General features: G+C 55.5%; 46 protein-coding genes (1 of these 46 running past the window's edge). 19 read left to right on the top strand and 27 right to left on the bottom strand.

From position 1 onward, the window contains the following. The 3 genes from Q1B21_RS20685 to Q1B21_RS20675 form a co-directional block, all read right to left on the bottom strand. Positions 1–150, bottom strand: partial view of a tripartite tricarboxylate transporter permease gene (locus Q1B21_RS20685; RefSeq protein WP_299892768.1) — the 5' end (the start) only. The gene continues 1,362 nt to the left of window position 1, outside the view; the window shows 150 of its 1,512 coding nt (coding positions 1–150); its start codon is at positions 148–150; the stop codon falls past the left edge of the window. 1 nt (position 151) lies between these two features. Further along, on the bottom strand, positions 152–634 hold the full coding sequence (locus Q1B21_RS20680; RefSeq protein WP_299892767.1) for a tripartite tricarboxylate transporter TctB family protein: 483 nt from the start codon (positions 632–634) through the stop codon (positions 152–154). A 67-nt stretch (positions 635–701) separates the two neighbouring features. Further along, entirely contained in the window at positions 702–1,685 is a 984-nt protein-coding gene (locus tag Q1B21_RS20675) for a tripartite tricarboxylate transporter substrate binding protein (protein ID WP_298937481.1), read from the bottom strand. A 108-nt stretch (positions 1,686–1,793) separates the two neighbouring features. Between Q1B21_RS20675 and Q1B21_RS20670 the strand changes: the two genes are divergently transcribed. The 3 genes from Q1B21_RS20670 to Q1B21_RS20660 are packed head-to-tail and all read left to right on the top strand — an operon-like array spanning position 1,794 to position 4,805. Continuing rightward, positions 1,794–2,462 carry a response regulator transcription factor gene (locus Q1B21_RS20670; RefSeq protein ID WP_298937482.1) on the top strand — a complete coding sequence of 223 codons (669 nt, stop codon included), beginning with the start codon at positions 1,794–1,796 and terminating at the stop codon, positions 2,460–2,462. Beyond that, positions 2,452–3,819, top strand: a complete 1,368-nt coding sequence (locus Q1B21_RS20665) for a sensor histidine kinase (protein WP_299892764.1) — start codon at positions 2,452–2,454, stop codon at positions 3,817–3,819. Before Q1B21_RS20670 ends, Q1B21_RS20665 begins: the two co-directional genes overlap by 11 nt. Further along, entirely contained in the window at positions 3,798–4,805 is a 1,008-nt protein-coding gene (locus Q1B21_RS20660; protein WP_299892762.1) for an ABC transporter substrate-binding protein, read from the top strand. Before Q1B21_RS20665 ends, Q1B21_RS20660 begins: the two co-directional genes overlap by 22 nt. Positions 4,806–4,849: 44 nt before the next feature. Here the strand turns inward: Q1B21_RS20660 and Q1B21_RS20655 are convergent, their stop codons facing one another. The 5 genes from Q1B21_RS20655 to Q1B21_RS20635 form a co-directional block, all read right to left on the bottom strand. Further along, a complete protein-coding gene (locus Q1B21_RS20655; protein ID WP_299892760.1) occupies positions 4,850–6,166 on the bottom strand; it encodes an HlyD family type I secretion periplasmic adaptor subunit in 1,317 nt (438 codons plus the stop codon). After that, a complete protein-coding gene (locus Q1B21_RS20650) occupies positions 6,166–7,890 on the bottom strand; it encodes a type I secretion system permease/ATPase (RefSeq protein ID WP_299892758.1) in 1,725 nt (574 codons plus the stop codon). The genes Q1B21_RS20655 and Q1B21_RS20650 overlap by 1 nt, the downstream gene beginning before the upstream one ends. Before the next feature lie 225 nt (positions 7,891–8,115). Next, positions 8,116–11,043, bottom strand: coding sequence for a hypothetical protein (locus Q1B21_RS20645; RefSeq protein ID WP_299892756.1), 2,928 nt, complete (start codon positions 11,041–11,043; stop codon positions 8,116–8,118). A 353-nt stretch (positions 11,044–11,396) separates the two neighbouring features. Then, the gene (locus tag Q1B21_RS20640; RefSeq protein WP_299892754.1) at positions 11,397–12,539 is read right to left on the bottom strand and encodes an aminotransferase; all 1,143 of its coding nucleotides are present in this window, start codon (positions 12,537–12,539) and stop codon (positions 11,397–11,399) included. A 27-nt stretch (positions 12,540–12,566) separates the two neighbouring features. Continuing rightward, a complete protein-coding gene (locus Q1B21_RS20635) occupies positions 12,567–13,583 on the bottom strand; it encodes an Ldh family oxidoreductase (RefSeq protein WP_299892776.1) in 1,017 nt (338 codons plus the stop codon). A 576-nt stretch (positions 13,584–14,159) separates the two neighbouring features. Between Q1B21_RS20635 and Q1B21_RS20630 the strand changes: the two genes are divergently transcribed. The 7 genes from Q1B21_RS20630 to Q1B21_RS20600 all read left to right on the top strand — a co-directional run bounded on the left by Q1B21_RS20630 (position 14,160) and on the right by Q1B21_RS20600 (position 22,131). Continuing rightward, positions 14,160–14,765, top strand: a complete 606-nt coding sequence (locus Q1B21_RS20630) for a helix-turn-helix domain-containing protein (protein ID WP_299892752.1) — start codon at positions 14,160–14,162, stop codon at positions 14,763–14,765. A gap of 137 nt (positions 14,766–14,902) precedes the next feature. Beyond that, the gene (locus Q1B21_RS20625; protein WP_299892750.1) at positions 14,903–16,495 is read left to right on the top strand and encodes an ABC transporter substrate-binding protein; all 1,593 of its coding nucleotides are present in this window, start codon (positions 14,903–14,905) and stop codon (positions 16,493–16,495) included. A 58-nt stretch (positions 16,496–16,553) separates the two neighbouring features. Continuing rightward, positions 16,554–17,495: an ABC transporter permease gene (locus Q1B21_RS20620; RefSeq protein WP_299892748.1), complete on the top strand. Its 942-nt coding sequence runs from the start codon at positions 16,554–16,556 to the stop codon at positions 17,493–17,495. Further along, a complete protein-coding gene (locus tag Q1B21_RS20615; protein WP_299892746.1) occupies positions 17,492–18,343 on the top strand; it encodes an ABC transporter permease in 852 nt (283 codons plus the stop codon). The genes Q1B21_RS20620 and Q1B21_RS20615 overlap by 4 nt, the downstream gene beginning before the upstream one ends. A 2-nt stretch (positions 18,344–18,345) precedes the next feature. Further along, a complete protein-coding gene (locus Q1B21_RS20610; protein ID WP_299892744.1) occupies positions 18,346–19,338 on the top strand; it encodes an ABC transporter ATP-binding protein in 993 nt (330 codons plus the stop codon). After that, on the top strand, positions 19,335–20,330 hold the full coding sequence (locus Q1B21_RS20605) for an ABC transporter ATP-binding protein (RefSeq protein WP_299892742.1): 996 nt from the start codon (positions 19,335–19,337) through the stop codon (positions 20,328–20,330). Before Q1B21_RS20610 ends, Q1B21_RS20605 begins: the two co-directional genes overlap by 4 nt. Further along, complete coding sequence (locus Q1B21_RS20600; RefSeq protein WP_299892740.1) at positions 20,323–22,131, top strand: aminopeptidase P family protein; 1,809 nt, start codon at positions 20,323–20,325, stop codon at positions 22,129–22,131. The genes Q1B21_RS20605 and Q1B21_RS20600 overlap by 8 nt, the downstream gene beginning before the upstream one ends. A 70-nt stretch (positions 22,132–22,201) precedes the next feature. On the opposite strand, the gene Q1B21_RS20595 is transcribed toward Q1B21_RS20600, so the two are convergent. The 13 genes from Q1B21_RS20595 to Q1B21_RS20535 form a co-directional block, all read right to left on the bottom strand. Then, on the bottom strand, positions 22,202–22,897 hold the full coding sequence (locus tag Q1B21_RS20595; protein ID WP_299892738.1) for an RraA family protein: 696 nt from the start codon (positions 22,895–22,897) through the stop codon (positions 22,202–22,204). Next, a complete protein-coding gene (locus tag Q1B21_RS20590) occupies positions 22,887–23,594 on the bottom strand; it encodes an alpha/beta hydrolase (RefSeq protein WP_299892736.1) in 708 nt (235 codons plus the stop codon). The genes Q1B21_RS20595 and Q1B21_RS20590 overlap by 11 nt, the downstream gene beginning before the upstream one ends. Beyond that, positions 23,595–24,722 carry a cobalamin-independent methionine synthase II family protein gene (locus Q1B21_RS20585; protein ID WP_299892734.1) on the bottom strand — a complete coding sequence of 376 codons (1,128 nt, stop codon included), beginning with the start codon at positions 24,720–24,722 and terminating at the stop codon, positions 23,595–23,597. Between the two features lie 10 nt (positions 24,723–24,732). After that, the gene (locus Q1B21_RS20580) at positions 24,733–25,335 is read right to left on the bottom strand and encodes a trans-aconitate 2-methyltransferase (RefSeq protein ID WP_298937501.1); all 603 of its coding nucleotides are present in this window, start codon (positions 25,333–25,335) and stop codon (positions 24,733–24,735) included. Next, the gene (locus Q1B21_RS20575) at positions 25,332–26,291 is read right to left on the bottom strand and encodes a cupin (RefSeq protein WP_299892731.1); all 960 of its coding nucleotides are present in this window, start codon (positions 26,289–26,291) and stop codon (positions 25,332–25,334) included. The genes Q1B21_RS20580 and Q1B21_RS20575 overlap by 4 nt, the downstream gene beginning before the upstream one ends. 149 nt (positions 26,292–26,440) lie before the next feature. Then, positions 26,441–27,412: an ester cyclase gene (locus Q1B21_RS20570; RefSeq protein WP_299892729.1), complete on the bottom strand. Its 972-nt coding sequence runs from the start codon at positions 27,410–27,412 to the stop codon at positions 26,441–26,443. Then, positions 27,409–28,437: a LacI family DNA-binding transcriptional regulator gene (locus tag Q1B21_RS20565; protein ID WP_299892727.1), complete on the bottom strand. Its 1,029-nt coding sequence runs from the start codon at positions 28,435–28,437 to the stop codon at positions 27,409–27,411. The genes Q1B21_RS20570 and Q1B21_RS20565 overlap by 4 nt, the downstream gene beginning before the upstream one ends. Further along, positions 28,422–29,186, bottom strand: a complete 765-nt coding sequence (locus Q1B21_RS20560; RefSeq protein WP_299892725.1) for an SDR family oxidoreductase — start codon at positions 29,184–29,186, stop codon at positions 28,422–28,424. Before Q1B21_RS20560 ends, Q1B21_RS20565 begins: the two co-directional genes overlap by 16 nt. Continuing rightward, positions 29,186–30,238, bottom strand: a complete 1,053-nt coding sequence (locus Q1B21_RS20555) for an ester cyclase (protein ID WP_299892724.1) — start codon at positions 30,236–30,238, stop codon at positions 29,186–29,188. Before Q1B21_RS20555 ends, Q1B21_RS20560 begins: the two co-directional genes overlap by 1 nt. A 6-nt stretch (positions 30,239–30,244) precedes the next feature. Beyond that, positions 30,245–31,573 (bottom strand): histidinol dehydrogenase, encoded by a 1,329-nt coding sequence (hisD, locus tag Q1B21_RS20550; RefSeq protein ID WP_299084602.1) that lies wholly within the window; start codon positions 31,571–31,573, stop codon positions 30,245–30,247. Positions 31,574–31,582: 9 nt separating this feature from the next. Next, entirely contained in the window at positions 31,583–32,530 is a 948-nt protein-coding gene (locus tag Q1B21_RS20545; RefSeq protein WP_299892721.1) for an ester cyclase, read from the bottom strand. Beyond that, positions 32,530–33,066, bottom strand: a complete 537-nt coding sequence (locus Q1B21_RS20540) for an ester cyclase (protein WP_299892719.1) — start codon at positions 33,064–33,066, stop codon at positions 32,530–32,532. Before Q1B21_RS20540 ends, Q1B21_RS20545 begins: the two co-directional genes overlap by 1 nt. 122 nt (positions 33,067–33,188) lie before the next feature. Beyond that, positions 33,189–34,235 carry an ABC transporter ATP-binding protein gene (locus Q1B21_RS20535; protein WP_299892717.1) on the bottom strand — a complete coding sequence of 349 codons (1,047 nt, stop codon included), beginning with the start codon at positions 34,233–34,235 and terminating at the stop codon, positions 33,189–33,191. Positions 34,236–34,515: 280 nt separating this feature from the next. On the opposite strand from Q1B21_RS20535, the gene Q1B21_RS20530 reads away from it, so the two are divergent. From Q1B21_RS20530 to Q1B21_RS20510, 5 genes are all read left to right on the top strand, one after another. Further along, positions 34,516–35,748 (top strand): ABC transporter substrate-binding protein, encoded by a 1,233-nt coding sequence (locus tag Q1B21_RS20530; protein ID WP_298937512.1) that lies wholly within the window; start codon positions 34,516–34,518, stop codon positions 35,746–35,748. A gap of 77 nt (positions 35,749–35,825) precedes the next feature. Beyond that, positions 35,826–36,857, top strand: coding sequence for a carbohydrate ABC transporter permease (locus tag Q1B21_RS20525; RefSeq protein WP_298937513.1), 1,032 nt, complete (start codon positions 35,826–35,828; stop codon positions 36,855–36,857). A 2-nt stretch (positions 36,858–36,859) separates the two neighbouring features. Beyond that, positions 36,860–37,744, top strand: a complete 885-nt coding sequence (locus tag Q1B21_RS20520) for a carbohydrate ABC transporter permease (RefSeq protein WP_298937514.1) — start codon at positions 36,860–36,862, stop codon at positions 37,742–37,744. A gap of 43 nt (positions 37,745–37,787) precedes the next feature. Further along, positions 37,788–38,924, top strand: a complete 1,137-nt coding sequence (locus Q1B21_RS20515) for an ester cyclase (RefSeq protein ID WP_299892714.1) — start codon at positions 37,788–37,790, stop codon at positions 38,922–38,924. Positions 38,925–38,978: 54 nt separating this feature from the next. Further along, positions 38,979–39,971: a nuclear transport factor 2 family protein gene (locus Q1B21_RS20510; protein ID WP_299892712.1), complete on the top strand. Its 993-nt coding sequence runs from the start codon at positions 38,979–38,981 to the stop codon at positions 39,969–39,971. 45 nt (positions 39,972–40,016) lie between these two features. On the opposite strand, the gene Q1B21_RS20505 is transcribed toward Q1B21_RS20510, so the two are convergent. Then, a complete protein-coding gene (locus tag Q1B21_RS20505) occupies positions 40,017–41,003 on the bottom strand; it encodes a DMT family transporter (RefSeq protein WP_299892711.1) in 987 nt (328 codons plus the stop codon). Positions 41,004–41,224: 221 nt separating this feature from the next. On the opposite strand from Q1B21_RS20505, the gene Q1B21_RS20500 reads away from it, so the two are divergent. The 3 genes from Q1B21_RS20500 (at position 41,225) to Q1B21_RS20490 (ending at position 44,750) form a co-directional block, all read left to right on the top strand. Further along, positions 41,225–41,980 (top strand): N-acyl homoserine lactonase family protein, encoded by a 756-nt coding sequence (locus tag Q1B21_RS20500; RefSeq protein ID WP_299892709.1) that lies wholly within the window; start codon positions 41,225–41,227, stop codon positions 41,978–41,980. 173 nt (positions 41,981–42,153) lie between these two features. Further along, positions 42,154–44,049 carry a PAS-domain containing protein gene (locus Q1B21_RS20495; protein ID WP_299892707.1) on the top strand — a complete coding sequence of 632 codons (1,896 nt, stop codon included), beginning with the start codon at positions 42,154–42,156 and terminating at the stop codon, positions 44,047–44,049. Further along, the gene (locus tag Q1B21_RS20490) at positions 44,049–44,750 is read left to right on the top strand and encodes a response regulator transcription factor (RefSeq protein WP_299892705.1); all 702 of its coding nucleotides are present in this window, start codon (positions 44,049–44,051) and stop codon (positions 44,748–44,750) included. The genes Q1B21_RS20495 and Q1B21_RS20490 overlap by 1 nt, the downstream gene beginning before the upstream one ends. A 184-nt stretch (positions 44,751–44,934) precedes the next feature. Here the strand turns inward: Q1B21_RS20490 and Q1B21_RS20485 are convergent, their stop codons facing one another. The 5 genes from Q1B21_RS20485 to Q1B21_RS20465 all read right to left on the bottom strand — a co-directional run bounded on the left by Q1B21_RS20485 (position 44,935) and on the right by Q1B21_RS20465 (position 54,434). Beyond that, on the bottom strand, positions 44,935–46,245 hold the full coding sequence (locus Q1B21_RS20485; protein WP_299892704.1) for an HlyD family type I secretion periplasmic adaptor subunit: 1,311 nt from the start codon (positions 46,243–46,245) through the stop codon (positions 44,935–44,937). Next, positions 46,229–48,376, bottom strand: a complete 2,148-nt coding sequence (locus tag Q1B21_RS20480; RefSeq protein WP_299892702.1) for a type I secretion system permease/ATPase — start codon at positions 48,374–48,376, stop codon at positions 46,229–46,231. Before Q1B21_RS20480 ends, Q1B21_RS20485 begins: the two co-directional genes overlap by 17 nt. Beyond that, the gene (locus tag Q1B21_RS20475; RefSeq protein ID WP_299892701.1) at positions 48,373–49,539 is read right to left on the bottom strand and encodes a TolC family protein; all 1,167 of its coding nucleotides are present in this window, start codon (positions 49,537–49,539) and stop codon (positions 48,373–48,375) included. Before Q1B21_RS20475 ends, Q1B21_RS20480 begins: the two co-directional genes overlap by 4 nt. Before the next feature lie 163 nt (positions 49,540–49,702). After that, positions 49,703–50,542 (bottom strand): SapC family protein, encoded by an 840-nt coding sequence (locus tag Q1B21_RS20470; protein ID WP_299892699.1) that lies wholly within the window; start codon positions 50,540–50,542, stop codon positions 49,703–49,705. Positions 50,543–50,594: 52 nt separating this feature from the next. After that, positions 50,595–54,434 carry an Ig-like domain-containing protein gene (locus tag Q1B21_RS20465; RefSeq protein WP_299892697.1) on the bottom strand — a complete coding sequence of 1,280 codons (3,840 nt, stop codon included), beginning with the start codon at positions 54,432–54,434 and terminating at the stop codon, positions 50,595–50,597. A 227-nt stretch (positions 54,435–54,661) separates the two neighbouring features. Between Q1B21_RS20465 and Q1B21_RS20460 the strand changes: the two genes are divergently transcribed. Continuing rightward, positions 54,662–56,710, top strand: a complete 2,049-nt coding sequence (locus Q1B21_RS20460) for a dockerin type I domain-containing protein (protein ID WP_299892695.1) — start codon at positions 54,662–54,664, stop codon at positions 56,708–56,710. The last annotated feature ends 961 nt before the right edge of the window (positions 56,711–57,671 follow it).

The following is a 57,671-nucleotide window of genomic DNA, read 5'->3' as shown; positions in this document are numbered from 1 at the left end:
GGCGACCGGGATCATAATGGCAATGATCGACATCGGGCCAAGACCCGGGAGCATACCGATGAATGTACCGATCAGGCACCCGGCAACGACCATCAGAAGATTTTGCAGAGAGAATGCCGTTTGCAGGCCAATCAGAAGTCCTTCAAGCATGTCAGCCTCCGAATAGGCCCGGCAGGGGGCGCATGTAGATGCCAAGAACTTCCTGGACCAGATACCAGACAGAGCCGGTTGCTATAAAAGCTACAAGCAGCATGACGTGCCACTTGCGTTCACCAAGAATGTAGGACCCGAAGAACAGGAAGGCTGAAGTCGAGATCAAAAAACCTACCGGCCGCAAGCATAGCGCGTAGACAACCATCAATCCCAGCAGCAGCAGCGCCTGACCAAGATGATACTCACCCAGCTTTCGATAGTCGATATCTGCTTCTTTTGGCTCAGCTTTTTCAAAGCCCAAGAGAATAATGGTTGTTGCGACGATACCCAAAACTGACAGAACCTTGGGGAAGGTGCTTGGCCAGATGGGGTTTCGTTGCATGAAGGGGGGCAAGCCGCTGTCCATGGTGAACCAGGCCGCGTAGCCATAGGTCAAGCATATTCCCAGCAGAACAAGCGCGATCCAACGGTCCAGCGCCATAACTCCTCCCTTCGTTTTGTTTAGTATTCGTATGGCAGAGCGGTGGTCCGCTCTGCCAGTTGTGTCTTTAGAGGAAGCCCAGCTTCTTCATCAGATCGCCGATCTGCTGTTCCTGTTGTTCCAGGAAAGCTTTGAAGTCGTCGCCGGAATTGTGGATGTTGACCCAGCCATTCCGTGCGCGAACCTCTTCCCACTCGGGCGTGGCATACATTTCAGTGATGGCTTCCTGATACGCGACTAGCTTGTCCTCGGGCAGGCCGGGCGCTCCGAAGAACCCGCGCCAGTTTACGAAGGTTGTGTCGATACCCTGTTCTTTCATTGTCATGGCTTCGGGCGCCGCATCGACACGCTCATCCGAAGTAACGCCGATGATTTTGACTTCACCTGCATTTGACAGGTCAACGGCTTCCGAGAATCCGGTCGACAGCGCCGCAATCTCACCCGAAAGAAGAGCTGCCATGGCTTTGCCGCCAGCATCGTAGGGGATGTATTTGACGCCAAGGGCGTCTTTTCCCGCTGCCTCCATGACCATGGCCGCGACCAGGTGGTCCATGCCGCCTGGTACAGAACCGCCACCAATGGCTGTCGCCGACGGATCGGCGTCATACGCGGCAAGCAGATCATCCATCGAATTGATTGGGCTGTCTTTGCCCACAACAATCGCGGCGTAATCCCCGATAGTGCCGGAAACCAGCGTCAGATCACGGAAGTTGTGGGGAAATACACCGGTCAGCGAGCGGATTACGATTGGGGTCGAGTTGACCATCAGGGTGCCGTGGTTGCTGTCGGCGTTCTCGATCAGGAACCCGATGGCTTTGCCGCCGCCGCCGCCCGACATGTTTTCGTATGACGCGGTGCCCACGATGCCCGCATTGGTCAGCGCTTCACCGGTGCCACGGGCGGTACCATCCCAGCCGCCGCCTGCGCCGCCCGGGATCAGAAAGTGGATGCTGTCCACAACCTGATGACCGTCGGCCAATGCTGGCCCAGTCAGACCAAAAGCAGCCACAGCTGCGATTAGGGCCCGACGGCCCAGTGTGAAATTCGTCATGATGTCCTCCCATTTGACAATCGGCCGATTGACGGCTCAGATTAATCCGAACCAAAACACATCAACCTGACATCAACCTGTCATGCGCAGAAAAACTGCTTGAGCCCCATGAAATTTTTACTGGTCGAAGATAATCTGGACCTCGCAAACGCGATCAGTTCGCGCATGCGGTTAGACGGGCATGTCGTTGATCATGCAGCGAATTTGGGAGACGCATCTGCTTTTGTAGAAACCGAAGAGTATGATCTTATCCTATTGGACATCATGCTGCCCGACGGGGACGGCCGTGACTTTTTGAAACAGCATCGCGCAAGTCATTTGGACACGCCTGTGATCGTTCTGACTGCGCGCAGTCAGGTTTCGGATCGAATCGGTTCGCTGGATTTGGGGGCTGATGACTATGTCACCAAACCGTTCGACCATGCCGAACTTGAAGCCCGATGCCGGGCCGTATTGCGACGTAAATCAGGGATCGTGAAATCGACGATCGAGATCGGCGGGATCGTTTTTGACCCGGTCGCGGGTCATTTACTGGTCGGGTCCGACACGGTGTCGCTGCGGAATCGCGAGTTGCGCTTGCTGGAGCTGTTTTTCAACGCGCCCGGACAGGTGTTTTCGAAACAAAAGCTGGCGGACAGGTTGTTTTCCTATGATGACAACGTCTCGGACAATGCCATCGAAGTCTATGTTGGACGTCTGCGCAGGCATCTGGAAAACTCGGACCTGAAAATCACCACACTGCGCGGACTGGGATACAGGTTGGATCATGTCAGCTGATCTCACGGTTTCAGGGTCACTCAGGAACCGGCTTGTTCTTACACTGATTGGCGGCGCAGCGATCCTGGCGCTTCTTCTGTTCTTTGCGGTGCGCAACTATGCGGCCCGGGTGGCTCAGCAAGGTCAGGACAGTATTCTCGAGGCCTCGGTGACCTCAATCCTGGATGCAGCTGCGCTGAGGGACGGTGAGCTTGAGGTTGATATTCCTTATGCGGCATTTTCGATGCTGACGACGCCGTCCGATGACCGGGTCTTTTATGCGATCTTTCAGGACGGCGAATTTCTATCCGGATACGATGACCTGCCCTTGGCCGACGCTCCTATTAACGGTAAATGGGCTTTCAGATCGGGTGCCGTTCGCGGCGAAAATGTTCGGCAAGTAAACACCAGCCGAACACTTGTAGGTCTTGGAAAACAGACCGAAATCGAAGTAGCGCTTGGGCAGACCCAGGACGCGTTGTCTGAAACAATGGACCAGATTTCCCGCAATGCGGCTTATCTGGGGTTGGGTTTCTTTGCCCTTGCGACAGTACTGTCCGTTTGGGCGACATCGGCAACGATTGGGCAGCTCAACAAGCTGACAACCTCGGTCACGCGCCGCGGACCACAAGATTTAAGCCCATTCAGAAAACCTGTGCCCCGGGAAATGGCGCCTTTGGTCACATCCCTGAATTCTCTTATGGGTCGATTGGACCAATCACTCAGCCAATCGGAAGACTTCATTGCCGAGGCAGCGCATAGGGTCCGCACGCCCCTGGCAACAGTCCGGTCCTACGCGGACGCGACGCTGCAAAGGGTCGAAAAAGAAGAAAACCGCGAAGCATTGCGATCCATGGTCCGCGCAATCGACGAAAGCTCGCGCGCGGCTGGTCAACTTTTGGACCACGCCATGATCACGTTTAGGGCGGACCACCTTGAGCGCGAAGATCTTGACCTTGTCGATCTTATGGCGGAACTGGTTCAGCGTTTGACGCCGATCGCCGAAATGAAAGATCTTTCCTTGTCTTTGGTGGGCGATTCCGCGGTTCAGTATTCCGGTGACCCGATCCTGATCCAGAATGCCGCGCGCAATATGATTGACAATGCACTGAAATACGCCCCGGCGGACAGCACGGTGACAATCGAAGTTGCCGCGAGCCCTTGTGTTCAGGTTAAAGTCAGTGATCAAGGTCCGGGGTTTCCACCTGATGAGATCGAAACACTGACCCGGCGATTTGAGCGTGGTCAGAATGCCACCGGAACCATTGGATCAGGTTTGGGGCTCACCATTGCGCAGGATGTGGCAACCGCGCATGGCGGAACGCTTGTTCTGATGAACCAACCCGAGGGCGGCGCATGCGTTATCTTATCTCTGTAATTCTGTGGTTGTTTCCTTGCTTCGCAATGGCGCTGGAATGGGAAGATCAACGGGTCTTTAATGAAGCAGCGCAAGGGCCTCAACTGCGCATAATATCCAGTACTGACACTGCATTGTTTGCGCCTTTGATCGAAGATTTCATTCTGGGCAACCCATCGATTTCGGTCGAGTATCTGGTTACGGGAACGGCTGACATTGACCGTCAGGTCCGGGCAACGCCCGATGCCTTTGACATTGCGATATCCAGCGCAATGGATTTGCAACTTAAACTGGCAAATGACGGATATGCATTAGCAATAGACAGCATTGCAAACCCGGATTGGGCGCAGTGGCATGACAGTCTTTTTGCTTTCACGTCCGAGCCTGCAACAATCGTCATAAATAGCGCTGCTTTTGCTGAGGGGGCGACGCCGCAAACGCGGCAAGAGTTGATCGAGATACTTCGCGCCAGACCCGATGATTTTCGCGGAAAAGTGGGCACATACGACATTCGTCAATCAGGATTGGGATATTTGTTTGCCACTCAGGACGCCCGCGCCTCTGAGACATACTGGCGACTGATGGAGGTCTTGGGCAGCCTGGATGTACGTCTGTATTGCTGTTCCGGCGAGATGATCAACGATCTGACAGATGGGACGATTGCAGTCGCTTACAACGTACTGGGCAGCTATGCCGCAGCGCGTACGGAAGGAAAGGACGCATTTGAGATCGTGCTGCCCTCCGATTTTCAGACGACCATGATGCGCACCGCAATGGTGCTGAACGGGACGCCCGAGCCCGATGCGGCAGAGGCATTTGTTCGTCAGCTAACTGCGAAGAAGACCCGGTCTTCCACCAACGCGCCATCGCTTCCGTTGTTGGGGACTGATGATAGCGTAGATGAAAGGGCAACGATCGCTTTGGACCCGGCCTTGTTGACGTTCCTGGACAAGTTGAAGAGGAAGAAGTTTCTGTCAGAGTGGGAAAATGCCGTTATTCAGCGATAGGGCTCCTATTTTGTGCCCCTTGTCACTTCGACCCGCGTTCGTGCCTATTCCCGGAACGCGCGATTGAAATAGTCGGCCATCGGTTTGATTAGATAAGACAAGGGCGTGCGCTCGTCGGTTTTGATCATCGCCTCAACAGGCATTCCGGGTAGCAAAGCCTGGCCGTTCAGACGCTCGATCTGACCATCAATCGGGGCCAGCTCGGCCCGGTAGAACGTAAACCCGGTCTGTTCATCGGTGAATGTATCGGCCGACACGTTAAGAACCTGGCCGTCAATCTCTGGGGTTTCACGCTGATTGAACGCCGGGAACCTCAGTGCAACGGGTTGGCCAACATGCAGCTGATCGACGTGAATGGCATCGACGCGCGCAGCAACCAGCAACGGGGTATCCTGTGGTACCACATACATCATGGGTTCGGCGGGCTGGATGACAGACTGAAGTGCAAAAACCTGACTGTCGTAAACTGTTCCGGAAACTGGCGCGCGGATATCCAGACGCGACAGGCGTTCTGCGAGGGACAGGCGTCGTTCTGACAGTTCCGAGACCTGTGTTTGCACATCCCGCAGGGTGGTAATTGCTTCTTCGCGGCGGGTCGCCGTCAGTTCCAGGATCTGAATTTCTGTCGCCGCAATCTGGCCTCTCAGCCGGGCTACGGATGCCTCGAGGCTACCAATCTCGCCGCTTAGGCTCGCTTCTTCGCGCTGTAGCGAAAGAACACGGCTGGCCTGCGTCAAACCTCGGCTCAACAGGCTTTGTTGGTCTTCCAGTTCGTCCTGAATCAGCTCGACCTGACGTCGCAAGGAAACAAGTTGCGCCTTGGTTCCTTCGATCTCGCTTTCGATCTGGGCGCGCTGTTCGTTGAGTTGCTCGGTTTGCTTGGCCATGGATTCAAGCCGTGCATCAAACAGACGTTGCTGACCGGCGATCAGGTCGGGACCAATATTGTTCTCTTGCTGGACTTCAAGCAGGCGTATACCCAGATCTTCCGAAGACGTCCCGTCGCGCTCGGCCTCCAGCCGCGCCCGACGCGCCAAGAGTTCAAAAAGCTGTGACACAACAATGGTCTGTTCTGAAAACAGGAACGTATCATCAAGCCGTAGCAGCAAGTCGCCACTGGTTACCACGTCACCGTCGCGAACAAAGATTTCGCCCACGACGCCGCCATCGGGGTGTTCAACCACCTGCCGATTGCTTTGCACTTCGATCACACCAGAGGAAACAATGGCCCCGGCCAATCGTGTTTTGACGGCCCAGGCACCCAAGCCACCAACCAGAATAGCAAGCGCGGCAAAGCCGACCATGGCCGGCACCCTGATGCGCCAAACAGGGCGCGTCATTTTCTGTGTCTGATTTGCCATCACTCACCTACTACCGGGCTCAGCTTGCGCTTGATGGCGCCAGCATTCTGCACCATGGCGTTTAGAACCTCGTCACGGCTACCTGATTTCACAAGCTGGCCTTTTTCTACAACCGCCAAGTCGTCGCATTCCGAAATTGCCTGAGGTCGGTGCGTCATGATGATCGCTGATTTTCCTGCGGCTTTGAGCCCACGCACCGCGGCATTCAGGGCTTCGGTGCCATCTGCATCCAGTGCCGAGTTCGGCTCATCCAAGATCAGTAGAACCGGATCGCCATAAAGCGCCCGGGCCAATGCTATGCGCTGCTTTTGACCACCGGACAATTGACTGTCATTGCCTTCGAGAAAGGTGTCGTAGCCTTTTTCCAAAGTCAGAATCAGCTCGTGCGCATTGGCTTTCTTGGCCGCTGCGACCACTGCTTCTGGATCCGGGTTTTCGGACATACGCGCTATGTTTTCGGCAACGGTGCCGTTGAACAGGGTCACTTGTTGGGGAAGATAGCCAATGTGACGGCCTAGATCGGTTGCATCATACTGGTCCAGTGTCGCGCCACCCAACCGAATTTCACCGGCCGCCGGTTGCCACAATCCCAACAGAGCTTTGGCCAGCGTCGTCTTTCCAGATCCGCTTTTGCCAATCACACCCAGCGCTTTGCCAGGTTCCAGGCTCAGGGTTACATTGCGCAGCGTTGGCGTGTTTGAACCAGGTGGGATAACTGTCAGGGACTTGGCTTTGAGGTTCGCGGCAGGAACTGGCAGTTTGGTTCGTGCAATCTCGGGCGGGGTTTGGTCCAGGAATTTGTTCAACGAGGTCCAAGCAGATCGGGCACGTTCAATCACCCCCCATTGCCCGACAGCTTGTTCGACCGGCGCCAAAGCGCGACCCAGCAAGATAGACCCGGCGATCATTGCGCCCGGTGTCATCTCGTTCTGCAAGACCAGCCATGCCCCCAGCGCCAGCATTGCAGATTGCAAAAACAAGCGCAGCGACTTGGTCAATGAGGTGAAGCTGCCTGTCCAGTCGCTGGCCGCGATAGTCTGGCTCAAGGCATTGGACCTTTGGCTCAGCCAGCGCAGCGTAACGTCCTCTTGCATCCCTTGCGAGCGTACGACCTCGGCCGCTTGTCTCGCGTGTTCGGAGAACGCGTTGGCCTTGGCTGATGCGGCCTGAGCAGCGGCCACTTTGCGATGGGTCAGAGCCTGGTTCAACAAGGCAATGATGACCAGCAAAGCGCCGCCTGTCATGGCAAGCCACCCCAACAGCGGATGGAACAGAAAAATGGCGGCCAGAAAAACCGGTGTCCAGGGGATGTCCATCACTGCTAGCAGGACTGGCGACGAACACAGGTTCTGAATCGATTCAAGATCACGTAGCGCGGTTGCCGGGGCAGATCGTGCCTGCGGATACAATGAGCGGCGCAGTGTCGCGTCAAAAACGCGCTCGTCCAGTTGCGACTGAAAACGCGCGCCAAACCGCGCGACGATACGGCCGCGGGCAAAATCGAGCATCGCCATCAATGCGTAAAGCAGCGCAACCAGCAGGAATAGGGCGGTCAATGTCTCGACCGCGCGCGACCCGAGGACCCGGTCATACACCTGAAGCATAAACAAAGGACCCGTCAGCATCAGCAGGTTGACAAAAACGCTGAACAGAAACGCCAGGGCCAGAAAGGCGGCGCCTTGATTGCGCACGTTGCGCAGCTCATGGCGCGGGGCCGCGGACATACCGGTTTCTGGTCTCAATGTTTTATTCCATACCAATCAGCACAGGCTTTGCGCCGTACCGCGTTTAGAAGGCTGGTTCAGCAATGCCAAGAATGTAATTCGTTTCGAGCAAAAAACCGCAGGTAATAAGGCCAGAAGGCGGCATCTTCTGGCCACATCAATCCTGTTGTTGGCAAGGCCCACATGAAGAAGCGGGAACGGCGCATACCGCCCCCGCGCTTACCTTTAGGTCAGGGGATCGAAGCCAAGATCGGTCAGTTGTGCGAACAGCGGGCTGCTGTCATCCAGGATAGAGTTGTTGGGGTCCGCCAGCAGGTTGCTGCGGGTCAGATCTTCGGCCTGAATGCCCGCCAAAGTGGTGATGTTTCCCCCGTTTCCAAGCACTTCTATCTCAAGGTTCCCGCCGACTTCACGCAGTGCAAGATGGTCACCAGACAGCGCATTGAAATCGAAGCTGTCTTCTGACGGATCGAACCCTTCGACACGGGTTTGAGCAGCCCAGTTCCAATCAATTCCAACCACATCAACCCCAACGCCCAGTGTAACGACGACACCAGCGCCTGCACCACCCGACCCGTTGTTAGGTGGTGTGCTGCCGTTGTCGTCAGGACCGGCTCCGTCGTCATAGATGCTGCCCGTCAGGTCGCCGGTGCGTGTCTGGAACCCGTCGGTGGTCGCTCCAGCAGGGGCTTCCGGGGTTAACAGCTCCGTTCGGTCCACTAGCGTCACATCGTTTTGGTCAAAGCCGAAGGGTGACTCTAGGTTATCCTCCATCACCTGGTCGAAGTGAAACTCCACCAGACCCGGGATCAGGTCTGCTTTGGACACGCCGGTCAGGGTAAAGCTCTGACCGCTGGGCAGGGTCGAGATCACCAGGCCATCTGCCGTGTCTTCAACCGACAGACGTTCTCGCGTGCCAAAATAGAGGAAGCTGATTTTCATCGACTTGGGGTCGAAATTGTCGATCACTTCCGTTCGACCATATTCGTGGCTGCGGATATAGACAGTATCCGTTTCACGCGGGCCCACACCTTTTTCCCACGAGATCACGCCGCCCATGTCCTGCCGAAAATGTTCATTGCCGACGACACCAAAGCTGTCGATGGTCACGTCCTGATGGGTCACGCCCTGCACGATCTGGGCGGCATCCGACCAAGGGCTGTCGATCACGATTTCGCCTGCGGGCGATTTTGTTACAATCATGCCGTGGACTGAGGTGCCGCCGAAATCCAACTGATCAACTGCCGGGTCGAAGTCGGTTATGTCATCGGCGTTACTGTCGGCTTTGAACACGCGCCCGCCTGCCTCTGTGCTGCCCGTGACTTCGCCAGGGTTTGATCCGTCAGCATCATAGGTCAGGGTATAGCCGCCGCTGTTTGGGGTCGAAATCTCTTGGCCGATTGCACTCGCGATCTCGTTCAGGACCGGCTGAGCATCCGTGGAGAAGTTGGCGATGCTCAGGTCTTCCAGGCCAAAACCAGTAAAGATGGTCTGCGTGGTCACGCCATCTAAGGTGATGCTTACGCGTACAGTCTGGCCCAGTGCGTCACCGGATTCTTCGAATATTTCGAAGTCGTTTGCAGCGACATCTGCGTCGATTTCGATCACATCGCCCATTCCCGGCATGAAACCACTAATAACTTGCCCCGGAGTACCATACCCGACAACCACATGCATATGGGTGTGTCCATGATCGCCACCGTGTCTGTCATCCGCATCAATCAACGTCGCAAGCTCGTCCCGGGCTGTGGCGTCCAGCGCATTGATGTTTCCGGCCTCGAGCATGGCGAGCGTGACGCCTTGCAACGTGATCGTCTGATTGTTGGATGGAACCGCGATGATGACCGAGCCGTTCACCTCGGAGATCTCAAGCGCATCAGCGCCAATCCAATCAAAGAAGATCGTATTGGTTGCCGGAACAAAATCATCAACAACCACGCTGGAGCCCCACGCCCAAGTCACCACCACATCGGCGTTTTGCTGGGTTATCTCAGGGTTGTCGAAGGGGTCGCCTGATGCGTTTGGTCCCGGCGTTAGCTCGGGATCAGGATTGGGCGCTGGCTTAGGTTCAGGTGTGGGGCTGGATGTGCCGTCGCCAATCAAACCAAGGATTTCTTCTGCGGCAGTGCCGTCCAGAATAGTGAAATTGTCTGCCGACAAGTCAGCCAGGGTCACTCCGGTCAGTGTCAGCGATTGCTGATTGGAAGGGATTGAAAACACAACAGACCCGTTCGTCTCGGTGATCACCAGATCCGCCGCTGATATCCAGTCGACAAAAATTGTATCCGCTGCCGGATCAAAATTGTCGATCTGAGTGTCCGACCCGTAAGACCATGTGAACACAACGTCGGCACTGTCCTTGTCGACACTTGCCGTGCCTCCTCCGTCAACATTTGTTCCACCTCCGGTCGTCCCGCTGGGCGTGCCCAACCCTTCATCGCCAGTTTTCCGGTCGTCAAAAAACGCGATCATGTCGCTGACCGCCGGGCTGTCATAACCGCCGAACTGGTCGATGTATTGCAGGATCGACGTGCCGTATTCATCCGTCGAAACCGCGCCGCCCAGCAGTAGGTTGAGTGTGCCGTAGGCCCCGCGCAAATGGGCGGCGGCCAGTATCCCGGTCAGTGTCAATTCGATCGTGATTGTTGCGCCGGTCCCATCGGTATAGGTTGTAGTCTGGCCGATGAAATCGTTCAGGCTTTGCCCGGCATTCTGAAGGCCGTTCTCAATGATTTCCAGATTGTAGCCAAACGCTTCTTGGATGGCGACCGTCTGGGCCTCTTTCGTCATGAAATCGTCCAGCGAGTTAACGCCGTTTTTCCCAGTCCAAGTTCCGTCCCAGGTGTTGGTCGATGCCCCGTTACCGTAGAATTCATCGTCGTCATAATAGCCCAGGTCAATCAACAACGCCTCGCCGAATTGAAAGCCGACGAACCCCAATGAGTTTGTCGAGCGATAGGCCATTGCCTCCCACTCGCTGTCGCTCAGATCCCCCCAACTGCCATAGCCGGGAAAGAATTCGGTGACAGAGCCTTGGGCCCATGTGTCAAGCTGCCAATCTTGAATGACGCCAGAGTCGTATCTGTCCCGATCCCAACCGGATTCGAATGCGAGAAGTGCAGAGAGAAATTGAGTGAAGGTGCCATCGGGCATGGTGATTAATCCTCAACTTAAGATTGTATATTCTACGAGCGGTAAAAGCGTAGATAACAACCCGAGGATTAAATGCACATATATGATGCATTAATTTTTGCTCGTGCTTCCGACAGTCCTTTTCGGCGCGCCGGAATCGGCAAAAACGTGCGCATTGTAACTGATTTTAGGCGAGATTCTGTCTATCGTTTGCGCCCAGCCTGTCCATCATAAATAGGGTTGTGTATTGCTGCTTTGGCTGGAAAAGCCAAATAAATGCGCGACCTCTGCCAGAACAGGTGGGGATCGACCGCGTTTCAAAATGAAATTTAAAGTTGTGCATCAAGCCGTGTCATCGGACATTAGGGCTATTGCTATGCAAAAGTTGAATCATCCCGCCCTTGCTTGGACAGAAAGCCAGAGATGCGGGATAACCCTTCCCTGAGGATATCAGATCCGTTTGCATAGCCGATGCGAACATACCCTTCCATGTTCAAGGCTGAGCCCGGTGTGAGCATGACGCCTGTTTCCTGTAGCAGCCTCACACAAAAGTCCCGAGAGTTGATCGGTAAGTCGTATTTCAGCAATGCAGTGGTTCCTGAGTCCGGTTTAACCCAGGATACTTTGGGCTCTTGCGCCACCCAGGCCTGCAGGATTGCCAGATTTCCACGGATTATCCTCTGGCTGCGTTCCAAAACCTTGTCTGCGTTTTCCAGCGCTAGCGCTGCAAAGTGATCATCGATCATGCCGACTGAGATTGTATCGTAGTCGCGATGGATCGTTACGGCCCCGATTATCTGTTTGGGGGCCGCGATCCAGCCCAAACGCAACCCAGCAAGGGAATAGGCCTTGGACATACCCGCAGTGCTGATGCCCTTTTCATAGATATCTGCAATCGACTCAGTCATGCCCGAGCCGGTCTGGTCCGTGCCGCGATAGACTTCATCGCACAAAACCCACGCACCGGCAGCGCGAGCGATGACCGCGATGTCTTCCAGCATTGCCCGGTCCATCAGCGCGCCGGTTGGATTGTTTGGGTTGTTGAGTGCAATCAACCGCGTGTCTGGCGTTACCAAGTCGCGCAGCTCGTCGAGATTCGGTAGGAACGCATTTTCTTCGCGCAATTGCAGCTGATGCACATCTGCGCCGATGCTGGCAGGGATTGAATAATGTTGTTGATAGGTTGGTACAATGGCCACCACTCGATCCCCGGTCGAGACTAGGGTTCTATGCACCAACATATTTGCACCAATTGTGCCATGGGTGACGATGATGTTTTCGACAGATTGGTCGTCATACAAGGCGGCGATGGCCCGGCGCAGACGGTCAGACCCTTCGATTGCGCCATAGGTCATCTTCATGTCCAGAAGATCCGACAGATCGTTTGCATTTCGGCCGGTCAGTGTGAGCAGTTCCTGGATCGTCAGGCTTTCCACACATGTTTCTGCGAGATTCCAATCGCATCTGGTTTCCCATTCGTTCATCCAGATTTCGACGCCAAATGGCTCAATTCTCATGGGACGTGCTCCTTTGCGTCGGCCAAGTTACCCTTGGGACATCAGTGTTTCGAGCTGCGTCAGAAGATCCTTGCTGACGGCGACGCCTTTGGCCTCGGCGTGGGCACGGTTTTTCAAGCGCCCGTCACCGGGAACTCTTGCGTCACCATTGCCTTCTATCTCGGAACAGATCCGAGAAATGTAGTCGTCAAAGGCAACATTGCCAAAACGGGTTGGATCGATCGCAATCAATGTCGCGCCGCCTTTGATGTTCAGTGCGCCGTGTGCTTCGCGCTGCTCATTATCGACCGAGAGTGCCCCGCCCGCCAAGGCCGCTCCCAGAACTTCGATGAGAAAGGCGATGGCTGCACCTTTGTGCGCGCCAAACGGTAACAAGCTGCGGGTTTCCAAAATGGCATCGGGATCAGCGGTTGGGTGCCCTTGCGCGTCCAGACCGGCAGGTTGAGGCAGGGTGTGACCTTCGGCGGCGGCCATCTTGATATCCATCAAGGCAATGGTTGATGAGGCCTGGTCCCAGACCACAGGTGCGGCACCGTCGCGTGGGCACGCAAAAGACATCGGGTTGGTGCCGAAAACAGGGCGCAAACCGCCGTGGGGCACGACCAGTGACAATGAATTGACGACAGCGAGTGCAACAAGTCCGGCTTCGGCAAATGGCTCTGTGTCGAAACGTAGGGCCCCAAGGTGATGACAGTTGGCGCAGGTAAAGGCCGCAATACCGTTCTGACGGGCAAGTGCGATCAGGTCTTCGCGGGCTTTATTGGCCGCAATCTGATAGTAGCCATTGTCGCCATCTCCACGAAGTACGCCGGATGCAATGCGTTCAATCGTTGGGGTTGCAGTGGCATTGGCGTAACCCGAAGCGAAGCTTTGCACATAGAACGGCAGGTTCCGCAGGCCGTGACTGCGCGGGCCATCCCGTTCCGAGCACACTACGATGTCAGCGATCACGTCGCTTCCGTGGTCATCCATGCCTGCAGACATCAAGATCGATTTGGCCAGTGCCCGCACTTCAGCGAGGGAGAGCAGTTGCGTTGAGTTCATAGTCAAATGAGGATTTCCTGTCTGTTCAGATGGCAAAGTGACCGCGATGGTGCCTAATCTTCATTCGCACTTTAACCCGATCCTCTGGTTTTGAAAGATCGGTTAAAGGGCCCATTCCAAACCGGGTTCACCCGCCCCAGAACTCTGGCGCCTTAGTCGCTACAAGCCCGTCGAAGCCTAAAAAGAATGCTTGGTAACTAGGTGGTGAGCCCACATGCAGAATAGATCGATCAGACTATACACGACCTGATTTCAAACGATCGCCGTCAATCCATAAATCGGTGATCGATTGCGAAATCGTTTTCTGCGACGCTTGTTGCCTCTGCAGTGGTTTGTATGTCTGTTTGAAAGTGTTTGCTTTCGTTCTGTGAAGTTTCGGCGAATTGCGAAACTTATGCGCATATTCATTGAAGCGGGCAGAAGACGGGGTGCTTTGTTTGTCAACTTGAGCTATGGCTTGGTGGCGTCTTCGCGACGTATTTCTCCAAAAATTTTTACTTCTACTAAATTATTTTTGACCTTTAGTCCTTGATCCGGTTGAATGCCCGACAATTTGGATTTCTTAGGAGACAGGGCATGAACGCTCCGACGGCGCGCGACAAGACCAAGCCAAAAGGGCAACCCACCGAGCTGGGTCAGGCGATACGCCGACGGCGCAAGGCAATGGGGTTGACGCTTGACCGGGTTGCTCAGACCACAGACCTGACCACGGGGTTCCTGTCGCAAGTTGAGCGCGGTTTGAGCTCACCTTCCCTCAGTTCGCTGATGTCAATTGCAGCTGCGCTTCAGACAAGTATAGAGAAGCTACTCAGTGTGCCTGAGGTCTTTACCGAATACGTGGCTCAGGACAGTAGGCAGACATATTCGCTGGGGACAAGAGGCCGGTTTTATGAAAAACTCGGACCGGGTTTTGCGGGTGCATTGTTCAATCCGCAGATAGTGCACCGTCCGCCAGGTCATGTGTCAGAAAAGATGTGTCACGACGGCGAGGCGTTTTGTTATCTGATCTCAGGCCGGTTGGAATATCATCTGGCTAAAAAAGTATTTATTATGTCTCCGGGTGACGTGGTTCACCACGATACGTCTGTTCGTCATTTTTCGGTTGTTCTGGGGGATGTAGAAGCTGTGGAACTTTGGGTAACCACTTCACCTATAAACGATTCCGGTGCTCCTACTGGTTAAAGAACAAGTCTAGTCTGCGGCTTTGCGGGGAGGTCGTAGTTGCAAAACTTCACCTGTGACTAAAAAAAGCTTTAGTAAAATTAAGAATCATCTATGGTCGCCTCAAGCAAATCTTTTGTTTGCGGGAGGAGAATAGAATGAAGATGAAAACGGTATTGGGAGCAACCGTTGCCGCCACTCTGGCACTGCCAGCACTGCCAGCACTGGCACAGGAACGGGGCGGGACACTGAACTTTGCGCGTTATGACGGCTCGCGTTTGATCGATCCGATCTATGCGGATCGCAACCCTGATATCTGGATGGTCGGCAGCCTGTTTGATACGCTGTTGCGCGGCACTGCCGATGGCAATTCGGTCGAACCGGGTTTGGCGGAAAGCTTCTCGGTGTCAGAAGATGGTAAGACCGTTTCGATGACATTGCGCGAGGGTATCCTGTTTGCGGATGGTTCGGCTATGTCCGGTGACGACGTTGTTTTCTCCCTCGACCGTGCGCGCAATCCTGATCTAAGCCCTTGGGCTGGTCTTTTGGGGTCGATCGACACTGTGTCGGCGGATGGCACTGCAATCACGATTGCACTGAAAAGCCCTGACCCGACGATCCTTTCGATGCTGGCCACGTTCAACACTGCAATCGTGTCAAAAGCTGCGTTTGAAGCAGCGGCCGGTGAAACGGATCAGGACAAATCCGCTGTAATCTTTGCTGCAAAAACTGCAGGTGTCGGATCCGGCCCGTTCTATCTTTGCGGTTTCGAACAGGGTTCATCGATGGATTTCTGTGCCAATGAAAACTACTGGCGGATGGGCGCAGACGGGGAGCCGCTGCCTTATCTGGACGGCGTGCATTTTGAAATCATTCCAGACGATGCGACCCGAATTCTGAGCCTTCAGGCTGGCGAAGTGGATGCGGCCGAGTTCATTCCGTTCAGCCGCGTTTCCGAGCTTGAGGCCGACCCTAACATCGACATGCAGCTCTACCCGTCGACACGGATCATCTATTCGCCGATCAATACCCGTGAAGCCCGCGCCGATGGCTCACCCAACCCGCTGGCTGATGCCCGCGTGCGCCAAGCGCTGAACTACGGGACTAACAAAGAGGCTCTGATCGGGCTCGTGCTGCATGGTGCGGGTCAACCGATGAGCTCGCCTTTGATGGCAAAGGCAACGCAATATGCCGACGATCTGAGCCCGCTTTATGCCTATGATATGGCAAAAGCCAAAGCGCTGATGTCTGATGCCGGGGTAGGCGAGGGTACGCAGATCACGTTTACGACGCTGGCCGGATCAGCCGATGACGCCACCATCTTTGCGGCGTTGCAGCAGATGTGGGCGCCGCTGGGCATTGATCTGGTGGTTGAGCAAGTCGATGGTGCAACGCGCGGTGCCAAGAACCGTTCGGGTGAATTCGACATCCACACATATGGCTGGGTTAATGATGTGAACGATCCAAGTCAGGTTGTCGGCTGGTTAGGGCATACGCCAACAGCCAAGGCGGTTGGAACCGGCTGGGAAAGCGCCGAATTCAACACTCTGTTTGATGAAGCGGCTGGGGAAATGGATGCCGATGCCCGCAAAGCCAAATTCGCTCGGATGCAGGAGCTTTATGCCGAAGCGGCCCCTTTGCTGTTCATGTATGAGACCCCCTTTGCAGTCGCGTTGGGATCAGCGGTTGAAGGTTATGTTCAGACACCGCTGGGCAATAACATCTTCGACGAAGCAACCGTCAGCCGTTAACAGCGGATGACCGTACCCCGCCGGAGAGGTTCGGCGGGGTATTAGTGCGGAGCGAGCTGTGTCCAGCCTGACCTATATATTCAAACGACTCTTGATGATGATCCCGACCTTCTTTCTGGTCATGATCATCATTTTCCTTCTGGTGCGCCTCTTGCCCGGCGATCCGGCCATTGCCATGGCGGGGGATCGTGCGTCTGACGCAGATATTCAGGCAATACGCGAACGGTTGGGTCTGACCGAGCCGATGCTCGTGCAGTTCTGGCTGTTTCTCAGCAACACGGTTCAGGGAGATCTGGGTCAATCAATCCTGATGCGCACGGATGTGATCGATGTCATCGCAGATCGTCTGCCAATCACCGTGTTCCTGACGATTTACTCGGTTGCACTGTCGCTGCTGATTGCCGGACCGCTGGCCTTTGTTGCGGCCCTTAATCGTGGGCGCTGGCCAGATGCGGTAATCCGCACCGTGTTCCAGATCGGGTTGTCGATGCCGGTATTCTATATAGGGCTGGTCCTTCTGACATTTTTGGCAGCACAGTTGCGACTGTTCCCGGTAGGTGGCTATGGCGACACCTTCGGCGAAAGGCTTTATCATCTGTTCCTGCCGTCGATCACAGTCGCGCTGTACACATCGGCCATTATCATGCGGAATCTTCGCAGTGCGGTTATCGAGGTTCTCGATGCCGAATACGTCCAGTTCGCCCGCGCCAAAGGGTTGCCGTCGCGGTTGGTTCTTGGGCGCCATGTATTGCGAAACGCGCTGATCTCGACCGTTACGTTGCTGGGCCTGTCCATTGGCAATCTGATGAGCGGCACTTTGGTTACCGAAACCGTGTTTGCGGTACCCGGGATGGGCCGGTTGATGCTTGAGGCGATCTTTGCCCGTGACTACCCCCTGATCCAGGGTCTGACGCTGACATTTGCCATTCTGGTCTCGTTTGTCTTTCTGATGACCGATCTGTTTCAAAGCCGCCTTGACCCAAGGATGCGTCTGCAATGAGTGATGCCGTTTTCACCCCCTCACAGCCGTCTCGTATTCGGTTGGCATTGCGTAAACCGGGATTTGTTGTCGGAATTCTGATCATAGGGTTTTCAGTGATGCTGGCCCTTTTCCCTGGGATTTTCGCGCCGTATGATCCCAACGCCATTGACTATCTGGCCGTGCGTCAACCTCCTTCCTGGACCCATCCGTTTGGGACCGATCTGTTGGGGCGGGACAGTCTGTCCCGCGTGATCTGGGCGTATCAGGTGAACATGCAGATGGCGGTTCTTGCGACCGTGTTTGCACTTGTGATCGGTGTCGTGGTCGGAGCGCTTGTCGGCTACTACCGAGGGATCGCGGATCTGATTTTTGGGCGCGTCGTTGATGCGGTCATCACTTTCCCATTCCTGGTTCTCGTTATTGCCGTGGTTGCGGTTCTTGGGCCGGGATTGATCAATATGTACATCGCCATCACCTTGGTCGGATGGGTTTACTACGCGCGCCTGATGCGGGCCGAGGTGATCGCACAGATGGGCAATGACTATGCCGCTGCTGGCATCGTCATGGGTTACTCGGATCGGCGTATCATCTTTCGCCACCTGCTGCCCAATGCGATTACGCCGGTGATTGTCTATTGGATGACCGATATGGCGCTGGCAATTCTGTTGGGATCGTCGCTGGGGTACCTTGGGCTTGGCGCTCAGCCACCGCAGTCGGAATGGGGGGTCCTGATCGCGGAAGGGCGCAACTTTATCTCCACCGCCTGGTGGCTCAGCCTGATGCCCGGCATTGCGATTGTACTGACTGGCCTAGGGTTTTCATTGTTGGGTGACGGGCTGGCTGATTTGCTGAGGCCACGAGGATGAGCATGGAAGATCAAAAGCCAATCCTTGAAGTTAATGAACTCAACACGACGTTTCATAGAAATGGCCGCGCTCTTCCGGCTGTGCGGGATGTCAGTTTTAGTGTCGCACGTGGTGAAGTTCTGGGACTGGTTGGCGAAAGTGGATCCGGCAAAAGTGTTACCCTGCGTTCAATCATTGGGCTTGCACGGCGTTACGGAGACGTGACGGGACAGGTCCGGTGGAAAGGGAGTGATCTTGTGGCTATGCCGGATCGCGTGCTGCGCCACAAGCAGGGGCGCGAGATCGCAATGATCTTTCAAGAGCCAATGACCTCGCTCAACCCGCTTTTGACCGTTGGTCTTCAGCTGGAGGAGAGCCTGCGCGCCCATACCGATCTGCAGCGTAAGGCGCGACACGACAGGGCGGTCGAGATGCTGGATTTGGTCGGTATACCGTCGGCCGCGCAGCGACTGAAAGACTATCCGCATCAGTTCTCGGGTGGGATGCGTCAGCGTGTGATGATTGCCATTGCTTTGGCGGCGAACCCTAAGCTTTTGCTGGCGGATGAACCCACCACCGCCTTGGATGTCACCATTCAGGCGCAGATTCTTGATCTGATCCTGCGGCTTGCGCAGGACATGGATATGGGTGTGGTTCTGGTGACGCATGATCTTGGGGTTGTGGCCCAAACTTGCGACAACCTTGCTGTTATGTACGCAGGGCGGATCGTCGAGCAGGGTCCGGTGCGCGACGTTCTGCGCGCGCCGGGCCATCCCTACACCGTCGGTCTGATGCGTTCCGTGCCAGAAAACCTGCCACCACGCACACCGCTCTCTTCTGTGCCAGGCGTGCCACCCAGCTTGGATGCCTTACCGACGGGCTGTGTTTTTGCACCGCGCTGCAGCTCGTGTATCGAGCCGTGTTTGCAAGACCGACCGGCGCTGACCCTGATCACGGATAGACGTCAGGTTGCGTGTTTCAATCCAGTTACCAACGCCAAAGGAAACGTTGCATGACTGCTGTGATGCAAATTCGCGATCTGCACCTCAGGTTTCCGACCGGTCGAAGCCTTGCCGATTTTGTAACGGGCCGCCCGGGGCGTGAGGTTAAGGCTTTGAACGGTGTCGATCTGGATCTGAAGCGTGGCGAGACATTGGGTGTCGTTGGTGAATCAGGTTGCGGTAAATCCACGCTCGCGCGGTGTATCGTGCGCCTGCATACCCCAAGCGAAGGGTCGATTGAATTTGAAGGTCAGGACATCTTTGGCAAGGCGTCTCGCGACGATCGCAGCTATTATCGCCGTGTCCAGATGATGTTTCAGGATCCATATTCGTCACTCAATCCTCGGATGACGACTGGTCAGATACTGACCGAGGCTTTGAAAGTGCATAATATGCGCCCGGAAGCCGACATCCCCGCACGTGTGGCTGAACTGTTGGATCTTGTGCGCCTGCCGCAGGACGCGCAGGGCAAGCTGCCGCATGAGTTTTCGGGCGGCCAACGCCAGCGTATCGCCATCGCGCGCGCGCTGGCCGTCGAACCCGAGGTTCTGATTGCGGATGAGCTGGTCTCGGCGCTTGATGTTTCGGTGCAGGCTCAGGTCGTCAATCTGTTGCTTGAGTTGCAGCAGGAACTGGGTCTGACAATCCTGTTTGTCGCCCATGATTTGCGTTTGGTTCGCCATGTGTCGAACCGGGTTGCAGTAATTTATCTTGGCCGGATCGTTGAAATCGGCGACAGTGAAACGTTGTTTTCTGCCCCGTCCCATCCATACAGTCAGGCGCTTTTGTCTGCGGCCCCATCGTTGAACCCCGACAACCGAGGCGCTGTGACCCGGCTGGAGGGTGAACTGCCTTCACCTCTGAACATGCCAAAGGGTTGCCCTTTCCATATCCGTTGTCGCCATGCGAACGATGTTTGCCGGAAGGACGTGCCCGCGTTGCAGCCCTTCGAAGGCCGAGGCGAGGTCGCCTGCCACCATGTCAAAGAGATAAACGCTTATGCTTGATGCCCGCGACCCGGATCGTAGACCCGTCATTTCGGCGTTGCGCCAGGAAATGTTGCGACGCGGTTTGGATGCGTTCATCTTGCCCAGATACGATGCGCATCAGGCCGAGTATGTTGCGCCCCATGATGAACGGTTGGCTCATGTGACCGGTTTTACCGGATCGGCGGGCATGGCTATTGTTACGCCACAAACGGTCGCTTTGTTTGTTGATGGCCGCTACGTGGTTCAGGCTGCCAACCAATGTGCCGATCCGATGTTCTCGCACCATCATTTATACGATGAACCGCCCGAGAACTGGCTGGTTTCCGCGGCGCAACAGGGATGGAAAATCGGCTTTGACGCGATTCATCTGCCGCCGGTTTGGTATGATCGATTTGCTGACGCTTTGACTCGCAAAGATGCTCAACTGGTGGCCGTACAGGGAAATCCGGTTGACGCTGTCTGGCTCGATCAACCCAAGTCGCCTCAGGGGTTGATCGAACCGTTCCCATTACAGTTTTCTGGCAAAACTACGGTGGACAAGATCGCGGATCTGGTCGCCGAAATGCAGAGACACGACGTCGAGGTTTTTGCCGAAACTCAGCCAGACAATATTGCATGGCTATTGAATGTTCGCGGGTCTGATGTGGCGTTCAATCCGGTTCCTCAGTCTTTCCTCTTGGTCGAGCGATCTGGCAGGGCCCATTGGTTTGTGTCGGACCAAAAGCTGAATGCCGATGTCACGGACCACCTGCCAGAAGATGTGACCGTTCACCCGCCCGAAACTTTTCTGCACTCGCTGGCCGACTACGTGGAACCGGGGTGGGGTGTTCTATTTGATCCTGATTTCTCTCCGACAGCCCTGCGGATGGTATTGAAAAAGGAAGGGGCCAATCCTGTTCCAGCCGGAAGCCCGCTGACTGCGGCAAAGGCGCAGAAGAATTCGATCGAATGTGAAGGTCTGCGCGCCTGCCATGTCGAAGATGGCGTGGCCTGGATCGAGTTTTGCACCTGGTTGGCCACCGAGGTTCCCGCGCGCGCAAGCGTGCAGGGATGGGTGACCGAGCATGAAGCCGAAGAGAAAATCCTGTCATGTCGTCGCGCAAGGCCCGGGTTCTTGGGCGAAAGCTTCAACACGATCTCGGCTGCAGGCGGGAACGCCGCAATGTGCCACTATGCCACCGAGCCGGGAAACGCAGTGCCCATCCTGCCGGATGGGACCTACTTGTTGGATTCAGGTGGTCAATACGACACCGGCACTACGGATGCAACGCGCAGCTTCTCGTTCGGTATTACCAGGCCCGAGGGGTTTGATCAGGCTTACACCGCCGTGTTCAAAGCGTTGCATGCGCTGGCGACACTCCGGTTCCCGCTTGGCACGCAAGGTCACCACATTGACGCGATTTGCAGGCGTCCGCTGTGGGATTTGGGTTTGGACTACGACCATGGAACTGGGCATGGCATCGGGCACCGGCTGTCGGTTCACGAACATCCACAGCGTATTGGAAAACCCTATAACCCGGTGGATTTAGTTCCCGGCATGATCCTATCGATCGAGCCCGGATATTACGACGCCGACAGGTTTGGCATTCGTATCGAAAACCTGTTTGAAATCATCGAGGCGGATGATGGGTTTTTTGAGTTCTCAAACATGACCTGGATTCCAATTCAGACAGACATGTTGCTGATCGAGCATTTGACCCGCGCTGAGATCGACTGGATCAACAGTTATCATGCGAATGTCTTGGAATGTGTCGGATCACGACTGTCCCCAGAGGCCTATGACTGGACCAGCCGGGCCTGTGCCCCCATACCAAGGTAAATTGCGGATCAAACAAAGGTCACGTTTGCCTTTTGTTATGGCTGGCTTTCAAGGGTACTGAGTCGGGAGACTATGTGCGAGCCGCTTCGAATTCTGTCCAGGCCTTTTCGAAGGCGTCAAAGTCAAAACCTTCGACCCGCGCTGGATCGAGAACAAGCTTTTCATTTGCTAGTAGTGTGTGAATGGCCGCGGCCAAATTGGGAATGTCAGCGTTTGGGATGACCAACGCTCCATGGCGGTCGGCATGAATCAAATCTCCGTCTTTGACGACCATGCCAAAGACACGAACAGGCGTTCCAATTTCTCGAACGTGAACAAAGCCGTGGCTGGGACCTATTGAACCAGCGATGACCGGAAAGCTCGGAGGTAAATCTCCAAGATCGCGCATGACACCGTTTGTCAGTGCGCCGGACAGGCCAAAGCCCTTGTGCACGGTCGTATTGATCTCACCCCAGAAGGCACCAACGGCGTTTTGGCCGTCCAAGTCTTCGACCACCGCAACACCAGGGCGTGGTCCTTCTGCCATGTGGCGATAATAATCCATGCGGCGGGCTTTGATGACATCCGCCGGTTCCGTTGGTGGGTTTACGGCGGCGATGCGGGCGGTTCGTGCATAACCGACAATGGCTCCGGCGTCGGGGTCGCTGCACAGCACTGTGCCTTTTGTGAACCGGTCAAAGCCACGTCCGCCTTGTGCCACTTCGATTGCATTGCATACGGTGGGCGTGTCAACCTTTCTCAGAAGCGTCAACAGATCATCGTTCATCATCAACATCCTTTAGCCAGTGGTGCAGGGCCTGCGTGGTCTCTGCGGGTTTTTCCAATGTCGGCAAATGTCCTGCGCCATCAATGATCACAAGTTTGGACTGGGGCAGAAGATCGTGCATCAATTCATGCCGCGCTATCGGGCAAAGCATGTCTTCGCGGCCGCACAGCACCAACGCGGGCTTGTCGAACTGGCGCAGAGTTTCGGTTTGATCCAGACGATCCCGCAGCGCGATTGACTGCTCGCAAAACACCTGAGGCCCCAGCTCCAATGCCATGTCCATGCACAGGTCCAGGATTTCGGCCCGATTGTCGCCGTGGCTCAGGTAGTTTGGTTTCATTTCATCCCGCATCACGCTGTCCAACTGGCCCGCGCGCGCGCGCTGGATTTGGGGCCCGCGACGGTCCTGAACCTCTTTGATTTCGGCCAATGGGTTTGTGTCAAGCAAAGCCAATCCGGTAACCTTTTCCCGAGCCTGGCGCACGATTTCCATCGCAACGATGCCCCCCATGGAAAGTCCACACAGCGCAAAACGCACGGGCGCTTGCTCTAACACGCGTGCTGCGATCCCGGCCATTGTTGTGTCACCTGACAATGCCGGAACTAGAACGGGGCGCTCGGTAGAAAATACCTCGATCTGTGGTGTGAACAGCCGGCCATCACACATCATGCCCGGCAACAAGACCAGAGGTGTCATTCACGCCCCCGAAACGGATGCGGCCCCTTCCGAGAGAGCAGCAAGCTTGGCATAGGCAATTGACGGATCGACCGCGCCAAAGCCTGCGAAGGTCCCAAACCCGCAATCGCTGCCAGCAATAACCCGCTCGGTGCCGACGATGTTAGTAAAGCGTTGGATACGCTGTGCTACAAGCTCAGGGTGTTCCACGAAATTCGTGGTCGTATCCACGACGCCGGGCACCAAAACCTTGTCATCCGGGATGTCATCTTTGCGATCGCGGAAAACCGTCCATTCATGGCCGTGGCGGGGGTTGGACGTTTCGAACAGCACATATCGTGATTTCGTGGCCATCAGCGTATCAAACATTTTGGACATCGGGATGTCGCACAGGTGCGGGCCCTCGTAGTTACCCCAGCAGATGTGGATCCGAACACGATCAGCCGGCACGTTTTCGAGGGCGTGGTTCAAGGCATCCACATGTGTCTGCGCAACCTTGACGAATTCGTCATCTGACAAGTCGGTGAAGAGCATATGGCGCGACAAAGCGAGATCTGGGCAGTCCAGTTGCACGTCCAACCCTGCGGCGACGATCGTCTGGTATTCCTCTTTCATCGCGTCGGCCAGCGCTGTCAGGTAGGCTTCGCGCGTTTTGTAAAAGTCATTCTGCAGGAACAGGGAAATCACGCCGGGGCTTGCCGCATTCATAAATCCGCGCGACACGCCGTGCTTGGCCATTGCTACTTTCAGGTTCGCAATGTCCTTGTTCAGCTCATCCTGCCCTTTCGAGCGGACCTCGCCGGTGCACATGGGCCTGGCATATTGCGGGGTGCCACCCTGATCCGCCAATCGCTGCAGGAAGCTGGGGAACAGCTTTAGGTCAGCTGGTGCGTTTCTGGGGCTATCGCCCGAAAACCCGGTGTAGCGATCTTTGACATAAGTCGCATAGCTGATCTTGGAGGTCTCGCCATCCGACACGATGTCGATCCCGGCCGACTTTTGCTGCTTGACTGTGTCGGACACTGCCGATGTCATGCAGGCATCAAACGCCGCCGTGTCATAGGGTTCTTCACGTTCACGGGCAAAGATGAAATCCACCACCTCTTGTGTGCGTGGCAGCGAACCGACATGTGTTGTTTTTACTGGCATGGAAATCTCCTTAAATCTTGCGGGCCATCAATACGGTGTGGCGTTCCGTTTCAGGGTCCATGGCCAGGAACCCCGTCATGCGCAGCCCGTTTTCTTCAAGACAAGAGGCATAGCCCGCAGGCGAAAGCGACGCGTGATACACCAGTTCGGTACCAACCGTGCCGTGTGTCTCACCCGCACCGGGACCGACGGTCAGCATCAACATGCCGCCAACGCGCAGATGACGCGACATGCGGGCGATACAGTCTTGTTGTTCATCTGCAGTCAGATGGAAAAAACTGTTCCAGGCGATGATGCCGTCGAACAGCTGACCCAGTTGGAAATCGCGCATATCCGCCTGAACCCAGTCGCCTTCTGGCCAACGTTTTCGTGCAATCGTCAGCATGGCTTCGGAAAAGTCGACGCCGGTGACGGTGAACCCTTCGGCCTTGAACCAACGTGCAATCGGCTCGCCGGTGCCACAACCCAAATCCAGAACATGATCGCCCGGCTTCAAGCTTGCAGTGAAGCGCGTCAACCAGCGCGCTTCAAACAACGCGCGCGAGCGTGTTGCATCATATGCAGCGGCCTGTCGCTCATAGACGGCGTAGGTGTCTTGGGGATCGGCGCTCATCCTGTCCAAGTTGCTCCAGCCGGATCATTGGTTGCGGTGATGCGGTACATTCCGGCATGGCCCGTCATTGATGGCGCGGCGCTGTAGCTTTCTCCCGGCAGCACCAGTGCGGTATCTCCGCTTGATATCGTCGTCTCATACCCGTCGACGGCGATGCGCCAGTGTCCGCTGGCGGGCATCAGAACAACCGGTTTGTCGGCCTTGACCGGCGCGGTGATGCTGGACCCGCGCCCAAGGAAATCGACCTCGAACCCCGGCTTGTCTTTGATCACCCCATTTTCGCCAATCACAACAGCGGGCTTGCCGGCAGACAATGCCATCAGATCCCAGTAGCGGGCGACGTATTTGCCCACAACCTCTTCTACAGGAACCTCCGGGAACGCCTTCAACTGCTCCTTGGTCAACAACGGCATCGGGTGCACGTTGTGCGGCAGTTCTTCGCCCTTCTTCGAGTCATACAGAACGCCATTGTCACCCAGCATCAGCCCGTGCGCTTGCGCGTCTTCGATCACCTGAGGTGCCCATGTGACACCGCCACCGGCATCGTCACCGCCCAGGATTGCCATGATCATCCCATAGTCTTGGCCGACGTTTTCGAAGCCGCGAAAGATGCCGGTTGGAATGTTGAAAATATCGCCTTCTTCGGCAATGAACTCACCCGCTGTGCCGTGCAGGCCCCAGAAGAACCGCCAGCGACCTTTGGCGACGAAGAACACCTCGGCCGTGGTGTGACTGTGCAGTGAATTCCGGCAGTTCGGTGGCTGACCGGCCGCACCGATATTGAAACCGATCTTGTCCGTGATGTGGACATGTTGATCGGGGCTTTCGGAGACGCCGCCTCCGATGATGGTAAAGTTCTCTTTTTGGTCCGACCCCGGGGTGTGGGCGTCAATGAAAGCTGTCTTGCAGGGTTTCAACTCGCCATAGCGGACGATGCGTTGTTGAATGTTGCTCATGTCAAATCTCCTTGGAATTGGGGGTGTTGGGATCACACCCCGCGCCCCGGAGGACGATTATTCAGCCGCCGCGCCCGCAAACTGGCACGATGCGCGTGAAAGCGTCGCGCGGCCTGGCTGGCATCCAGATATGCAACCTTATAGGACACTCAGACATCCCCGGTTTGCAGAAGGATTTGTTTCCAGATGGCAACGTCGTCATACAGGCTGAATTCCCGGCGGAGCCCCCATGGCCCAAATTCGGCATGTGACATGCCCATGATGTGAACGTTGGCACTGGTTGGTCGACCAAATGCGCCCCATCCATCATGTACCCCGTCCAAGGACCAGCGGATCGCCGCCCGAGGGGGCATCATTCCGCCCTCCATGCCAATCTGGTGATGGATTTTAAAGGTCGCGTTGGGGAATGACGAGCGGAGGCCGACCCAGAACCGGCTGGCAGCCTCTCGGCCGATGGCCTGTTTGGACCCGGCATATTCACCGATCACTGCCCGATCATAGTCCGCGAGGATGTGATTGAAATCCTTATTCATAATCCGGGTCAATGTGTCTGCATATTGTGCGCCCCAGGCATTATCATTGCCGGTTCCATGGTACCCGCCGTCCACATCGATGTCTGGTGTGAAAGGTCGTGCGGCCCTTTCCGGCCCGCCTTCGGCGGCGATCAGGTCGCGGGTATAGTCTTTCGGCTCGAACCCTAGCTGGCGCACCAGGCCACCATAGTCCCGAACAAGCCATTCATCATAGATGGTGTCGCCCTTTGCGGCACAATCAGCGATCACGCGAACGGTCCATTTTCGACCGCTGGCTTTGCCGAACTGGCCGTCCTGCAAATGCGTGGCAGTCGTCAGCAAACGGTGCGACGACAGATACCCGTGCTGTTCCGAATTGGACCATATCACATCTTCGGCCATCAGCTGCCTGTCCGGAAACTCGTGGCATGTGGCCATCGTGGCCGCGATAACGCCCTGATTGCCCCGGCTAAGACCCATGGGTGTCCGCACTGGAATTTCGGGTGCGTAATAGCGGTTCAATGTCTCGGTCCCGCGATCTTCCCAGATCTCTTTGGTGATGCCGATGATGTAGTCCGGAAAGTCTTTCCACTTTGTTGCGTATGTCATGTGGTGAAACCTTTTGGCTTTCTGGCCGAACCCCTGATTTTGAGGGGTCCGGGTATCTGAATGCGTTCCGAGGCCGCGCCCCGTTCAATTCTGGCAAGCAAGACATCAACCGTTGCCGTGACCATCTTGTTGATGGGTTGGCGAATGGTTGTCAGGTCGTAAGCGGGCCACGCCGCGATCGGGACATCGTCATAGCCGACAATGCTGACGTCATTGGGAACCGACAGCCCCAGTTCAAACCGCAACGTGTCCATAACAGCAAAAGCCATATGATCGTTGCCGACAAAAATTGCGTCTGGCCGGTTCGCAACACTACAAAGCTTTCGGGCAATCGCCGACGCCTCTTGCTGATTGTACTTACCGTCTTCGACAGTGAATGGCGCAAGATCGTGTTCTTTCAACCCTTCTACAAACCCACGCATACGCTCCAGGCCGGTTGAGGAGTCCTGCCAGCCCGAAATATGCGCTATCTTCTTATGCCCGGCAGAGGCCAAAAAATGAGCGACGGCACGCGCGCCTTCGACATTGTCCGAGGTCACCTGCGCCAGATCTCCGGTTTCCTGCCCTCGGTTGAACATGATCACAGGGATACCAGCGTCGTCGCAGCGTTTGGCAATGTCGTTCGACATGTCGACCGAGGCGGTGATGATTCCGTCAACCTGATAGGACATCAGCTCTTCGACGATCTGGCCGACGCTATCGTCGTTCTTGGCCATAAACAGCAGGATGTGATAGCCGCGTTCCTTCAGAGCGCGGTCCAGATACTCTAGCGCCATCGGGTAGAATTGGTTTTCCAGATAGGCGACGACCACACCGATCACCCGGCTTTTACCCGTGATCATCGCGCGCGCCAGAGTGTTTGGGCGATACCCCAAATCCTCGGCGGCCTTCATGACTTTGTTACGGGTTGTTGCTGACGCCGATGCGCCGGGGGTGAAGACGCGGCTGACCGCCGACTGGCTGACACCGGCCCGGCGCGCGACGTCAGATGATGTGACCTTATCCGCCATCAGCCTGCCGTCCATCCGCCATCCACCAGCAATGCCGTGCCGGTCACAAGGCTTGCCGCTTCCGATGCCAAATAGACAGCAGCACCCGTCAAATCGCTAAGTTCGCCAACGCGCCCGAGCTTTATCTTGTCTTCAATCCAGGCCCGCCGTTCGGGTATGGCCAGTGTTTGCTCACCCAAAGGCGTGCGGATGAAGGTTGGGGCGATGGTGTTGACACGTATGCCAAGCGGGCCCCATTCGATCGCCATGGCTTTGGTGAAGCCTTCAACCGCGTGTTTGGTTCCGCAGTAAACCGCCCGGTCGACGCCCCCGACTTGCCCCATCTGGCTGGTAATGTTGATCAGGCTGCCCGGCTTGCCTGCAGAGATAAGGCCGCGGGCCACAGCGCGGGTCAGGAAATAGGCGCCTTTGAAATTCAGGTCACTGACAGTGTCGAAATCAGCCTCGGACGTCTCGACTGCCGGGGTGTGGCGGGCGAGGCCGGCGGAATTGATCAGAATGTCAAACGGGCCAGCTGCGTCTAGGGCAGCTTCGGTTGCAGCAACATCCGCAACGTCCAATGCCAGAGGGTGACTTTTCCACCCTTTGTCGGCGAACGCTTCCACGACTTCGACCAGTTTGCCTTCGGATCTGGCGGCCACAGTCACCTCGGCGCCATGACTGGCCAAGGCAGTTGCGCAGGCGAGACCTATCCCCGAGGACGCCCCGGCAACCAAGGCACGTTTGCCATCAAGACGGAAGGACGGGGCAGGGGGTAAGGTCATCAGGCTTCTCCAACAGGGAACGGTACGCGTCCCGGAACACGGGCCTTATTGAACTCGCGCAATCGTCGAAAGACGTCCACCCCTAACTGCCTGTATGCATCCAACAGATCGACCAGAACCCAGTTTTCCCGGATACGCCCATCCGAGATGCGCCAGAAGTCCAGGCTGCGCATGGTTATTTTTGTGCCCGATGGTGCAATGCCCATCCATCCATCATGGGTGACGGTTTGAACCATATCAGGCCAGCCGGTGACACCGACATAGGGGCCATCTCCGAAGAAGTGATAGGTGATTTCGTCCAGGTATTGCCCACGATCTGGCATGCCCGACAGAAAAGGAATCTGGTGCCAGTTTCTGAACCCCCGAATGCCCCGGCTGGTGCCAATACCGGCGGGGCCATACCAGTTCATGTCTTCGTGCCAAAAGCGCGACATCTCCATCACGTCAGGCCCACCTTGCGATGGGTGCCGCTTCATGTGGTTCAACATATCGACGATCAGGTTGCGGCTGGCGTTGCTCTCAGTATCGGCTCGAACAGGGCGAGAGAGCCCGTCGCCTGATGCCGGGCCGGGGATGAATATCTCGGCCCCCAGCGACGGTGCCATTGGCCAGGCCCCAACCTGCATCATCACTTCCGGCAAATCCCAGATCATCTGCATCTCAACGATCTTGCCGTCAGCGACGCGGTAGTACTCATGAAACCGCATATGCGCAAAGTGGCCTGATGGCGGTATATCCCAAAAAGGCACGGCGAAGGTGCCAACATAGTGCCCGCCGCAACCAACCCAATTGCTGCCATGCTCGTCTTCACCCGACATAACAAGCCAGTCGCGTCGCTCGACATCCGGCCATGCCTTGCGCAGCGGGTTCAGCACGTTTTCAAAGAATGCTTGCGGGCAGCTCTGATCACCAAACGGATGGCAGCAATGGAACACAGCATCTGGCGAGAAAGACGTCTCCAATGCACGCCGAACCGCAGCATCGTCCCAGTCATAAAGCGCGCGGCGCAATGGGGTCAGCAATTCGCGGTTGGCGTTGTGGAGTTCGGGCATATGGGGCTACTCGGCAGCTTCGACGGGCAGGGCGGGTTCACCGTAAGGAACATTGCGTCCGCCATAGCGTCGGACGCGGATATTGCATTGTTCAGCATGGCCAACAAAGCCTTCCAACATGCAAAGGCGCGATCCATATTCGCCAATCAAAGTCGCTGCCTCATCCGTTGTGACCTTTTGATAGCTGTGTGTTTTCAGAAACTTGCCAACCCAAAGACCGCCCGTATACCGCCCGGCCTTTTTGGTAGGAAGGGTATGATTGGTTCCGATGACCTTGTCGCCATTGGCCACGTTGGTGCGCGCGCCAAGGAACAAGGCCCCGTAGGAGTGCATGTTCTCCTGATACCAGTCATCCCGGTCGGTCATGATCTGTACATGCTCGTACGCCATGTCATTAGCAACTTCGAGCATCTCGTCATGCGTTTCGCACAGGATCACGTCTCCATAGTCCTCCCACGAGGCGGACGCGGTTTCGTGTGTTGGTAAGACTTTCAGCAACCTGTCAATTTCCGAAAGTGTGTCTTCGGCCAACTTGGGGGAATTCGTGATCAGGCATGCAGGTGAGTTGTAACCGTGTTCGGCTTGTCCCAATAAATCCGTGGCGCACATCTCGGCATCTACGGTGTCGTCGGCGATTACCATCGTTTCGGTTGGCCCGGCGAACAGATCGATCCCGACACGACCAAAAAGCTGCCGTTTGGCTTCGGCGACGAAGGCGTTTCCGGGTCCAACAATCATATGCACAGGATCAATAGATTCCGTACCGATAGCCATTGCGCCGACCGCCTGGATGCCACCCAGAACGTAGATCTCGTGTGCTCCGCCCATGTGCATTGCCGCGACAATTGCCGGATGTGGGGCGCCATCGACCGGCGGTGCCGAGGCAACGATACGCGGCACGCCTGCGACTTGTGCCGTCAGAACGGACATATGAGCCGACGCCACCATCGGAAATTTGCCACCGGGGACGTAGCAGCCGACGGACTGCACAGGTATATTCTTGTGGCCCAGAACAACACCGGGAAGTGTCTCGACCTCGATATCCGTCATCGAGGCGCGCTGAGCTTCTGCAAAACGTCGTATCTGCGTCTGTGCAAAGCGAATGTCTTCCATGTCGCGCGCCGACACCTTTTGCATCGCCGCTTCGATTTCAGACGCGCTTAGACGAAACGCCGCAGGGCTGTAGCCATCAAACTTTGCGCTCAGGTCGCGCACAGCGGCGTCGCCCCGCGCTTCGATATCCGCCAAGGTGTCTTCGACAACCCTACGCACCTTTGCATCATCCTCGGCGCGGGCTTCTGCTGGCTTACCGGATTTCAGATATTGGATCGTCATGTCTGCCTCCTAGGCCGCAGGTTGTGCGCTGAAATCAACGGGCATCTCATGCCCCCATCCTTTGCCGCGAAAAACGTCTCCGCCAAGCTGCTCGACGATGCTGGCAAAATCGACCCGCACGATGTTTTCCGCGATCTTGGTGTCTTCGATCCGCCAGAAATCGATGTATGGCACACGTATCTTTTGGCCGGTGGCCTTGATCCCCATGAAATCGCGTTCAAGTGTAGCGTTGCACGCGCCGAAACAGGCGGCCCAATCGCCGGTTTGCATGAAATGCGGGCTGACGAAATCGCGGTTGCCAAAGTGGTCGCGGAAGGGCTGGTACCAGCCACTTTCAAACTCCTTCAACCCGTGTTTCAGACCGCAGCCATAGTTGGCGTCCCAGACAAAATCTTCGTGGAAAAACTCGGATACATCCACGTCGGAACGCTGTAACGCAGCCTCCATGTCCTGCACCACCTTGAGCGGTTCTGCCGTGGCACCCCGGCCCTGCTTGCCGCGCCACAAGCGGGGCGTGGGCGGGTCCAGCCGGTCCCAGCCCTGGCCTTCGAAGACGTCCCAGCCGAGCTGGGCCGCGACGGAGGCCAGATCCACATTCACCTTATTATAGGCAATCCGCCCGTCGCGGATCTGCCAGAAGTCGATATAGGGCACGCGCAGGGGGCGGTGGGTGGCGGCGATGCCCATGAAGTCACCCGTATGGGTCGCATGGCAGGTGCCTATACAGGCGGCCCACTCGCCATCTTCAAGCCAGAGCGTTGTGTCGAAGCGGCAGTCGCCAAAGGCGGCGTGGAAGGGACGCCGCCAATTTTCTTCGAAATCCCGCAGGCTGGACTTGCGGCCACAGCCTTCATTGCCGTCCCATATGAAATCCGCGTGGAACCAGGGCAACAAGTCGGGCTCAGATCGTCCCAATGCCCGCTCCATGTCCTGCACCAGATCGAGAACCGCGCCCATCACGCGACCTCCTGCGGCATGGGCGGCTTAGCCTCGCCGCGATCAAAGGCTTCCCAACCGTGGCCGTTGAACACGTCATGGCCGAGCTGTAACAGCACATGCGGGAAATCGACCATGACCCAGTTGTCGACGATCTTGCCATCAACAACTTTCCAAAAATCCATGTAGCGGATTTCGACCCGTCTGCCGGTTGGGGCGATCCCCATAAACTCGCCAGAATGCGTGGCCTCCTGACGTCCAAAGGCCGCCGCCCACTCGCCCATGTAGAGGCGCGCCTCGTCGACGCAAACCTTGTCTGAGAATGCGGCTTGGAATGGCCGTTGCCAATTGTCCTGAAACTCTTGCAGGCCGGTTTTGGTGCCGCACCCAAAATTGCCCATCCATCGGAACCCTTGGGTGAAGAAATCTCCGATATCGTCGATCCGGTGATCGTTAAGGCCATCAACCATGCCTTCGATGACTGCCCAGGTTTCGTCTGTTTTGCCCATGTCCGTGTCGCGGCTCAGCACGGCTTGTTCGGGGCGGGAACCTTTCACGTGGAGTCCTCCGTCGTGTATTTGTGTGTCTCAACCAAATCGATGTTATGGCTTTGACATTTGCGACCAGCATTGTTTCTACCAACACCTGATAATCAGGGTGCGATTTGACCCGTGGCGCGTTAATCCATCCGCTCACCGCTTGTGGCATCAAAAAGATGACAGATGTCTGGGGCAATGCTCACAGCGGTCTGATCGCCGATTTCAGCGCGGTAGTCTTTGGCCGCACGTATCGACGCAATAGTGCCGCCGATTTTCAATGTCGCAATGGTAGCATCCCCCAGCAATTCGAGAGAGTAGAGCGGTGCCGCCGACGTTCCGTTGGGGTCCAGCGCGGCATCTTCCGCGCGGAAGCCAAGTGTGACCTTGCCCTCATGCGTGCTGGATAGCCCGCTTATCGTTACATTTTCGCCCGTGAAAGTTCCGCTGGAAATCTGCCCTTCAAGCAGATTCATCGCCGGGCTGCCGATAAAACTTGCAACGAACGTATTGGCAGGCCGGTCATAGATTTCGGTCGGGGTGCCGACTTGCTGTACCACGCCCTTGCTCATGACAACCACACGGTCGGCCAAGGTCATGGCTTCTATTTGGTCGTGGGTCACGTAGATCGTTGTGACTTGCAGCTCGTGGCTGAGGTTTTTGATCTGATGGCGTGTGGAAACCCGCAGTTTGGCATCAAGGTTTGAAAGCGGTTCGTCCATCAGGAATACGTTGGGTTCGCGAACAATGGCGCGGGCCAGTGCCACGCGTTGCCGTTGACCACCTGAAAGCTCAGCTGGACGGCGGTGCATAAACTCCGTCAACTCAACCATTTCGGCTGCACGCGTTACCCGCGCGTCGTGGGTTGAGGGGTCAGCTTTGCGAACTTTCAGGGGGAACCGAATATTCTCATAGACATTCAGATTGGGGTAGAGCGCATAGCTTTGGAACACCATCGCCACATCCCGATCTTTTGGATCCAGATCGTTGACCACCTGACCGTCAATGATGATCTCACCTTCTGTTACGTCTTCCAGGCCCGCGATCATGCGCATGGTGGTTGTTTTCCCGCAGCCCGATGGGCCGAGTAAAACAAGGAACTCCTTGTCGGCGATTGTCAGGTCAAAATTCTGAACTCCGACAAACGATCCCCAACGCTTGGAAATGTTATTCAGCTGAATTTCCGCCATTCCGCTTCCACCTCTTGCATGCGTGCCCATAAAATGTGTCAGTGAATGCAAAATTTGGCAAGTAGTACTTTGAAAAAATCTGTGAAACGGAGCTCTGAAGCTGCGATATTTACGGTAATTAGCTGAAAATAATTAGAAACCTGCCAATATGAGGAATATCTTGTCTTATGGATAATTATTGGCATAATGATGAATGCGAATGCAAAATAATACTAAACACGAATCATAAACGAAGCAGGCGGCGGCCTGCACAACAGGGTCCAACCGGAGGGTTCTCAATATGACTTTAATGAAAAGTTTTGCGGCCGGAGCCGTGGCGGCGCTTATGGCGACCGCAGCTTATGCCGAATGTGAAATCAGCAGCGGGAACGTAAATGTTCTGGCAAACGACTTCCCGGCGCTCAAAGCCATCACCGGAACTGCCGCTGAGTGTGCAAGTGGTGGTGCAACGATTTCGGCCAACCACAACAAGGACTTCCGCAATATCACAGTTCAGGCACTGACGCCGAATCCGGCGGAATACACCTCGGTCATTGTCGCGAATTCTTCGATTGTTCCTCTGCTAAACGAAGGTCTTTTGCGTCCGCTTGACGATCTGGTCGCCAAGCACGGTCAGGACATACCCAAAAATCAACTCATTACCATTGATGGGAAGATCATGGCGATTGCCTTCATGGCCAACGCCCAGCATCTGTTTCTCCGTCAGGACGTTCTCGATCAGGTCGGCAAACCGGCCCCTGCAAGCTGGGAAGAGGTCGTAGAAACCGCCCAGGCGATCAAGGACGCGGGCATCATGGATCACCCGTTCGCATTCCTCAGCATGTCTGACTGGAATCTGGGTGAAGAATTCGTGAACATGTATCTTGGTCACGGTGGAGAGTTCTTCAAGCCGGGAACGGCTGAACCTGCGATTAACAATGAACAGGGTATCGCGACGCTGAACATGTTGAAGGAACTTGTTGCGCTGTCGAACCCGGACTTCCTGACGTACAACACCGCGACGGTGGTGCCGATCTGGAAATCGGGTGACATCGCAATCGCGCAGCTTTGGGGCTCAAGCGGTGGCGAACTGCTGAGCGGCGAAGGCGCGGAAGAGGGTGTGGCCGAAAACACAGTGCTTGTTGGTGCCCCGACGGTTGCTGGCGGTTCCACGCCCGCCTCTTCGCTGTGGTGGGATGGTTTCACCATCGCGAAAAATATCTCGGATGAGGATGCCGAGGCGACTTTTCTGGCGATGATGCACGGTACGTCGGAAAAGATGGTCACAGCAAACAATGATGCTGCGGTCTGGCTGATGGAATCTTACGTACCGGGACCAGCGGCAGCTGGTGTTGCGGCGACGGCGTCGGCAGGTGCAGAGCCCTACCCGATGCTGCCCTACATGGGGTTGTTGCATCAGGCAGTCTTTGAAGAACTGCCCGACTTTCTGCAAGGCAATGAAAGCGCTGAAAAGACACTGGCAGACATCGAAGCCGCCTATACCGCTGCGGCCAAAGAAGCCGGTTACCTATAAGAGTCGACTCCGAGGCAGCGTGCACGCCGCCTCGGAGTATTCCACCCAGAACGTTAAGCTGACGTAGGATTTGGGCTATGAAACACCGCACTTTCTTCTGGTTTATCCTCCCGTCCTTGGCCGCAATGTTTTTTTTCATTGCCTTACCCATTGTGTCAGTTGCCGTGCAATCGCTGTTCGTGGAACACGAGCAAATCATGACCGAGGTTGAAAACTGCGGACCTTTCAAATGCGAAACGGTCTTGCAGGTCGACAACGAGGCGACGGCAGCTCTGCGGGAAGAGGCCCCTCTGGGGCGTTTCAACGGCCTGGGAACCTATACGAACCGTAAGCATCTTGCGTTCGAACAAGTGGGCGTTGCATGGAACGAGACCGAAACGTTCGGCGAATTCATGTCAGAGTTGATCAATCTGCCGTTCTACAAGGCCCTATTCTTTACGCTCACCTACACGGCGGTAGTCACGCCGTTTGTTATTTTTTTGGGGCTTGGTGTCGCTTTGGCGGTGAACACTTTGCCGCGGGCTATCAAGGGCCCAACGATCTTTGTGTCGCTGCTACCAATGATCGTGACACCGCTTATAGGCGCGCTGATCCTGTTTTGGATGGTCGATGCCGATGGCATAATCGGCGCGACGTTGCAGAAAATCTTCAACGACCCCAACCTGTCCTTGAAGGCGTCAACGCCTCTGACATGGATGATGCTGATCGTTTACGGCATCTGGAGTTCGACCCCGTTCAGTTTTATCGTCTTTTATGCCGGGTTGCAGACCGTCCCGAAAGAGACGCTTGAGGCAGCGAAGATCGACGGCGCCTCACGGTGGCAATCAATTCGATACGTGGTTGTGCCTTACATGATGCCACTGGTTGTGTTCATCACGCTGATGCAGTTGATGGATAATTTCCGGGTGTTTGAACCGATCATCAGCTTCTCGGCGTCGGCCAAGGCGACGTCGCTATCCTGGATTATTTTCAATGACCTGCGCGGCGGCGACATCCAATTGTTTGGCTCTGCTGGGGCTACGTCGATCCTGACAATTCTTGGTGTTGCAATCCTGCTGACACCCGTGCTGATCCGCACATGGCGCGACTTTAATCAGAAGAGGGCCTGATCATGTCAACATCTGTAGCAGACAGACGCTCCAAAGGGCTGATCTGGTTCACCACAAGTTTCGTTGTTCTCTGGATATTCATCGCTGCTGGCCCCTTCTTGTGGACCCTCTGGGGCTCGTTCAAGGTTCAGCCTGATTTCTTCTCGAAGACGGACTGGCGTAATGCACTCTATGGCGTGATGACGACGGTCCAGACGGGCAGTGCGTTCACTGGCGATGGCTATTACGGCGCGTGGGTGGAGCAGGAATTTTGGCGCAACACGATCAACACAGGGATTGTCGTGTTCTTCACTGTGGTGATTTCTCTGACCCTCGGCACGCTGGGCGGTTATGCGCTCGCGCGGTCGGGCTTTCGCTATGCGTTCTGGTTGTTGATGGCGGGGCTGGTGTTTCGGGCAATGCCGCATATCACTCTGGTTTCGGGTTATTTGCTGCCTTTTTTCGAATGGAATGTCTGGGGCAAGCTTTCGACAACGATCATCGTCTTGGTGGCGATCAATCAGCCTTTCACGCTTTGGATGCTGCATTCGTTCTTCCTGAACATCCCTAAAGACATGGATGAAAGTGCGATGGTCGATGGCTGTACGCGGTTTCAGGCGTTTAGGTACGTTATTATTCCGGTGATGTGGCCAGGGGTCATTACCACCGGTCTGTTCAGTTTCCTGTTAGCCTATAACGACTTCGCCGTGACTGCTGTGTTGCTGAGTTCAGAAAACCAGACGATGGTTCCGCGCATCAACAGTTTCCTAGGTACTGTGCGTGAAACCGGGGACGTGATGTTCGCCGTCGCGGCCGTTGTCAGCGCAATGATCCCGCTATTCTTCCTCGTTCTGTTCTTCCAGCGGCAGATTGTCAGCGGTCTGACGGCTGGCGCCGTAAAAGGATAACCGGCAAATAATATTAACTATGACGCTCTGAGCAGGAGGAAAAATGTCACGGAATTACGGGACGGCGCGGCCACTTGCGCGTCGGCATATGCCTACGAGTTACGATGTCTCATTCAAAGAGTATTCAAAGAACCGAACTGTGCGGATTCCAACGGATTTTGGACCGAAGCAAGATCTTCAGGGTTTTGAGCCCGAATACGCCAACATCGTCGACTATATCGTTCGGATCACGCATCGTATCTGGGAATCCGATCCTCCGCAGGTCGAATACATCAGCGCCTGCTATGCGCCGACCTCGCTGATCTACGACGACTATGGATTGCAGACCGGCAACAAGAAGATCATCGCCGATACGCATCATACCACCGGGGCTTTTCCCGACATTGTTCTGGATGCTGAAGAGATCATTTGGGCTGGCGACGACGAAGTTGGGTTTCACACCTCGCACCTGACACGGATCATGGGGACCAATACCGGAAGCAGCCGCTATGGTCCGGCCACTGGTAAAAAGGTCGACGTCATGGTCATCGCTAATTGTGTGGCCCTTGAAAACGATATTTTTCTTGAGCACGTGCTTTATAACACGTCGGCCATGTTGCAACAGTTCGGGATCGACCTGTGGGAAGAGGCGGACAGGCTGGCAGCCGATCCGCCTCCGGGGTGGCCGCGCAATCAACAGACATGGGATGACCTGCGGCGATCCGCAGCACCCGCGCGCGCGCTGTATGTGGCTGAGCCGGTTGACGGGTTTGACCCCGACGCATTTGCGCGGCGCCTGCACGATAACATCTGGAATGGCGATATGAGCATGGTGGATGCCGACTATGCCCCAGATCTGACCTTTGAGGGGACGACCGAGCGCAAGTTTTCCGGCCACGCGGCCTATAAAACCTACGTCGATAGCTTACGCCACGCCTTTCCCGACCTCTCGCTTCAGGTGGATGAGGTTTACTGGATGGGCAATGACGATGAAGGGTGGTTGGTTTCAACCCGGTGGAGTGCGGAGGGAACCCATGAGGGTGACACGGACATGTATCGCTCGGCGACCGGGGCAAGTTGCCAGATTTGGGGCATCACCCAGTGGCGGGTCAGAGGTGGGCAAGTTGAACAGGAATGGCAGCTGTTTAACGAACTGGACATGATGATGCAGATTGCAAAGGCGCGTCAGGATCTGACCTAATTCCCACTCCGGCGGGCGCAACCGGCGGAACACTTTCAACTCATGAGAAGAAACATGTCGGAATTACAATCTGCAAAAAACCTGGTGCGGGATTATTTTGAAGCGCTCAACGAAGATCCGGTGGCGGCCGCCAAGAAGTACTTTGCCCCGGACGCCATTTGGCGTGGTTACCACCCGTTCCACGAAATTCACAACCCGGTCGAGGTTGCGGAACAGTTCTGGCAACCTTTGCAACATGCACTGCGCCGGATGCAGCGCCGATTGGATATCTTCATGGCCGGAGAAAACCATCTGGAGGCCGGCGGTGTTTGGGTTGCCTCGATGGGCCATCTGATGGGTTTGTTCGATGCACCGTGGCTGAACATCCCTCATACAAACAAGATTGCCATGCTGCGTTATGCAGAATTCCACCTTGTAGAAGGGGACAAGATCACCGACACAGCGATGTTCTTTGATATCCCACACCTGATGGCGCAGGCTGGATTGAACCTATTTCCCACGCAAACCGGTGCCCAGTTGGTGCAGCCCGGACCGATGACCCATACAGGTGTCATGTTCGACGAACAGGACCCGGAAGAAGGGCGTAAAACGCTTGCGGCCATCGAGTTCATGATAAACGATATCCGTGACTGGAAAGGTCGTGAAGAGCTGGGTTTGGAAGAGGAACTGCCGCGCAGCTGGAATGATGATATGATCTGGTGGGGTCCGACCGGAATTGGGTCGGCCTATACGATCGAACGGTACATCAAACAACACTCCGGCCCCTTTCGCGATGGGCTGGCGGACCGGACCTTCAATGGTCACATCGCTCGTATCGCAGAAGGTGAGTTCGGTGGGTTTTTCGGCTGGCCGAACCTGACCCTTAGGCCATCTGGTGGGTTCATGGGCATGCCCGCGACTGACAAGCTTAGCGACATGCGTGTGATCGACATGTATCGCCGCTCGGGTACTAAACTGACCGAGAACTGGATTTTCATCGACCTGCTGCATTTTTGGAACCAGCAAGGCACCGACCTATTGTCGCGCATACCGTACATGCGGGGCTAAAAGACCTGGTAAGAAAATCAAGTTGACGCCGCGTTTATTGCGGCGTCAATATCGTCGGTGGACGCGTTTTCTGCTTACAATGCCTCGGTTCTTTTGCCGTTCGCGCAAGAAAACAAACAGCCCCGATCCCAAAATGAGGGCAATGCCAGCCATCCCTGCCAAGCCCGGCAACTCACCCCAGATCAGCCAGCCCCAAATTATGGCCAGCGGCAACCCAACATATTCGAACGGCGCCACAGTAGCGGCGTCGGCCATCCGGTAGGCCTGTCCCAGACAATACCCGATAATTGCGGAGTTTAACCCGAGCCCCACAAACAACCAGACATCCGAACCGTCAGGCCAGACCCAAGCCCGCAAGAGAAAGATCAGGCTTTCGTTTTCAACGCCTTGTGCAAATTTTCCGTCGCCAGCCATTGACCAAAATAGCAGGCTGACAACGATGAACGCCGCCTGAATGTAGACCGCCATTGCGGATGCCTTGGATTTAGCGCCAAGAAGTCGGGTCAATACGTTATTGAGCGCGTAGGTCAAGGCGGCAACAACAGGCAGAATATACATCAACAGGTTGACCGAGCGGTCATCGCCGCTCTCCCATGGGCGTGTCATGATGATCACGCCAGCAAAACCGACGATCACGGCCCCGATCCGCATCGGGCCAACCTTTTCCCCCAACAAGGGGATGCTCAGCAATGTGATCATCAAAGGAGAGACAAAGAAAACTGCCGTCGCCTCAGCCAACGGCATAACAGCCAAAGCGGTGAAAAAAGTGAGATTTGCGGCGACGATCAGCACACCCCGCAGCAAATGCAACCATGGCTGATCTGTCTTCAGAATCTGCCAACCACCTTCGAGTTGCACCAGGGCGAGGCTGAAGCCGATACCGATAATGGATCGGGTGAACACCATCTGATGCAAAGGGTAACTTCCCGACAGGAATTTGATCAGCATATCGTTGACCGAAATCGCGACAATACCAACCAGGACAAAGGCAATGCCAGCTGTGGGGTTTTGTAGTTTAGTATTCGCTGTCATGAAATGCCCTTTCCAACGGCCCGTAACATGGGTCAGTAAGCTGGTCACGTCTGTTTGCGACGCATGGGAAACTGGTCTTCTTACTTGGGTTCCATGGGTGTGATTTGCACAGCCGAAAGCGGTCATTTGTCAAAACCACGCTGGCCGTACCATAACGATCTAAATCTGTTGACATTCGTGACCCCTCCACAATGCTTGTCGGGAATTGCCGGAGGATACGGGTGCAGGCAGAAAGGTTCATCAAAGGGCGTCCACTGACGCTGTCGGTTCTGGACTACGGATTGTTCAAGGTACATTCCGACGGTCGTGTCATCGGGATCTGCGGATTCGTGATTTGCACGGACGCTGGTGAAACCATTTTGATCGATACAGGTTTCCCCGAAAAATATGCGATGGACAAAGAGGCCGCCTCAACCGAAGACCGACTGTATGAATCTGGCGAGGTGCTTGAATGTGGGTCGGAAAACCTGCCCGTAGCGCAGCTTGCTAAGTTAGGTCTGGCACCTGCGGATGTAACTTTGCACATCTGCACCCACTCCCACATAGATCACGTGGGTGGGCTGGGTTCGTTTCCCGGCGTTCCGATCCTGATTTCAACGCAAGAACGCGCGCTGGCTAGGCCATTGTATTGGGGCGACATGCAGCCATTGGACTGGCCAGACCGCGATTACCTTGAGGTCGAAGGTGATGTTCTGATTGGACCGGGGTTGAATGTGCTGGCTGCGCCGGGTCACACACCAGGGCAGATCGCACTGATGGTCGATTTGCCGTCTGGCCCATTTCTACTGACAAGCGACGCCATTTCGCGACCGGCTGAAATTAATGAAGAATTTCCTGGGTCCTGGAATCGAGCGGCGGCCATTGCCAGCGCAGACCGATTGATGAAGCTGGCCGACAAGCGTGGCGCGTTCGTGATTTTTGGTCACTGCCCAGCCCAATGGCCCAAACTTCGAAAAGCACCGAGTCTTTATGGTTGATACTCTGTGGAAGGGCCACTTTGGCTAGGTAATTGCGTTCGTGTTCTGAGTCCGTTGGCTTGCCGAAGCCTATATTTTCGCCGCTGGCGTTTTCTCAGGGTCGCACCGATTGTTTTTGACCCCTCTACACCTGCACGAATTCTGATGTTACGGATGTGCCGGGGAGAACAATATTGGACGTTACCGAACAGCGTATAAAAGCGATGACAACGGCGGGGCTGAACCTGATCGGCCAGGCGCTTTCCATCTATGACAGTAAGTTGCGCCTTGTGCTCAGCAATCGACGCTTTCAAGAAATGTTCAGCCTGCCAGATGACCTGGTGAAACCCGGAGCATTGTTTCGCGACACTATCTATTTTCTGGCCGACCGCGGCGAGTATGGTGAGGAAGGCAGTATCGAGGAAATGGTCGAACTGCGTGTGGAACAAGCGCTGGCCTTTGAGCCCCACTATATGGAGCGTGTTCGCCCCAATGGACAAGTGCTGTCCGTAGAAGGCGCACCACTGCCGCAGGGTGGTTGGGTCGCGGTTTACACGGACATTACTGGGACTCGGCGGGCAGAAAACCTGCTGCGCGCCCGGTCCGAAGAACTGTCAGATCAACTTATTAGTCATGCCGAAGAACTGTCGGCCACCAACCGAAAACTGGCCGCGACGATCTCTGCGCTGGAAGAGGCCAAACGGGAGCTGACCGAAATCGAAGCGCGGACTCGGATGACGACCGAGATGATGCCCGCTCATATTGCGCATCTGGGTGCTGACGGGAGGTATGACTACTCGAACCGTCGCCTCAGCGCGGTTATGCCTGGGCGCCCGTCCGAGATTCTCGGTCTCCATATTTCCGAAGCGCTGGGGGCCAACGCTTTTGGCCGTGTTGAACCCCATTTGCGAAAAGCCTACGACGGTGAGACATCCGTTTTTGAGTTCACCGAAGATCAGGATTCCCGTCGTATAAGGGTGTCTTTTACGCCGGACAGGGCAGGGGGCGTTTATGTGATGTCTGTGGATATCACCGAGGAAACACAGGCCCGCGTTGCCTTGCAACAGACGCGACGCAGGGCGATGGCTGCACAAATGACCAGCGGACTAGCCCATGATTTTTCAAACTTGCTGACCATAATCCTCGGCATGCAGGCCCGTTTGGACAAAATGACCATTCCGGCAGAAGCCCACGAATTGGTCGCTGCTACTCAACAAACCGCGCGCCGAGGCGGCCAGCTGCTGAACCGTATCGCAGACATGACGGGCAATCGGACCCCACAGCCGAAATCAACGGATATGCAGGGTTTGTTAGAGGACTTACGGATTCTGGCAACGCCCTCACTGCCACGAGGTGTCGGATTGTCGGTTGTGAACAACCTACCGGACCAAGCTCTGATGCTGGACCCAGGTATGCTGCAGGATGCGTTGCTTAACCTCGTGCTCAATGCGCGCGATGCCTGTGGTCGATCTGGGCAAATCACCATAAGTGCCCACGCCGTCGGATCAATCTGGGTTGAGATCACAGTGTCCGATACGGGCACCGGATTTTCTTCCGAGGCGTTGGAAAAGGCACTGAACCCGTTTTTTACAACGAAAGGTAGCGATGGGTCCGGATTGGGATTGCCTATGGTCTACGACACAGTGAAATTGGCGGGCGGTGATCTGAACCTCCGAAACACCCCTTCAGGCGCTTCCGTTGTTCTACGGCTACCGTATCGCCCAGCGCCACCCGAGCAAGAGGGGCTTGTGCTCTTGGTGGAAGACAATGATGATCTTCGCGGCGAGTTCCGGAAGATGTTGGTGGATTTGGGCTTTTCGGTGATCGAGGCAACCTCGGTGGATGAGGCGCTAGCCCTTACACTAAGCGTTGAAGACATTGCTTTGGTTCTATCCGATATTCGATTGGAAGGAACAGGCACAGGTCTTAACCTTATGGAGCAGCTGAAAACTGGATTGCCCTGTATATTGATGACGTCTTTGCCCTTTTCGGATCCACTGCATCGACAAGCGTTGGCCGTCGCGCCGGTTTTGCGCAAACCGTTTTCGCAGGCTCAATTGTCGGCCCTTATCCGAACTGAAGCCGCCTGATGTCACAACCACTGATAACCATTCTAGATGATGAGCCTGAAATCAGACGCATCCTGACGGACGCATTGGAAGAAGCTGGATTTCGCACGCAAAGTTTCTCTCGGGCGCGGGAGTTTGAGGCCGCGTTAAACCGTGTCACACCGGACGTGTGCTTGGTCGATCTTTCCCTGCCGGACACAGATGGGCTGGCCTTGGTTCACAGACTGGCTTTGGAACAGGGTGCAGCCGTGATTATCATTTCCGGTCGAGCTCAGGTTCAAGATCGCGTAACGGGATTGGAATTGGGCGCTGATGACTACATTACCAAACCCTTCGACCCAGTAGAGGTCGTCGCGCGCGTCCGAGCCAGACTACGTTCACCACGCAGCCAATCCACGCTTTCGGAAATAGCGGATTTCAACGGTTGGACGGCATATTTCAATCGATACATTCTCGAGGATCAAGGGGGCACGCAAACACCTTTCAGTCACGCAGAAGGAGAAGTGCTGCGTTTGTTTTTGGAAAGCCCAAAGCGGTTGATTAGCCGCAGCCAAATGCAAGAATCGTTAGGTGGCGCCGCGGGCGATAGTTTCGACCGTGCAATGGATGTGCGCATTTCGAGGTTACGGACAAAGCTTGGTGAAGACCCCAAAAACCCACAGCTAATCAAAACCATCTACGGGGCAGGATACATTTTCTTGGGTGACGTGAAGTGGCGGTGAGAGGACCTTTGTTTTTGATTGCCATTCTGGTCTTCAGGGCGTTTTGATTAGCTCAGGGTTCTATGCTGGGAAGCGTTGATAAGTCGTCCACACGAGTGTTGGGTGGAATCGGGCTGAGAAACGCGACTGCGCCTAAACTGTTCCACTCAGCAGCGTTTTTCAGAAAACCTCGCTGGGCATTGCCTCACTCACGCAACGCACGATCCTTTATTTTCACAACTGGTTGCACCAAGTAATCCAGAACCGATTTCCGACCGGCCAATATATCCACTTCAGCGATCATTCCGGGAATGATTTCAACCGCGATTCCGCTTGCGTCGAGCATTGTGTTACTGGTTCGAATTTCTACAACGAAGACCTCCTCGTCATTCCGTTCGGACCTCGTGATCGTATCAGCTCCGATCCGGATGATTTCTCCGTCCAGCCCGCCATAGCGCGCAAAGTCATATGCTGTGATCTTCACTTTGACCGGTTGGCCAGCCCGCAAGAAAGCGATGTCTTCAGGTCGCACATAGGCCTCTACCAGTAGCGTCTCATCCAAGGGCACAACTTCGATCAGGTCCTCTCCGCTCCGAGCGAGGCCACCGATAGTTGTACGATGTATCCGATTGACGATCCCACGAACCGGCGACCGCACCTGAGCCCGCGCCGCCCGGTCGCGCAAAGCGGGCAGGGCGGGTTGCAGCGTCGCAAGTTCGGCAGTCGCAAGAGCCAAGTCAGTAAGCGCAGCACTTCGAAAGCGGCTGCGCGTGGCCTTAATCCGGTCGTCGATTTCATCTAAACCGGTTTTCAATCTGTTGGCCACGGCCCTGGCCCTGACTTTTCGACCCTTCCATTCGGCTTCGCTGCGGCGCAATGCCAATAGGGTTGTGGCCGGTTCCATGTGACGTTCAATCAAAGGGGCCATGATGGCCCGTTCTTCGGCCAAAACTTTGAGCGTTTCATCCGCGGTGACCTGATCCACCAAACCTTCTTCGTATTCACGGTGCCGTTGCTGCCTTTGACGTTCCAGAATGGCGATTTCGGCTTGCAGTTCAGCTTGCCGACCCTGATACAATGCGGTTTCTGACCGCACGACGGCCGGTGCACCTTTGATCAGGTTTTCGTCGAACGCGAGTTCGATGCTGTCAATCTCTGCCCGTAAACGCAGGGCACGTGCCATGAGACCAAAAGCACGCTGTTGTTCCTGGCTTAGCTGACTGTCGATCTGTGTCGTATCCAACTCCATCAGCAATGCGCCTTTATCGACCACTTGCCCTTCCCGAACATGGACAGCTTGCAACACACCAGGTTCGGTTGCCTCAATCAGCTGCACGTCGCCCGAAGGTACAATCCGGCCATCCACGCGTGTAACATCATCCAACTCGGTCAAATACGCCCAAGTCCCAGCCGCCAGCAGACAGGAGAGAACCACCAACAGAAGAAGTGAACCCCTAATCGATGAGCCGCCGCGCATTTCACGCGCCAAAGCCGCCAAATCAGGATGCCGCGACATTCAGGTGCCTCCCCGAACGCCGAACATGCTGCGTCAGCATGCTTTTGGGACCATCCGCACCTATTTTCCCATCTTCAATCACGATCACTCGGTCAACAAGATCCAACAGGCTCGTTCTATGGGTCACGATCACCAGTGTCGTGTCTTTGGTCGCGTGCTTCAGGCGCTGAATCACCTCGGCTTCGGTCTTGACGTCCATCGCACTTGTAGGTTCATCAAGCAGTAACACCGGTGGCCGCCCGATCAGCGCCCGTGCAAGAGCAATCGCTTGTTTTTGCCCACCCGAGAGCCCTTCACCACGCTCTGCAAGTTGCAGGTCATATCCAACGGGCTGACGGGCAACAAAGTCTTCTACGCCTGCGATGCGCCCCGCTTCGATTAGGTCTTCATCCCGAGGCCGGATCGCACCGCTGGCAATGTTGTCCCGAACAGATCCAGAAAACAGCCATACGTCCTGCAAAACGGACCCAATATTGCGGCGCAGGTCACCAGGATCGATCTGGCGAATGTCCAGCCCGTCCAACAGTACAGACCCGACCCGCGGTTTGTAGAGGCCCAACAGTAACCTTGCGATAGTGCTTTTGCCGGACCCGATCTGTCCGAGAATCGCAACCTTTTCACCCGGGTTTATCGTGAAGGAAACACCGCTAAGCGCGTCGTCAGTTTTGTCCGGATAGGCAAAATGCACGTTGCTAAAGGAAACTCCCCCGTTGAACCCAGCTCGATTTATCCAGTTGCGACCTTCGGGACGTTCGCTCTCGCTTTGCATGAGTGCATTGAGATTTCGGTACGCGCTTCGCGCCTGGTTAACTCGGGTAAGGGTTTGGGCTAGCTGGCCCAACGGCGCCAACGCCCGCCCAGTCAGCATCACAGATGCAACCAGTGCGCCCATACTTGCCTGACCTTCTGAGATCAGAAAAACACCATAGAAAACAATCAGTACCTGCGCTGCCTGTTGGGTGAACCCGGTGAAGTTCAGGGCAAATTGCGTGACGGCCCGACTGCGCGCACCGTGCTCGGATTGACGTTCGATTGCAGCGCGCCAACGCGAACGCATTTGTCGACCTGCAGATGTGGTTTTTATGGTCTCCAAACCAGAAACTGCTTCCACTAAAACCGATTGTTTGGACTGCCCATCTGCAAAGCTCTTTTCTGCCACTCGCGACAAGATTGGTTGTGCTGCCAGCCCCGCCAGCAACACAACGGGCACTGCCAGAGCGGGGATTAGCGCGAGTTGCCCACCAACCAGATAGATAACCAACACAAACAATCCAATGAAAGGCAGATCAACCACGGCCACTAAAGTTGCCGACGTGAAAAACTCGCGGAGGGTTTCAAATTCCCGAACAGTGCTGGTCATTGCACCGGTCGAACCCGAGCGTGACTTCATTTCGATGTTGAGCAATTGGTCAAAAACGCGACGACCCATGATCATATCGGCCTTTTGCCCGGCCCTATCTATAAACCCAGCCCTTAGCACCTTGAGCACAAAATCGAACGCAAGTGCCAGACCAACCCCCGCCGTCAAAGCAATCAGGGACTCCATGGCTTCATTCGGTAAAACCCGATCATAGACGACCATGATAAAAACTGATGTGGACAGGCCTAACAGGTTTGCCAATGCTGCCGCGAGTGCAACCTGAATGTATGACCACCGGTTGACAGCCAGAGCCGACCAGAACCAGTGCCCGTGTTGGGCAGAGCCGCTTAAGGACATCTCGCTATTGTGGTTTCTGCGAAACAGAATTGCATATCCGGTATATTTGTTAAGGAATCTGTCTTCGGAAACTTCGCCAATTCCTTCGCCAATCGCCGGATCAAATATCAAAAGCGCCCCGTCGGGCGAACGCCCGTGATAGACTACAGCCTCGTTTTCAGCCAACAGCAGTATTGCGGGCACCAAAGTGTCGTCAAAGGCATTCAGGCGCCTGGCGCCATACCCAGCTTGCAATCCGATCCTCTGGGCAACGGAAATTGCATCCTGGATAGTTAGTCCGTCCTGCAACCCAGTTTCAGCAGCGTGCAGCATGGCAAGACTCAGTGGTCGATCTAACGTGGAAGCCACGTTCAAAAGACAAGCTTCAAAAGGACTTAGGGAGGTATTATCTCGAACCGAACTATCGTGTTTCAAGAGGGTACGTCCCAAGTGTTCGGGGTAACTCCAAGCAGATCAAGAATATCCCCGGTCAGGCTCAACACCGCGTAATTGGTTAGGAAAAAGCTCTGTTCTGCCAAGATCAATCGTTCCTGAGCATTTACGTAGTCGCGCTGCGCATCCAAGATTTCGATAAGGCTTCGTCGTCCAATGGTGAACTGCTCGCGGGCGGCGGCGACACTTTCTGCATTGGCCGCAACAGCGACCCGTGCTGCGCGTAGTCTTTCTGCACCCGCTTTCTGGTCCGAGCGGATGCCTTCGAGTTCACGGGTAATCTCGCGGATCAGACTTTCACGCGCGAATTCAGCTTCTTTTACCTGTGCTTCGGCAACTGCGATAGCAGCGCGGCGTTGACCAGTGCTGTCCAACTCGTAGTTGAACGATAGATCCACGCCAAAGTTTGCATCGCGGCTGTCGTCCTGATTTGCAAAGGCAGCCACCCGTACATCAGGTTGTCGGCGTGCCTGCGCTGCGGTCCATTGTGCTTTGGCTGCGAGCAAACCTGCGTTGGCACGGCGGACCTGCGGACTGTCTTTTACAATCTGGGCGTCGCTGCGAGCCAGCTTTGGGGCGGCAATAGGTGCTGGCAACATACCTGGCACCGTTCCAAAAACTTCACGAAACCGCGCTTCGGCGCGGTCAGTGCGCGCCTTGGCATCGGTGAAACTTGTACGGGCATCGGCCATACGGGAGCGGGCAGTCAAAACATCAACGTTCGAACCCGCACCACCCGCCGCCCGATCAGAGATTTGGCGCACCAACGCTGCATGTACCGAAACATTTTGCGCGTTAATGTCCTGAATTTTACGCTGATCCAGAACGATTGCGTAGGCTTCAATCGCCGCAAGTGCAGTGGCGGCTGCGGTCTGCAGTTGATCGCCCCGGCTTTCCAACACACGTGCCTGGGCCGCGGCCAGATCGCCCGCAGCTGCACCGCCGTCGTAGACCAATTGGGAAACACGCAAATAGGGTGAAACATCCGCTGTATCTGACTTAATGCGCTCGGATCTTGCGTTTAATCCCAGCGATACCTGCGGCAGGAATGCGCCTTTGGCTGCGTTTTGGTTTGCGGTGGCGAGTTCCATTCTGGTGTTGCTTTGCGCCAGGTTGGGGCTTGTTTCTACCGCTAGCTGGATCATCTTTCCAAAACCACTTTGGGTGAGATTTCTGGAGGATCGCGTCGCTCCGGCACCTGCGGTTCCCCCAGAAAACGAGGCCTCCACAATCGACATATCGGGGGGAGCGATGCAGGCGGAAAGCTGGGCGGTTAGGGTCAACGCCGCGAGCCGCAGTAGAGGTTGTTCAAACGCTGGCATGGAGGTTTTCCCCCTCTCTAGATTCAAGCCTTTGCTCGCTGTGTTGGGCTGTTGCAATGGCATCGAGGAAATCTGAAACACTGGGCATACTGTTGAGTCTGGGCTGTTTTTCAGCCTGCCCTGCCTGCAGCTGCGCCTGCGTCAACCACGAACTGTGTGAAAGCGAAACCTGGTGCGCATGTATCAATCGCAAGGCGCCGGACCTTGCCAGCACCGTCTTCTGCGCCTGTGGCAAACCTCTGAGTGCTTTAGAGTTTATGCCCAGTGTTTCATCAGGAAATTCGATACCGTGATGATTGGCGACCGGGGCAAAGAGATTCATCTCGGCGATGACATCGCATAGCCTAGCGGTTTCTTCAGCCGCAGCGATGCGCGCCTGAAAGAACGCACTTACCTTTTGCAGTTCCGGCGCCAGTACACCGCTTTCATCAAAAAAAGCTTCATCGGATGGCTCGTCGGTGACAAGCCCTAGCGTCTCATCCACAAATAGTTGGAACTGATTTGCGATCGCGTTTTTGGGTTCGATCCGAGATGCGTGAAATGGAGTGCAACGCAAAGCCGACGGTACATAGGTCGCCAACCATGTACCATCAGCCGAGACAAACGGCGTCGATGCTCCGTACGTCATCGAAAGCAAGGCAACTGGTTCGACCCCCGCATCGGCGGCCTTGAACACAATCGGGAATGCGGCGGCACCTTGAAGGACCTCTGCCTCAACTATGGGGCAATCGGTAAGGTCACGGGCGAAGTCATACGACTTGAAACGCCGCCAAAATCGGTGCCCGTGCATTTTGTAGCTGACTGGAGTTAACCCATCCTGTACCATAACACTCTCTTGCGATTTTTGTTGTTACTTCACCAATTGAACGCTTTTTGGATTAGGCGCCCGCGCCTGTTGGATCGGTGTGAAGGATGTTGTCTGAGTTCAGGCCGCTCAAATCACCCAACCCGTCGAACGTTGCGACTGTGTCGACCGTTGCTGCGTCGGAAGCAGAGTAGTCGACTTTGACCAAGACACTGTCGGTTCCGTCTGTAGCGAGCAGGTACAATTCATCTCCTGAGACCGCGCCGATAAAGCTCTCTACTGCGGCTTCAATTGTCCCCTCGGTCAGATCGGAAAGAATGGTTGTCAGACCTACAAACCCGGTGTCCGATCCGAGTGCATCACCAAGGGTTAATATTTCAAAATCGGTTCCATCGCCCCGCAAGGAACTGACGTCAAGCCCACTGAACATCAAGGCATCTGTAACATCAGTTGCCGATCCGATCGTGAACCCTGTCACGGTGTCGGCACCATTGTCGGCAGGGTTGGCTTCGAACACGACTATGTCTCGTCCTGCATCACTAAGATCAATGGAATCGTCGCCATCTCCACCGCGGATGATGGCATCCACGTCGGTTGCAGTGAGAGTGTCGTTTCCATCCGTACCAAGCTGGAAATCTGTAGGGCCGCCATCTGGTGTAGTGATCGTCAGAATGATCGGTTGGTTTGGGTCCTGAACCGTCATGGTGAACGTGACCAACGGTTGCGACAGATCGGTAAAGGTGGTTGCGGCTCCCGCGAAGTTCACCGTGTCTCCAACACCGGGGTTGACCAAGAACAAATCAAATTCACCGTTTTCGGTGTCTGAGCCTGTGTCGAAAGTGACAACGGTTGAGTCGTATTCAAGCTCTGCTGTCATGGCCAGTCCGCTCGACAAGTCGCGGTCACTATCGGCGTGGATCGCAAATGTTACGGTTGTTCCGGTTTGTCCCACTTCAGTAATAACGTATGCTGCTGGGACGTGCGCCGTGGCCTCACTGGAAACTGCTAATGGGTCCGGTCCACCCGACACTGTTGCCTGAGCAGCAAAAGTTAGGTCATCCCCTGCATCGAAGCCAGAAAAGCTTGAAGGCGCTACGTTCAAAGACCAGGAACCGTCCATCGAAACAGTTGCCGCCCCGACTAAACCGCCGTTCAACACCACGTCGACGGTCTGGCCTGCTGCCAATCCGATCGATGAGCCGCTGATGTTTAAACCCGAACTCTGTGCGTCAGACAGTGAAAAAGCGTTGTTTGTACCGATCGAGCTCATGCTCAATATGGGTCGAAAATCCGTCGTGACGGACGTTGTAGCTCCAGATGCGCTGTTGCCCGCTGCATCGTCGACACTGGCAGATACTGGAAAGTTTGTTGCATCTGCAAGTGCAGCCAGATCCGCTGTGGGCACAGTGGTCGACCAGGTCCCTCCGGTTGCGATCGCCGTATAAGTTTGGCCCCCCAGCGTGACCGAAACGGTTTGCCCGTCCTCAGCCGTTGTCGTCCCGGATATGGTCAAGTCTGAACTTTGTTCCGTCACATCCAAAACCGAACCAACGGACAGTGGATCAATGGTGATCGAGGGCGCAGTGAAATCGGTGGTGAAGCTGTCTGTGGCTTGGCCGGTGTTTCCCGCCGCATCGGCCGTCGAGGCATTGAGGTTGTAGTTTTCTGCATCCTGTAGTCCGCTGAGATCCGAGACTGTTGCGGTATATGTCCAACTTCCACCCAAAACTGTTGCGGTTCCGGTGACATCAACGGTCCCGTCAGCCCGAGCAATTTCGACCGTCACAATGCTACCATCCGGAGCGTCCGACGTGCCGGATACGGTCAGATCAGTGCCTTGCTCGACCGCATTCATGACGGCACCATCTGAAAGGTTCGTTATGGCGATCGCGGGTGCCGTGAAATCTGTGTCGAATCCGTTGCTGGCCTGAATTGCGTGATTGCCTGCGGTATCGGATACATCTGCAGTGACATTTATAGTTGTAGCATCGGGCAGGGCACCCAAGTCTGCTGCAGGAACGGAGACGCTCCAACTGCCGCCTGATACGGTAGCGGAATAGGATTGACCATTCATCATGACGGTCACAACTTGGCCGTCTTCAGCCGTTGCTAATCCTGTAATCGCCAAATCAGTGCCTTGTTCAGCGGCGCTCATGATGGCGCCGGTAGAAAAGCTATCGATGCTGAGTGTTGGCGCGGTGATGTCTGTAGAAAGGCTCACGTCAGCCTGCGGTGCAGCCAAGCCGTCTGAGTCGTTTACATCCGCGGTTATGCTAAAGCTTCCACCGTCAGCAAGCGCGCCCAGATCACCAGACGGGATCGTCACGCTCCAGCTGCCTCCGGATACAACTCCGGTATAGGTCTGGCCATCCAAAGTCACAGTGACTTGCTGTCCGTCGCCGACATTACCTGTTGTACCGGTTACGGTAAGGTCCGATCCAACTTCTGTGGAGTTCAAAATTGCACCAACAGACAAGGGCGCAATGGCGATCGACGGACCAGTGAGATCGACCGGGACCGACATAGCAACCGGCGCCGACTGATTACCTGCCGCATCTTCTACGGCCACGGTGATCGAGGCTGGCACTCCGGTGGTAAGCCCGCTCAGATCGGCATTGGGAACCGTGACGCTCCAGCTTCCACCCGTGGCCGTCCCGGTGTAAACTCCGCCGTCAAGCGTGACGGTGACGATTTGACCATCTTCGGCGGTGGTTGTCCCGGTTACGGACAAATCACCACCAATATCTGCAAGGTCGATTGAGCCACCTGCAACCGAATCCAGTGTAACAACCGGCGCGCTGAAGTCTGTGTCAAAACTTCCGCTGATCTGAACGGCGGGGTTGCCTGCACTATCCGCGACGTCGGCGGTAACAGCAATCGTCGCACCGTCGGGCAAAGCGGCCAGGTCCGACGATGGGACCGTCACACTCCAATGCCCACCGGAAACCGTCCCGGTATATGACTGGCCGTTCAATGTTACGGTCACCGTTTGACCATTCTCGGCATCCGTCGCGCCAGTTATGGTGAGGTCAGTGGACTGTTCGGCTGAGTTCAGCACAGCGCCATCCGAGAACCCGGAAATTGAGATGGTGGGCGGAACCGTATCTATATCGAATTGGACAAGTTGGACTGAAATCTCTTCACCCGAGTCGTCCAGATTCCTGATCGTCACTGTGGTAACACCTTGCGGAAGTCCGCTGGCCTCCGACGGGGTAAGAGAGATGCTCCAGTTGCCATCGGAGTCCGGTGTGACGATTGTGACCACCGAGCCAATTGTGACCTCAACCGTGGTCGTCCCCTCTGGCGCGGTGGACCCTGTGATGGCGCTGTTCAATGCAGTGGATTGCAATTCGGCCAGGTTCAGGCTCGGGAAGCTGGGTACTGACGCCGGTGTCGGCGTCGGTGTCTCAACCGGGCCGCCGTCGTCTCCCTCGCTCCCTCCGCCACCGGCTGCTGCGGCGGCCCCGGCTAGCCCTACACCGCCCAAAGCGGCTCCGGCACCACCGATGCCTCCGGCGGCGGCGCCACCAGCTTCCGCAACACTGAATTGAGCAATCTCAGCAACCGCCTCTTCCGCGATCATGATTGCGCCGCTATCCAGGACCTGGACGTTTTCGGCGGCAACAATCAGCGTGCGGCCATCGGCCATCCGCAGTTCAACATCACCATTCTCCAGCAATTTGACGGACCGCACACCTGAAATTGTTTCAGCAAACTGGAAAGCATAAAGCTCTTCGACGCTTGCCTGAGATAAAGCTGGCAAAGCCATGAGAGTAGAGCCAAGCCCGCCAGCGATGCCGCGGCCAGCCCAACGACGAAGCTTACCGTCAATCCACCGCCGCACGTGGTCTTTGCGTTCGGTTTGCTGTTGATCGTCAGACAAATGGGAGTTGGAATCAGGTGCCTTGGTCATCTGGCCCTCACATGTGGTTTCCGCGATGTCCCGGGGGGAGCAGGTCAGTCCAGGTTTGGATTTTTTCATCTGTCTTGCCCTCTGATTATTGCCGCGTTCGGACCAGAAAATTTGAGTTAATCTGAAACTGAACTCCTCGTTTTCACCACATTCTCGCTTTGGTTCTGCTCGGGCCATCAGATCAACCTGTTGTCGTGCCAGGGGTGACTTAGGGGGTGATCGATGTGATGCTTCAATTCCAAAGTATGGTTGCAACGGGGAGCGCAGCGCTCGATTCAGGTATCGGCGATACCGCTTTAAAAACGTTTAACGGGGACACGTATCTTTATACCGTGACCGGACCTGCCGGTGGCGTCACGGTTTGGCGGTTGGTCGACGGGGCAATTCCGCAGCTTGTGGACACTGAATACTACACTGGCACCATCACGTTTGTTGTTGGTCGGAGTGGCGTTCCGGTGACCTTGGGCGGGCAGGATCAATTGGTGCTGGACGTGAATACATCAACGGGTCTGGTTGGGTATGATCTGAACTCCGACGGCTCAATCGGAGATCTGCAGGAGACCGGAACTTTAGCCGGAGGTGGCGACGTCTCTGCCCTGGTGCAAATGTCACTGGGCTCAACTGATCTTCTAGCCATCGCGCATGAGGGCACCGGGCAAATTGGCACATATTTTGTAAACGGCGACGGCACGCTCAGTCTGGCGGGGCTAGCAGTTGGCGAGGCTGATTCGATGCAGGCGTTGCAGTCTGGGGCAGGGCAGTTTGTCGTTTCGGCTGATGCCGCAACCAATGCTATCTCTGTATTCCAGGTGGATGCGGGCACTGGCATGTTGGCGGCAATCGACAACACGAGTGCCATCGAAACGCTGGGTATCGCCGTGCCGACGGCTGTTGAAGTCGTCGAGGCCTATGGCCAGTCCTGGATTGTTGTCGCTGGGTCCGTCAGCAACTCGCTCAGCGTTATGAAACTCAGCGATTCTGGCAATCTTATCCCTACCGATCATGTTTTGGACACGCTCGATACGCGGTTCCAATCGGTTCAGGATCTGTCTCTGATTGAAGTAGATGGGCGTGTTTTTGTTGTGGCTGGGGGCGGCGATGATGGGATAACTCTGTTCACCCTCACACCCAATGGGCAATTGGTCCATCTGGAAAGCTTCGCCGATACATTGGGCAGCGGCCTCCAAAATATTCAATCCCTGAGCGTAGCCCATGTAGGTGATGAGTTGCAGATCCTGGTCACATCGCAACAAGACGCTGGCGTGAATCTTCTGACCACATCTGTCAGCGAGTTGGGAGTGGTGAGTGAAGGATTCGGCACTGTAAACGGCACCGCACTGAATGACATGCTAAGTGGCAGTATTCTGCAAACTTCGCTTCTGGGCGGGGCGGGAGACGACATTCTGATCGCCGGAGCTGGAGCAACCACCATGACAGGCGGGGCAGGGGCCGATATCTTTGTCATGCAGTCCGGCAGCGATCCAACAACAATTACGGATTTCGAGGTGGGCGTAGACCGGTTGGACTTGTTTGACTACCTGTTGTTGCGCACCCCTTCACAGCTGACCTTCACGGGCACCGCGGAAGGGGCCGAGATCGAATATCGGGATGAGCTGATCCAGATTTATTCGGCTTCGGGTGGTCCCCTGTCCAGTTCCGACGTATTTGGCACCGGGTTTGGTGGTGCGGATCACATCCCGGTTGACTTCGCTGGTTTCGAAGGGTTGGAGCCAAGTGGGTCACCAGGAATTCAGGGGGAAATCTCAGTGAAATCTGAGACTACCAATCCGGGTTTGACAGATGCCGAAATCAAATTCACCCCAAATGGCGGAGGGACAGTCAGCGTCAGAGCCGATGACGAAGGGCGATTTGATCTGGATATGCCTTCCGGGTCTTTCTCCGGTGAGTTGGATATTGTCAAATCCTACTCCACCGCCAGCAAGGAGATAAATGCTTTGGACGCTCTGCAGGTGCTCCGTCTCTCTGTCGGGTTGGACCCTACCTGGGGACCAGCATCGCCCGAAAATCTGATCGCGGCAGACATCACGCAAGATGGTACGATCAACGCTCTGGATGCACTGGCGATATTGCAAGTCGCAGTCGGAAAACCTTCGGCGCACAATGCAGAGTGGGTATTTCTGGATGCCGACGCCGATCTTTCGGGCATAACCCGAAACAACGTAGACTATGAGACCGGCGTCGATATCGTAGTAGTTGACGGCGTGGTGTCAGCAGACATGACATCGATCCTCCTGGGAAACCTCGAAGCTTTCTGAGTGTCGTAGTAGGGTATTGGATCCCCCAATTGCTGAGACTATTCAGCCAAACTGGTAACACTTTGCGCTATGAGTTTTTGAGGCTGAAGCACTCATGATCGCGTATCTGGTCTGTCGATGAATAGACGTTAGGTTAACGCGCAGAACGTGATTGGTATTCTTCTATTCGCATGATGCTGCATTAAGCGCGAATGTCGCTGATGCATACATGAACCAAGGCAACTTTAAACGGGCCTTCGTTACCTACCGGACGTCGCCGAAATTGGATGTCCTTGGATTCGCCGGTGGCGGGATCACGTCTCAAATCGATACTCAGACCGAAGCCAATTAAGGAATGAATTCGCGCCGGGAGCCGAGGTTTCGCCGGGATAAATGACAGAAGGCTCAGGGGTCGTCGTGATGTTTTCCGCTATCTCAGCGTCATCATCTCTTCGCTAACGGTTTCAGTTAGTGTGTGGCGGCCAAGGCACTTTTTGCGAGCACTGTCACCTGGCAGTCTCGGGGCAGGTATCGAGCTACACGTTTGTTGAGGTTTTCGACCGATCCTTTCTGCCGAGGTGCCTAGGGATCACAGCATAGCTTTCTGTACCGATCTGCGTTTGAACACACCACCGAGTGCGGTCAACCCGGCAAAGCGCGGGGTCGTTAGAGACTAGGGCGGGGCGTGTTATGCGCCCCACGTTGTGACACGGAAGGTCTACCGAGAAGCACAAGTACACGCGCGAAATTTGGAACAAATTGTATACTTTGCAGGTCTTGCGACGGCAACGGAGGTAGTCGCCGGTTGGCAGCGTGGGGCCAAGTGCTGAGGGCAGGCATTCTGCTGATCAACCAAATTCGAGGAATACACACTGTGCCAGTATTTTGGGCTACGAAGAGGCCAACTAGGGTCAGGACCGATTGATTTCCGCCTTACAGCGTGATTCACGGTTCGAAAACGAGCGGTGAACATGTCTGATCT

Origin of the sequence: uncultured Ruegeria sp., from assembly GCF_947504215.1 — a bacterium.
Lineage (GTDB): Bacteria > Pseudomonadota > Alphaproteobacteria > Rhodobacterales > Rhodobacteraceae > Ruegeria.
Note: the sequence above shows the minus strand (reverse complement) of the source record. Positions and strands in the feature narration are given on the sequence as shown.

Excerpts from the sequence above, each read along its gene's own strand:
- Q1B21_RS20530 (WP_298937512.1), top strand. The coding sequence starts at position 34,516 with ATGACTTTAATGAAAAGTTTTGCGGCCGGAGCCGTGGCGGCGCTTATG.
- Q1B21_RS20595 (WP_299892738.1), bottom strand. The coding sequence starts at position 22,897 with ATGAACGATGATCTGTTGACGCTTCTGAGAAAGGTTGACACGCCCACC.
- hisD (WP_299084602.1), bottom strand. The coding sequence starts at position 31,573 with ATGACGATCCAATATCTGAAATCCGGTAAGCCAGCAGAAGCCCGCGCC.
- Q1B21_RS20630 (WP_299892752.1), top strand. The coding sequence starts at position 14,160 with ATGAACGCTCCGACGGCGCGCGACAAGACCAAGCCAAAAGGGCAACCC.
- Q1B21_RS20645 (WP_299892756.1), bottom strand. The coding sequence starts at position 11,043 with ATGCCCGATGGCACCTTCACTCAATTTCTCTCTGCACTTCTCGCATTC.
- Q1B21_RS20600 (WP_299892740.1), top strand. The coding sequence starts at position 20,323 with ATGCTTGATGCCCGCGACCCGGATCGTAGACCCGTCATTTCGGCGTTG.
- Q1B21_RS20560 (WP_299892725.1), bottom strand. The coding sequence starts at position 29,186 with ATGACCTTACCCCCTGCCCCGTCCTTCCGTCTTGATGGCAAACGTGCC.
- Q1B21_RS20575 (WP_299892731.1), bottom strand. The coding sequence starts at position 26,291 with ATGAGCAACATTCAACAACGCATCGTCCGCTATGGCGAGTTGAAACCC.
- Q1B21_RS20470 (WP_299892699.1), bottom strand. The coding sequence starts at position 50,542 with ATGGTACAGGATGGGTTAACTCCAGTCAGCTACAAAATGCACGGGCAC.
- Q1B21_RS20610 (WP_299892744.1), top strand. The coding sequence starts at position 18,346 with ATGGAAGATCAAAAGCCAATCCTTGAAGTTAATGAACTCAACACGACG.
- Q1B21_RS20580 (WP_298937501.1), bottom strand. The coding sequence starts at position 25,335 with ATGAGCGCCGATCCCCAAGACACCTACGCCGTCTATGAGCGACAGGCC.
- Q1B21_RS20635 (WP_299892776.1), bottom strand. The coding sequence starts at position 13,583 with ATGAACTCAACGCAACTGCTCTCCCTCGCTGAAGTGCGGGCACTGGCC.
- Q1B21_RS20525 (WP_298937513.1), top strand. The coding sequence starts at position 35,826 with ATGAAACACCGCACTTTCTTCTGGTTTATCCTCCCGTCCTTGGCCGCA.
- Q1B21_RS20655 (WP_299892760.1), bottom strand. The coding sequence starts at position 6,166 with ATGGCAAATCAGACACAGAAAATGACGCGCCCTGTTTGGCGCATCAGG.
- Q1B21_RS20520 (WP_298937514.1), top strand. The coding sequence starts at position 36,860 with ATGTCAACATCTGTAGCAGACAGACGCTCCAAAGGGCTGATCTGGTTC.
- Q1B21_RS20640 (WP_299892754.1), bottom strand. The coding sequence starts at position 12,539 with ATGAGAATTGAGCCATTTGGCGTCGAAATCTGGATGAACGAATGGGAA.
- Q1B21_RS20665 (WP_299892764.1), top strand. The coding sequence starts at position 2,452 with ATGTCAGCTGATCTCACGGTTTCAGGGTCACTCAGGAACCGGCTTGTT.
- Q1B21_RS20460 (WP_299892695.1), top strand. The coding sequence starts at position 54,662 with ATGCTTCAATTCCAAAGTATGGTTGCAACGGGGAGCGCAGCGCTCGAT.
- Q1B21_RS20465 (WP_299892697.1), bottom strand. The coding sequence starts at position 54,434 with ATGACCAAGGCACCTGATTCCAACTCCCATTTGTCTGACGATCAACAG.
- Q1B21_RS20515 (WP_299892714.1), top strand. The coding sequence starts at position 37,788 with ATGTCACGGAATTACGGGACGGCGCGGCCACTTGCGCGTCGGCATATG.
- Q1B21_RS20625 (WP_299892750.1), top strand. The coding sequence starts at position 14,903 with ATGAAGATGAAAACGGTATTGGGAGCAACCGTTGCCGCCACTCTGGCA.
- Q1B21_RS20555 (WP_299892724.1), bottom strand. The coding sequence starts at position 30,238 with ATGCCCGAACTCCACAACGCCAACCGCGAATTGCTGACCCCATTGCGC.
- Q1B21_RS20510 (WP_299892712.1), top strand. The coding sequence starts at position 38,979 with ATGTCGGAATTACAATCTGCAAAAAACCTGGTGCGGGATTATTTTGAA.
- Q1B21_RS20680 (WP_299892767.1), bottom strand. The coding sequence starts at position 634 with ATGGCGCTGGACCGTTGGATCGCGCTTGTTCTGCTGGGAATATGCTTG.
- Q1B21_RS20565 (WP_299892727.1), bottom strand. The coding sequence starts at position 28,437 with ATGGACGGCAGGCTGATGGCGGATAAGGTCACATCATCTGACGTCGCG.
- Q1B21_RS20545 (WP_299892721.1), bottom strand. The coding sequence starts at position 32,530 with ATGGGCGCGGTTCTCGATCTGGTGCAGGACATGGAGCGGGCATTGGGA.
- Q1B21_RS20490 (WP_299892705.1), top strand. The coding sequence starts at position 44,049 with ATGTCACAACCACTGATAACCATTCTAGATGATGAGCCTGAAATCAGA.
- Q1B21_RS20660 (WP_299892762.1), top strand. The coding sequence starts at position 3,798 with ATGCGTTATCTTATCTCTGTAATTCTGTGGTTGTTTCCTTGCTTCGCA.
- Q1B21_RS20650 (WP_299892758.1), bottom strand. The coding sequence starts at position 7,890 with ATGTCCGCGGCCCCGCGCCATGAGCTGCGCAACGTGCGCAATCAAGGC.
- Q1B21_RS20675 (WP_298937481.1), bottom strand. The coding sequence starts at position 1,685 with ATGACGAATTTCACACTGGGCCGTCGGGCCCTAATCGCAGCTGTGGCT.
- Q1B21_RS20485 (WP_299892704.1), bottom strand. The coding sequence starts at position 46,245 with ATGTCGCGGCATCCTGATTTGGCGGCTTTGGCGCGTGAAATGCGCGGC.
- Q1B21_RS20570 (WP_299892729.1), bottom strand. The coding sequence starts at position 27,412 with ATGACATACGCAACAAAGTGGAAAGACTTTCCGGACTACATCATCGGC.
- Q1B21_RS20590 (WP_299892736.1), bottom strand. The coding sequence starts at position 23,594 with ATGACACCTCTGGTCTTGTTGCCGGGCATGATGTGTGATGGCCGGCTG.
- Q1B21_RS20670 (WP_298937482.1), top strand. The coding sequence starts at position 1,794 with ATGAAATTTTTACTGGTCGAAGATAATCTGGACCTCGCAAACGCGATC.
- Q1B21_RS20615 (WP_299892746.1), top strand. The coding sequence starts at position 17,492 with ATGAGTGATGCCGTTTTCACCCCCTCACAGCCGTCTCGTATTCGGTTG.
- Q1B21_RS20535 (WP_299892717.1), bottom strand. The coding sequence starts at position 34,235 with ATGGCGGAAATTCAGCTGAATAACATTTCCAAGCGTTGGGGATCGTTT.
- Q1B21_RS20605 (WP_299892742.1), top strand. The coding sequence starts at position 19,335 with ATGACTGCTGTGATGCAAATTCGCGATCTGCACCTCAGGTTTCCGACC.
- Q1B21_RS20475 (WP_299892701.1), bottom strand. The coding sequence starts at position 49,539 with ATGATCCAGCTAGCGGTAGAAACAAGCCCCAACCTGGCGCAAAGCAAC.
- Q1B21_RS20505 (WP_299892711.1), bottom strand. The coding sequence starts at position 41,003 with ATGACAGCGAATACTAAACTACAAAACCCCACAGCTGGCATTGCCTTT.
- Q1B21_RS20585 (WP_299892734.1), bottom strand. The coding sequence starts at position 24,722 with ATGCCAGTAAAAACAACACATGTCGGTTCGCTGCCACGCACACAAGAG.